53 protein-coding genes, 1 tRNA gene, 3 pseudogenes and 1 riboswitch (1 of these 58 running past the window's edge) are annotated in these 56,591 nt (G+C 60.4%); of the genes and pseudogenes, 32 read left to right on the forward strand and 25 right to left on the reverse strand.

Annotated elements, in window-relative coordinates; genetic code table 11:
* A pseudogene (locus N8H71_RS23550) lies at positions 1–1,868 on the forward strand (calcium-binding protein); the annotation flags it as partial.
* A 96-nt stretch (positions 1,869–1,964) separates the two neighbouring features.
* Here the strand turns inward: N8H71_RS23550 and N8H71_RS23555 are convergent.
* The 5 genes from N8H71_RS23555 to N8H71_RS23575 form a co-directional block, all read right to left on the reverse strand.
* The gene (locus tag N8H71_RS23555) at positions 1,965–4,700 is read right to left on the reverse strand and encodes a LuxR C-terminal-related transcriptional regulator (RefSeq protein WP_262195864.1); all 2,736 of its coding nucleotides are present in this window, start codon (positions 4,698–4,700) and stop codon (positions 1,965–1,967) included.
* Positions 4,701–4,887: 187 nt separating this feature from the next.
* The gene (locus N8H71_RS23560; RefSeq protein WP_134020517.1) at positions 4,888–6,252 is read right to left on the reverse strand and encodes a DUF1329 domain-containing protein; all 1,365 of its coding nucleotides are present in this window, start codon (positions 6,250–6,252) and stop codon (positions 4,888–4,890) included.
* Between the two features lie 28 nt (positions 6,253–6,280).
* Positions 6,281–8,170 carry a DUF1302 domain-containing protein gene (locus tag N8H71_RS23565; RefSeq protein WP_262195865.1) on the reverse strand — a complete coding sequence of 630 codons (1,890 nt, stop codon included), beginning with the start codon at positions 8,168–8,170 and terminating at the stop codon, positions 6,281–6,283.
* 336 nt (positions 8,171–8,506) lie between these two features.
* On the reverse strand, positions 8,507–10,189 hold the full coding sequence (locus N8H71_RS23570) for a fatty acid--CoA ligase (protein WP_262195866.1): 1,683 nt from the start codon (positions 10,187–10,189) through the stop codon (positions 8,507–8,509).
* A 146-nt stretch (positions 10,190–10,335) separates the two neighbouring features.
* Positions 10,336–11,520: an MFS transporter gene (locus N8H71_RS23575; RefSeq protein WP_262195867.1), complete on the reverse strand. Its 1,185-nt coding sequence runs from the start codon at positions 11,518–11,520 to the stop codon at positions 10,336–10,338.
* A gap of 84 nt (positions 11,521–11,604) precedes the next feature.
* On the opposite strand from N8H71_RS23575, the gene N8H71_RS23580 reads away from it, so the two are divergent.
* The gene (locus N8H71_RS23580) at positions 11,605–12,378 is read left to right on the forward strand and encodes an AraC family transcriptional regulator (RefSeq protein WP_262195868.1); all 774 of its coding nucleotides are present in this window, start codon (positions 11,605–11,607) and stop codon (positions 12,376–12,378) included.
* Here the strand turns inward: N8H71_RS23580 and N8H71_RS23585 are convergent.
* Entirely contained in the window at positions 12,362–12,991 is a 630-nt protein-coding gene (locus N8H71_RS23585; protein WP_074690992.1) for a LysE family translocator, read from the reverse strand. The genes N8H71_RS23580 and N8H71_RS23585 overlap by 17 nt on opposite strands.
* 179 nt (positions 12,992–13,170) lie before the next feature.
* Between N8H71_RS23585 and N8H71_RS23590 the strand changes: the two genes are divergently transcribed.
* The 3 genes from N8H71_RS23590 (at position 13,171) to N8H71_RS23600 (ending at position 16,004) form a co-directional block, all read left to right on the forward strand.
* A complete protein-coding gene (locus N8H71_RS23590; protein ID WP_262195869.1) occupies positions 13,171–14,136 on the forward strand; it encodes a 2-hydroxyacid dehydrogenase in 966 nt (321 codons plus the stop codon).
* Positions 14,137–14,169: 33 nt separating this feature from the next.
* The gene (locus tag N8H71_RS23595; protein WP_262195870.1) at positions 14,170–15,168 is read left to right on the forward strand and encodes a class I SAM-dependent methyltransferase; all 999 of its coding nucleotides are present in this window, start codon (positions 14,170–14,172) and stop codon (positions 15,166–15,168) included.
* Positions 15,169–15,207: 39 nt separating this feature from the next.
* Positions 15,208–15,332, forward strand: a riboswitch (yybP-ykoY riboswitch).
* Positions 15,333–15,419: 87 nt separating this feature from the next.
* Complete coding sequence (locus N8H71_RS23600; RefSeq protein WP_007956837.1) at positions 15,420–16,004, forward strand: TMEM165/GDT1 family protein; 585 nt, start codon at positions 15,420–15,422, stop codon at positions 16,002–16,004.
* Positions 16,005–16,123: 119 nt separating this feature from the next.
* Here the strand turns inward: N8H71_RS23600 and N8H71_RS23605 are convergent, their stop codons facing one another.
* A complete protein-coding gene (locus N8H71_RS23605; protein ID WP_262195871.1) occupies positions 16,124–16,942 on the reverse strand; it encodes a M48 family metallopeptidase in 819 nt (272 codons plus the stop codon).
* A gap of 1,352 nt (positions 16,943–18,294) precedes the next feature.
* Here N8H71_RS23605 and N8H71_RS28970 point away from each other — a divergent pair.
* Both N8H71_RS28970 and N8H71_RS28975 read left to right on the forward strand, forming a co-directional pair.
* Positions 18,295–18,489: pseudogene (locus N8H71_RS28970) on the forward strand (HAMP domain-containing protein); the annotation flags it as partial.
* A 114-nt stretch (positions 18,490–18,603) separates the two neighbouring features.
* Complete coding sequence (locus N8H71_RS28975) at positions 18,604–19,347, forward strand: methyl-accepting chemotaxis protein (protein ID WP_371857322.1); 744 nt, start codon at positions 18,604–18,606, stop codon at positions 19,345–19,347.
* A 136-nt stretch (positions 19,348–19,483) separates the two neighbouring features.
* On the opposite strand, the gene N8H71_RS23615 is transcribed toward N8H71_RS28975, so the two are convergent.
* Genes N8H71_RS23615 through N8H71_RS23625 form a run of 3 tightly spaced genes read right to left on the reverse strand, consistent with a single transcriptional unit; the run spans position 19,484 to position 20,596 of the window.
* Positions 19,484–20,107 (reverse strand): SOS response-associated peptidase, encoded by a 624-nt coding sequence (locus N8H71_RS23615; RefSeq protein ID WP_085684750.1) that lies wholly within the window; start codon positions 20,105–20,107, stop codon positions 19,484–19,486.
* 36 nt (positions 20,108–20,143) lie between these two features.
* Positions 20,144–20,404: a putative signal transducing protein gene (locus N8H71_RS23620; RefSeq protein ID WP_011335895.1), complete on the reverse strand. Its 261-nt coding sequence runs from the start codon at positions 20,402–20,404 to the stop codon at positions 20,144–20,146.
* Between the two features lie 9 nt (positions 20,405–20,413).
* On the reverse strand, positions 20,414–20,596 hold the full coding sequence (locus N8H71_RS23625; RefSeq protein ID WP_011335896.1) for a CPXCG motif-containing cysteine-rich protein: 183 nt from the start codon (positions 20,594–20,596) through the stop codon (positions 20,414–20,416).
* Positions 20,597–20,738: 142 nt separating this feature from the next.
* On the opposite strand from N8H71_RS23625, the gene N8H71_RS23630 reads away from it, so the two are divergent.
* A complete protein-coding gene (locus N8H71_RS23630; RefSeq protein WP_170929378.1) occupies positions 20,739–21,902 on the forward strand; it encodes a 1-acyl-sn-glycerol-3-phosphate acyltransferase in 1,164 nt (387 codons plus the stop codon).
* A 49-nt stretch (positions 21,903–21,951) separates the two neighbouring features.
* On the opposite strand, the gene N8H71_RS23635 is transcribed toward N8H71_RS23630, so the two are convergent.
* Positions 21,952–22,230, reverse strand: coding sequence for a hypothetical protein (locus tag N8H71_RS23635; protein ID WP_007951673.1), 279 nt, complete (start codon positions 22,228–22,230; stop codon positions 21,952–21,954).
* Positions 22,231–22,423: 193 nt separating this feature from the next.
* Here N8H71_RS23635 and N8H71_RS23640 point away from each other — a divergent pair, with 193 nt between their 5' ends.
* The gene (locus tag N8H71_RS23640) at positions 22,424–22,630 is read left to right on the forward strand and encodes a hypothetical protein (RefSeq protein ID WP_039766399.1); all 207 of its coding nucleotides are present in this window, start codon (positions 22,424–22,426) and stop codon (positions 22,628–22,630) included.
* 57 nt (positions 22,631–22,687) lie between these two features.
* Here N8H71_RS23640 and N8H71_RS23645 read toward each other — a convergent pair whose 3' ends face one another.
* On the reverse strand, positions 22,688–23,272 hold the full coding sequence (locus N8H71_RS23645) for a YajG family lipoprotein (protein WP_262195873.1): 585 nt from the start codon (positions 23,270–23,272) through the stop codon (positions 22,688–22,690).
* A gap of 190 nt (positions 23,273–23,462) precedes the next feature.
* On the opposite strand from N8H71_RS23645, the gene N8H71_RS23650 reads away from it, so the two are divergent.
* Positions 23,463–23,696 (forward strand): hypothetical protein, encoded by a 234-nt coding sequence (locus N8H71_RS23650; RefSeq protein WP_039766297.1) that lies wholly within the window; start codon positions 23,463–23,465, stop codon positions 23,694–23,696.
* A gap of 700 nt (positions 23,697–24,396) precedes the next feature.
* Positions 24,397–25,905, forward strand: a complete 1,509-nt coding sequence (gene mqo / locus N8H71_RS23655; RefSeq protein WP_115079176.1) for a malate dehydrogenase (quinone) — start codon at positions 24,397–24,399, stop codon at positions 25,903–25,905.
* Between the two features lie 73 nt (positions 25,906–25,978).
* On the opposite strand, the gene N8H71_RS23660 is transcribed toward mqo, so the two are convergent.
* The 3 genes from N8H71_RS23660 to N8H71_RS23670 form a co-directional block, all read right to left on the reverse strand.
* Positions 25,979–26,266 carry a PA4642 family protein gene (locus N8H71_RS23660; protein ID WP_007951679.1) on the reverse strand — a complete coding sequence of 96 codons (288 nt, stop codon included), beginning with the start codon at positions 26,264–26,266 and terminating at the stop codon, positions 25,979–25,981.
* A 63-nt stretch (positions 26,267–26,329) separates the two neighbouring features.
* On the reverse strand, positions 26,330–26,809 hold the full coding sequence (locus N8H71_RS23665; RefSeq protein WP_262195874.1) for a hypothetical protein: 480 nt from the start codon (positions 26,807–26,809) through the stop codon (positions 26,330–26,332).
* 178 nt (positions 26,810–26,987) lie between these two features.
* The gene (locus tag N8H71_RS23670) at positions 26,988–27,545 is read right to left on the reverse strand and encodes a hypoxanthine-guanine phosphoribosyltransferase (protein ID WP_007951681.1); all 558 of its coding nucleotides are present in this window, start codon (positions 27,543–27,545) and stop codon (positions 26,988–26,990) included.
* Between the two features lie 165 nt (positions 27,546–27,710).
* On the opposite strand from N8H71_RS23670, the gene upp reads away from it, so the two are divergent.
* Both upp and N8H71_RS23680 read left to right on the forward strand, forming a co-directional pair.
* Positions 27,711–28,349 (forward strand): uracil phosphoribosyltransferase, encoded by a 639-nt coding sequence (upp, locus tag N8H71_RS23675; protein WP_007951682.1) that lies wholly within the window; start codon positions 27,711–27,713, stop codon positions 28,347–28,349.
* A 2-nt stretch (positions 28,350–28,351) separates the two neighbouring features.
* Positions 28,352–29,626 (forward strand): uracil-xanthine permease family protein, encoded by a 1,275-nt coding sequence (locus N8H71_RS23680; RefSeq protein ID WP_262195875.1) that lies wholly within the window; start codon positions 28,352–28,354, stop codon positions 29,624–29,626.
* A 97-nt stretch (positions 29,627–29,723) separates the two neighbouring features.
* Here the strand turns inward: N8H71_RS23680 and hemH are convergent, their stop codons facing one another.
* Positions 29,724–30,746, reverse strand: a complete 1,023-nt coding sequence (gene hemH / locus N8H71_RS23685) for a ferrochelatase (protein WP_262195876.1) — start codon at positions 30,744–30,746, stop codon at positions 29,724–29,726.
* Positions 30,747–30,759: 13 nt separating this feature from the next.
* Positions 30,760–31,662 (reverse strand): TIGR01777 family oxidoreductase, encoded by a 903-nt coding sequence (locus tag N8H71_RS23690; RefSeq protein WP_262195877.1) that lies wholly within the window; start codon positions 31,660–31,662, stop codon positions 30,760–30,762.
* A gap of 197 nt (positions 31,663–31,859) precedes the next feature.
* Between N8H71_RS23690 and N8H71_RS23695 the strand changes: the two genes are divergently transcribed.
* The 11 genes from N8H71_RS23695 (at position 31,860) to N8H71_RS23745 (ending at position 41,511) form a co-directional block, all read left to right on the forward strand.
* Positions 31,860–32,846: an NAD(P)/FAD-dependent oxidoreductase gene (locus tag N8H71_RS23695; RefSeq protein ID WP_262195878.1), complete on the forward strand. Its 987-nt coding sequence runs from the start codon at positions 31,860–31,862 to the stop codon at positions 32,844–32,846.
* Positions 32,843–33,058, forward strand: a complete 216-nt coding sequence (locus tag N8H71_RS23700; RefSeq protein WP_039766311.1) for a TIGR02450 family Trp-rich protein — start codon at positions 32,843–32,845, stop codon at positions 33,056–33,058. The genes N8H71_RS23695 and N8H71_RS23700 overlap by 4 nt, the downstream gene beginning before the upstream one ends.
* Before the next feature lie 110 nt (positions 33,059–33,168).
* A complete protein-coding gene (locus N8H71_RS23705; RefSeq protein ID WP_262195879.1) occupies positions 33,169–34,128 on the forward strand; it encodes a YbgA family protein in 960 nt (319 codons plus the stop codon).
* Positions 34,128–35,069, forward strand: a complete 942-nt coding sequence (locus N8H71_RS23710; protein WP_262195880.1) for a MerR family transcriptional regulator — start codon at positions 34,128–34,130, stop codon at positions 35,067–35,069. Before N8H71_RS23705 ends, N8H71_RS23710 begins: the two co-directional genes overlap by 1 nt.
* A 20-nt stretch (positions 35,070–35,089) precedes the next feature.
* The gene (gene phrB / locus N8H71_RS23715; protein ID WP_262195881.1) at positions 35,090–36,535 is read left to right on the forward strand and encodes a deoxyribodipyrimidine photo-lyase; all 1,446 of its coding nucleotides are present in this window, start codon (positions 35,090–35,092) and stop codon (positions 36,533–36,535) included.
* 36 nt (positions 36,536–36,571) lie between these two features.
* Positions 36,572–37,354, forward strand: coding sequence for an SDR family NAD(P)-dependent oxidoreductase (locus tag N8H71_RS23720; protein WP_262195882.1), 783 nt, complete (start codon positions 36,572–36,574; stop codon positions 37,352–37,354).
* Complete coding sequence (locus N8H71_RS23725; protein ID WP_262195883.1) at positions 37,351–38,598, forward strand: NAD(P)/FAD-dependent oxidoreductase; 1,248 nt, start codon at positions 37,351–37,353, stop codon at positions 38,596–38,598. The genes N8H71_RS23720 and N8H71_RS23725 overlap by 4 nt, the downstream gene beginning before the upstream one ends.
* Positions 38,595–39,410: a DUF1365 domain-containing protein gene (locus N8H71_RS23730; RefSeq protein WP_262195884.1), complete on the forward strand. Its 816-nt coding sequence runs from the start codon at positions 38,595–38,597 to the stop codon at positions 39,408–39,410. Before N8H71_RS23725 ends, N8H71_RS23730 begins: the two co-directional genes overlap by 4 nt.
* Positions 39,397–40,668, forward strand: a complete 1,272-nt coding sequence (locus N8H71_RS23735) for an SAM-dependent methyltransferase (protein ID WP_262195885.1) — start codon at positions 39,397–39,399, stop codon at positions 40,666–40,668. Before N8H71_RS23730 ends, N8H71_RS23735 begins: the two co-directional genes overlap by 14 nt.
* Complete coding sequence (locus N8H71_RS23740) at positions 40,661–41,152, forward strand: DUF2878 domain-containing protein (protein WP_262195886.1); 492 nt, start codon at positions 40,661–40,663, stop codon at positions 41,150–41,152. Before N8H71_RS23735 ends, N8H71_RS23740 begins: the two co-directional genes overlap by 8 nt.
* Positions 41,153–41,205: 53 nt before the next feature.
* Positions 41,206–41,511, forward strand: a complete 306-nt coding sequence (locus N8H71_RS23745) for a YkgJ family cysteine cluster protein (RefSeq protein WP_262195887.1) — start codon at positions 41,206–41,208, stop codon at positions 41,509–41,511.
* A 131-nt stretch (positions 41,512–41,642) separates the two neighbouring features.
* Here N8H71_RS23745 and N8H71_RS23750 read toward each other — a convergent pair whose 3' ends face one another.
* The 6 genes from N8H71_RS23750 to hemA form a co-directional block, all read right to left on the reverse strand.
* Entirely contained in the window at positions 41,643–42,161 is a 519-nt protein-coding gene (locus N8H71_RS23750) for an acyloxyacyl hydrolase (RefSeq protein ID WP_262195888.1), read from the reverse strand.
* A 110-nt stretch (positions 42,162–42,271) separates the two neighbouring features.
* Positions 42,272–43,063: a glutamate racemase gene (murI, locus tag N8H71_RS23755; RefSeq protein ID WP_262195889.1), complete on the reverse strand. Its 792-nt coding sequence runs from the start codon at positions 43,061–43,063 to the stop codon at positions 42,272–42,274.
* The gene (locus N8H71_RS23760) at positions 43,056–43,811 is read right to left on the reverse strand and encodes a molybdopterin-synthase adenylyltransferase MoeB (protein WP_262195890.1); all 756 of its coding nucleotides are present in this window, start codon (positions 43,809–43,811) and stop codon (positions 43,056–43,058) included. Before N8H71_RS23760 ends, murI begins: the two co-directional genes overlap by 8 nt.
* Positions 43,805–44,635 carry a peptide chain release factor N(5)-glutamine methyltransferase gene (gene prmC, locus N8H71_RS23765; protein ID WP_007951712.1) on the reverse strand — a complete coding sequence of 277 codons (831 nt, stop codon included), beginning with the start codon at positions 44,633–44,635 and terminating at the stop codon, positions 43,805–43,807. The genes N8H71_RS23760 and prmC overlap by 7 nt, the downstream gene beginning before the upstream one ends.
* Positions 44,636–45,718: a peptide chain release factor 1 gene (gene prfA, locus N8H71_RS23770; protein ID WP_236182238.1), complete on the reverse strand. Its 1,083-nt coding sequence runs from the start codon at positions 45,716–45,718 to the stop codon at positions 44,636–44,638.
* Entirely contained in the window at positions 45,715–47,001 is a 1,287-nt protein-coding gene (gene hemA / locus N8H71_RS23775) for a glutamyl-tRNA reductase (protein WP_007951716.1), read from the reverse strand. The genes prfA and hemA overlap by 4 nt, the downstream gene beginning before the upstream one ends.
* Before the next feature lie 182 nt (positions 47,002–47,183).
* Between hemA and N8H71_RS23780 the strand changes: the two genes are divergently transcribed.
* From N8H71_RS23780 to ychF, 8 genes are all read left to right on the forward strand, one after another.
* Positions 47,184–48,908: a tetratricopeptide repeat protein gene (locus N8H71_RS23780; protein ID WP_262195891.1), complete on the forward strand. Its 1,725-nt coding sequence runs from the start codon at positions 47,184–47,186 to the stop codon at positions 48,906–48,908.
* A 3-nt stretch (positions 48,909–48,911) separates the two neighbouring features.
* Entirely contained in the window at positions 48,912–49,529 is a 618-nt protein-coding gene (gene lolB / locus N8H71_RS23785) for a lipoprotein insertase outer membrane protein LolB (RefSeq protein WP_262195892.1), read from the forward strand.
* Positions 49,530–49,532: 3 nt separating this feature from the next.
* Entirely contained in the window at positions 49,533–50,384 is an 852-nt protein-coding gene (gene ispE, locus N8H71_RS23790; RefSeq protein ID WP_262195893.1) for a 4-(cytidine 5'-diphospho)-2-C-methyl-D-erythritol kinase, read from the forward strand.
* A gap of 37 nt (positions 50,385–50,421) precedes the next feature.
* Positions 50,422–50,496, forward strand: a tRNA-Gln gene (locus N8H71_RS23795).
* 47 nt (positions 50,497–50,543) lie between these two features.
* Positions 50,544–51,485, forward strand: a complete 942-nt coding sequence (locus N8H71_RS23800; protein ID WP_003171603.1) for a ribose-phosphate pyrophosphokinase — start codon at positions 50,544–50,546, stop codon at positions 51,483–51,485.
* Positions 51,486–51,625: 140 nt separating this feature from the next.
* Positions 51,626–52,225, forward strand: a complete 600-nt coding sequence (locus N8H71_RS23805; protein WP_085709289.1) for a 50S ribosomal protein L25/general stress protein Ctc — start codon at positions 51,626–51,628, stop codon at positions 52,223–52,225.
* A gap of 171 nt (positions 52,226–52,396) precedes the next feature.
* Positions 52,397–52,981 (forward strand): aminoacyl-tRNA hydrolase, encoded by a 585-nt coding sequence (gene pth, locus N8H71_RS23810; RefSeq protein WP_007951726.1) that lies wholly within the window; start codon positions 52,397–52,399, stop codon positions 52,979–52,981.
* A 22-nt stretch (positions 52,982–53,003) separates the two neighbouring features.
* A complete protein-coding gene (ychF, locus tag N8H71_RS23815) occupies positions 53,004–54,104 on the forward strand; it encodes a redox-regulated ATPase YchF (RefSeq protein WP_085709288.1) in 1,101 nt (366 codons plus the stop codon).
* Between the two features lie 119 nt (positions 54,105–54,223).
* On the opposite strand, the gene N8H71_RS23820 is transcribed toward ychF, so the two are convergent.
* Both N8H71_RS23820 and N8H71_RS23825 read right to left on the reverse strand, forming a co-directional pair.
* Positions 54,224–55,303, reverse strand: a complete 1,080-nt coding sequence (locus N8H71_RS23820; protein ID WP_262195894.1) for an AI-2E family transporter — start codon at positions 55,301–55,303, stop codon at positions 54,224–54,226.
* A gap of 39 nt (positions 55,304–55,342) precedes the next feature.
* Positions 55,343–56,591: pseudogene (locus N8H71_RS23825) on the reverse strand (SulP family inorganic anion transporter) (it continues 542 nt past the right edge of the window).

A 56,591-nucleotide genomic window follows, 5' to 3' on the forward strand; every position in this document is an offset into this window, starting at 1 on the left:
ACATCTACAACGTCGACCAGATCGGCGAGCTCGCCCTGATCGTGGAAAACGCCAACGAAGGCGCTGATGTCCTGAACGTCAACTACGCCGCCAACGGTCAGAACAACCTGGTCGACATGAGCCAGATCAGTCTGCAGAACATCGAGAGCGTGGTCCTCAGCGGGGCCGGTGCGTTCACTGTCGTCGGCAACAACCTGAACAACCTGATGTTCGGCAACGCCAACGACAACATCCTCAACGGCGGCCTGGGTGCCGACACCATGACCGGTGGTCTGGGCAACGACACTTACTACGTCGACGACGCCGGTGACTCCGTGGTGGAAGACGCCAACGCGGGCATCGATACCGTCATGGCGTCGATCACCTACACCCTGGGCGCCAACCTCGAAAACCTGACCCTGACCGGCACCGACAACATCAAGGCTTTCGGTAACGACGGCAACAACGTGTTGATCGGCAACGATGGCAACAACACCCTGGTCGGCGGTGCAGGTCTGGACACCCTGATCGGTGGCCTGGGCAACGATATCTACAACGTCGACCAGATCGGCGAACTCGCCCTGATCGTGGAGAACGCCAACGAAGGCGCTGATGTCCTGAACATCAACTACGCCGCCAACGGTCAGAACAACCTGGTCGACATGAGCCAGATCAGTCTGCAGAACATCGAGAGCGTGGTCCTCAGCGGGGCCGGTGCGTTCACTGTCGTCGGCAACAACCTGAACAACCTGATGTTCGGCAACGCCAACGACAACATCCTCAACGGCGGCCTGGGTGCCGACACCATGACCGGTGGTCTGGGCAACGACACTTACTACGTCGACAACGCCGGCGACACCGTGGTGGAAGACGCCAATGCGGGCGTCGATACCGTTATGGCCTCGATCAACTACACCCTGGGTAACAACCTCGAGAACCTGACCCTGCTCGGTTCGGCGCTCAACGGCACCGGCAACAGCCTGAACAACATCCTCATCGGCAACGATGGCAACAACGTGCTCAACGGCGGCCTGGGTGCCGATGGCATGGCCGGCGGCATGGGTAACGACACCTACTACGTCGATAATGTCGGTGACTTCATCGTTGAAGGTGTAAACGCCGGCGTCGATACCGTCATGGCCTCGATCACCTACACCCTGGGCGCCAACCTCGAAAACCTGACCTTGACCGGTACCGACAACATCAAGGCCTTCGGTAACGACGGCAACAACGTGTTGATCGGCAACGATGGCAACAACACCCTGGTCGGCGGAGCCGGTCTGGACACTCTGATCGGTGGCCTGGGCAACGACATCTACAACGTCGACCAGATCGGCGAACTCGCCCTGATCGTGGAAAACGCCAACGAAGGCGCCGATGTCCTGAACATCAACTACGCCGCCAATGGTCAGAACAACCTGGTCGACATGAGCCAGACCAGCCTGCAGAACATCGAGAGCGTGGTGCTTAGCGGGGCCGGAGCATTCAAAGTCGTCGGCAACGGCCTGAACAACACGATGTTCGGTAACGCCGACAACAACATCCTCAACGGCGGTCTGGGTGCCGACACCATGACCGGTGGTGCGGGTGCCGATACCTTTGTGTTCAGCGCCTTGAACGAGATGGGCATCGGTTCCAACCGTGATGTCATCACCGACTTCAGCAGCCTGCAGGGTGACAAGATCGATCTGACCCAGTTCGACGCCAATCTGCTGACTGCCGGGATCAACAGCTTTACCTTCATCGGTGCCGGCGACTTTACCGGTGCAGGACAAGTTCGCTTCGTCGATCATGTCCTTTCGGGTAACGTCAGCGGCAATGCCGGCGCGGACTTCGAAATCCAGCTGGTAGGTGTGAACAGTTTCAGCGCCAACGACCTGGTGGCCTGACGCGGGTGTCAACCCGGCCTGTAAATGGCCGGGCCTGACGACAAAACGCCCCGACTGGTTCGGGGCGTTTTTTTTGGGGGCGTCGTCCGGACGAGGTCAGCTCAGGACGCCCAGCTCCTTGGCACGCGCGACCGCCTGCGTGCGTCGCTCAACGCCCAGTTTGCTGTTGATATGGCTGGCATGGGTTTTCACCGTGTGCAGGGAGATGAAAAGCTGCTCACTGATTTCCTGATTCGAACAACCCTCAGCGATCAACCGCAGCACCGCCAGTTCTCGACTGCTGAGCTGTTCCGCAGCAACAGACTCAACGTTGGGGCGAACCACCGAACGAGGAAAATGCTCCAGCAGTTGTTGACCCACGGCTGTCGAACCGACCAGAACCAACTGACCGCGTAACCACTCCGCGTGCCCTTTCACCAAGCCATCGAACGGCTGCAATACGCCCCCCGTGGCAGCCTCCAGAGCTTGACCCAACGCTTTGCGGGCTTCCGGTTCCCGTCCGGCGACCAACAGCATCACTACTTTCTGTGTCAATGCCATCACGCTGAGCAATTGCCGCCCTGTTCGCTGGCCGTTCTCGTGCAATACATTCAATCGTCCTTCGGCGAGCATCGGCTGGCCCTGCATCATGTCGAGCAGCGCCTGCTGCAATTCGACGTGCAGCGGCAGCTGCGGATGGAACTCCGGCGGCGCCGCCGCGCGTTCACCGGTGTAAGTCTGCCCCAGTCGCGCCAACCAGGCTTCAGCCAGATCAATACGCCCCTGAGCCAGCCACAACTCGCATTTGACCAGGGTGATCATCGCCAGGTAGTAGATAGGCGGGACGTCCCAGATGTGCATCAGACGCTCAGCCTCGGCGAGTTCGGCGAAAGCCCTGGCAAAATCTCCGCTGTTGCCGTCGAGCCGTGCAATCACACAGTGGCCGATCAACACGCTGATGTCGCGACAGGCGCGAGCCTCGCTCAACCCACAGAGCAAACGCGCTCGCGCCGCCTGTGGTTGCAGGCGCATCGCCAACAGAAAACCTTCATACAACGTAAGACGTGCGCGCACTGCATACAAGCGCTGGGCGGACAGACCGCGCAAACGCTCCAGCCCTTGGTGTACTTCGTCGAGCGCACGCAGAATTTCGCCGCGTGCCTGCAAGACCCGGGCTCGATCATAATGGGCCAACGCTTCGAACAATGGGTTCCCGACCCGCTGCGCCAGCTCCAGGGATTCGCGATTCAACCCTCGCGCGCGCCACAAATCGCCGTCGGCAATCGCCAGGTTGGACAAGGTCGACAGACACATCAGCCGCTGGCCGTAGCGTTTGGCCGGCAGGCTTTCCAGCGCTTCACTGCAATACTGGATGGTCAGCTCACGATGACCGCGCCCACGGGCGATGATCCCGCTCAGCGCCAGCCACTGAGCGAGCATGGATTTCTGTGCTGTAGCCGACGGCGCCGGCAGGAAACGGCTCAAGTGACTGGCCAGCTCCTCGGCTGCATCAAGCTGGCAGGCCAGTCCCAGCGCCCAGCTGTACAACACGATCAACCGGGGCGTGCTGATCAGCAGGCTGTCGGGCAAGTCCATTTTCCAGCGCAGCAGCATCCCGACGTTCTGTTCGGCGAGCAGTTGTTCTTCGGACAGGTTTTGTACCAGATTGGCCGCGACGTCCAGGTGTCCTGCGCGCAAGGCCTGTTCCACAGCCTCATCCAGCAGGCCTTGAGCATTGAACCAGCGACAGGCACGCAGGTGTAACGTAGCGGCCGGGACTATTGCCCGGGCGATCGGCCGGCTGCGCAACAGGTCGGAAAACAGATGGTGATAACGATACCAGTGCCCGTGCTCATCCAGCGGCACGAGAAATACCTGATGCGCCAGCAAGAAACGCAGGATTTCGGCACTGTCATGCGCCTCGCGCACCGCGTCGCATAACTCACTGCAAAAACGTTCCTGGGACGCGGTGTCGTAAAGGAACGCCTGCACCTCGGCCGGCAGGCAGTCGATGACCTCTTCCAGCAGGTAATCGCGGATCAACCCTTCCCCACCGTTCAACGCTTGTGGCAGGGCTGAGTCCGCCCCGGCTTCATTGATCGCCAGCAGCCAGAAACGCAGCCCGGCCACCCAGCCCTCGCTGCGCTGAATCAGGTTTTCCAGCGCCTCTCCGCGCAAGGAACTGCGGTGACGATCGAGCAGCGCCAGGGCTTCGTCGTGGGTCAGGCGCAGATCCTGTTCGTGCAGTTCCAGCAACTGGCGCGACAGGCGCAGGCGTGCCAGATGCCAGTCCGGGCGCTGGCGACTGGTGACCATCACCAGCAAGCCGTCGGGCAGATGATTGAGGAAAAACTGCAGGCAGCGATCAAGCACCGGACCTTGAGCGAGGTGGTAGTCGTCGAGCACCAGCAGCAGCGGCGTGGCAGGATCAAGGTGCAGCGCCAACTCGTCGAGCAGGCCGTCGAGCCACTCTTCGAAAGCAAACGGCTGATGACGCTGACGCATTTTCAGCAGTCCCAGTGCCCGGCTGCCCAGTTGCGGAAAATAATCCTGCAGCCCTTCGAGCAACCGTTCGAGAAACCGCCCAGGGTCATTGTCGCGAGGGCTCAATCCCAGCCACAGGCTTTGCCAGTTTGCCGGCAGGCTCTGACAGAACTCCACGGCCAGTGAGCTTTTACCAAATCCGGCCGGGGCGCTGACCAACAACAGGCGCCCACCGAGCCCGGCCTGCAGTCGCTCGCAAAGGCGTGGCCGCAATACGTACCCGTCAGGCAACGGAGGGCGAAAAAAACGCCCGTCCAGTGCCGTGACAGCAACGCTTGCAGGACCCTGTAGTGGGGACAGATCAGTCATGGCCGGCTCTTGTTCGTATGGCTGTTGGCGGCGTAGCAGATGTCCGCAGACTAGCGTTAAACGAGTCGGTTATGAAGGTCGTTGCTACAAATGGCTACAAAAAGGCTACGGAAAAAGCGACAGACAAAAAAACGCCCCGAACGTGTCGGGGCGTTTTCACGAGGATGCGGCCTCGATTTACAGCAGCTTAGCGAACACCATCCTGACGCAGGGCGGCCGGGGTGAAGTCGCTGGTGGTGGCGGTGAAACCGAAGTCATACGCCGACTTCTCTTCGTTCTTCATGCCCAGCGCCAGGTAACGGCCCGATTGCAGATCGTAGAGGGTTTCCAGGGTGTACCAAGGCACCTGCACGTTGTAGTAGTCCTGAGAGTGGGCTTCCGCCACGCGCCACAGTTGGTTGCGACCGTCGTAGTGATCGATCACCGCCGCTTGCCAGGTATCTTCGTCGATGAAGAAGTCACGCTTGGCGTAGATGTGGCGCTGACCTTCCTTCAGGGTCGCGGTCACGTGCCAGACGCGACGCAGTTCATAACGCGCCAGATCCTGGTTGATGTGACCGGCCTTGATGATGTCGGCGTATTTCAGTTTCGGATCGTCGAGCTTGTAGCTGTCGGAGGCGATGTACATCTCTTGCTTGCCCACCAGTTTCCAGTCGTAGCGGTCTGGCGCACCGTTGAACATGTCCAGGTTGTCAGAGGTACGCAGACCGTCCGCCGCAGTACCCGGGCCGTCATACGACACTTGCGGTGCGCGACGCACACGACGCTGACCGGCGTTGTAGACCCACGCCGAACGCGGTTCCTTCACCTGGTCGAGGGTTTCGTGCACCAGCAGCACACCACCCGCCAGACGGGCCGGCGCGGTCACTTTCTGCTTGAAGTAGAACAGGATGTTGCCCGGGTTCGCCGGATCGTAATCCTTCATCTTGTCGCGGAACACGAACTGGTCCTGGAAGTACACCAGGCTGAACGAACCGTTCGGTTGCGGTGTGGCCTGGGTCACCAGACGGGTGACGCTGCCGCCGCGATAACGGGTGATGTGGTTCCAGATCACTTCCACGCCGGTTTTCGGAATCGGGAACGGCACGGCGGTATCGAAGTTTTCCAGACCGTTGCCACCCGAAACCAGCGTGGTGGTGGTGGCGTTCTTCTTGATGGCGGCGAACACGGCATCCGGCACGGTGGCACCGCGATGGGATGGATAGACCGGCATCTTGAAGGTGTCAGGGTAACGCTGGAACATCGCGTACTGGCCCGGTGCAAGCTTGGCCTTGTACTGATCGACGTTCTGCTTGGTGATGGTGAAAAGCGGTTTTTCACTGGCGTACGGGTCAGACAGGAAGCCCTTGCTGTCGACGGTGCCGGCATTCTTCGGCATCGGTTTCCAGGCCGGGATCGAGCCGTCGGCGTTACCGGCCATTTCGGCGCCCATCGGGGTCAGGCTCTTGCCCAGTTTGTCCGCTTCGGCGGCAGGCACCGCCGCCATGACACCGGTCGCCAGCAGCGACAGACCCAGAACACCGGCGTGGAACAGACTCTTTGTTATTTTCATAAATTCGTTCGTCCTGAAAATGCAGTGCTTAGAAGTTCACGCCGAAGCTGAGCGCCACGAAGTCGCGGTCATCCACGGTGGTGTACTTGCCGTCGAAGAAGTTGGTGTAGGCCAGGCTCGCGGTGTAGGTGTTCTGGTACTCGGCATCAACGCCCAGGCTGATGGCCTTGCGGCCTTCCTCGAAGTTGCCGCCAGGGCCTGGCGAGTAGCCGCTGACGTCGTGGGACCAGGCCACGTTCGGCTTGAGGTTCACACCGGCAAACACGTCGTTGTATTCCCAGATCGCACGACCACGGTAGCCCCACGAAGTCGAGGTGGTGAAGCCTTCGTCGGTGCAGTTGCGACTACGGTTGTTCTGCGGTGAACCGGCACCCGCACCGTTGATGGTGCTGGCGTTGAGGATGTTGGCGCAGGTATTGGCGGTGCCGGTAGCCGGCAGTTCGCCAGGACCGTAAACCGGGTCACGGCCGTAGCGGACGTCGGAGGAATTTTCCAGACCGCCGACATGAGTCACGCCCACTTCACCCACCAGGGTCAGACGACTGGCGCCCATGACCTGATCGAAAAAGTGCGTCAGAGTGGTCTGGAACTGGGTGATTTCCTTGCGGCGATAGCCGTGCAGGTCCTGACCCGGAACACCGGTCAGCAACGAAGCATTGGACAGTGCACCACCGAGCGGACGCACACCGGCAAACAGGATGTCAGTGGAGTTCAACTGGACCGGCGCATTCGGACGGTAGCTGATCTCGCCACTCCACGCCGTACCGGTAGGCAGGGTGGTGGAGAAGCTCAGACCATACAACCGAATGTCTTCAGGGTATTCGACGAAATACTCCGAGTTACCGGCCACCAGCAAGGGGGCCAGAGCTGCAAACGGACCCGGCAGCCCACGTGCCGTGTTGTAGACAGATTGCGGCGCACCGGTGGCACTGAAAATCGGTGCACGGCTGTGATAGTTCATGAAATACGCACCGAATTCGGTGTCGAGCGGATCGAACATGTACTTCAGGGACGCGCCCCACTGACCGCTGTCCCGCGCATCGCGGTCGCCACCGCGGCGTACCAGTACACCTTCTTCGTTGACGTCCACACCGTTGGCAGCCAGTGGGCCGAGGGCCACGGCTGGAATGGTCGAACGCTTGTTCAGCACGCGCAGGTTGCTGTCACAGCCGTCGGCAATGATGTCCGGCTGGGAGAAGAAAGTGCCGCAGTTGTCGACGACAGTCTGGTCCCACTCAAGCTGGTAGAACGCTTCGGCCGACAGGTTGTCGGTCAGGCTCTGGGACACGTAGAACATGTTGACCGGGATCAGGCCTTCCTTGATCTCGGCGCCCGGACGACGGAACGCGGACACGTCGATCGGGTTGATCGAGTTGATGCCGCCGCCGATGAAGGTACTTTCACCCCAGCTCACCACCTGCTTGCCCAGACGCACGGAGCCTGGTTGATCGGCGATCGAGTAGTTGTGGTAGACGAAGGCATCGAGGATCTGACCGCCGGCGGACTTGGCGCCCTCTTTGCGGTTGCTGTCGCTGATGTCCTTGAACTCGCGGCTCTCGTCCTTCAATTCGAAGTCGTACCAGTATTTGCCACGGACGAACACGCCGGTGTCGCCGTATTTCAGTTCAAGGTCATGGATGCCCTTGAAGATCTTCGAAAAGGTCTCGCCGCTCTTGAAGTTGGCATGGCCATCGTCGGAAGTCTGTGACAGACCGTGACCGCCGTTGTTGACGCCGATGAGGTTCTTGTTCGGGCTCTGGGTGGACCAGCTGGCACCGATCGACAGGGAGGAGTCGAACTGGCCTTCGATTTCACCGACGTTGAAACTGACGCCGAATGCGGGCCCGGCGAGCGAAGAAGCAAGACTGACGGCCAGAGGCAGCTTTGCCCGGCGCCAGAACTGGTTTACTGAGGTCATCGACGCTACTCCATGTGCATTATTGTTATGGCAGTGAGTACTTTTAAAAACGCCTGAAGGACCGGGCGCCAAGGGCTTCCCGAAATCGCTTCAATGTTGCATCGCCCCGTTTGTGCGTGTGCCCCGTTCTTAAAAATCCTTGAGCGGACTATAGCCAGCAGGTGGTACCGCTTGATCCCTCTAAAGTGTGATTTGCAGCTGCCGGCCACTCTGGAACAGTCCTTTCGCCAGTCCGACGCATGTCGGCACGGCAAGGATGGCTGAAAATCCGGATTTGACAAGCCAAGCGCTTGCTTGGTGGGTCTGGCGCGCCGTTTTCGGCGCGCCAGCGGACGCTCAGAGCGTCGAGAGGAAGGTGCTGTTGTTGGCCTGCCATTCGGTGATGTCGAGGCGGATGCGCTTCTTGTCGAGCTTGCCGACACTGGTCTTGGGAATTTCAGTAACAAGCGCGATCTGGCTCGGGATTGCCCACTTGCTCAAGTGCCCCAGTTCCACGAACGGCTTGAGGTGTTCCTTGAGCTCGCGCGCCCCGATGGCGTGCCCTTCGCGGACCACCAGCAAGGCAAACGGACGCTCGCCCCACTGCGGATCGGCAATCCCCACCACTGCTACTTCACGTACCGCGACGTGGCGGCTGATCAGGTCTTCGAGGTCCAGCGAGGAAATCCATTCACCACCGGTCTTGATCACGTCCTTGATCCGGTCGCGGATGTCGATCACGCCCATGCTGTCCAGTGTGGCGACGTCGCCGGTGTGCAGCCAGCCACCGGCCCAAAGCTCGGCGCCCTTTTGCGGTTCGTTGAAGTAACCTTCGGTCAGCCATGGTGCGCGCAGCACCAGTTCGCCCTGGGTCTCGCCGTCGGCCGGGAGGAAATTGCCCTCGGTGTCGACGATCGCCGCCTCGACCAATGGCCCCGGCACGCCGGCCTTGATCCGGTAGGTGGTGCGCTCGTCTTCGGTGCCCGCCATCAACTCATCGTTCAGATGCGCACACGAGACCAATGGCCCGGTTTCCGACATGCCATAGGCGGCCGTCAGTTGAATGCCCTTGCTCTTGGCCGTTTCATATAGCGTGCGATTGAGCGCGCTGCCGCCGATGACGATTTTCCAGCCGCCGAAATCGGTGCCTTGTGCACCCTTGGCGTTGAGCACCATCTGCAGGATGGTCGGTACGCAATGGGAAAACGTGACCTTTTCCTTGCGCCACAACTCGACCAGGAACTCCGGATCGTAGCGCCCCGGATAAACCTGCTTGAGCCCGAGCATGGTCGCCACATACGGCAAGCCCCACGCATGCACATGGAACATCGGAGTGATGGGCATATACACATCGTTGGTGCCCAGCAGCCGCACGCTGTCGATGGCGCCCATGATGGTCGACACGCCCATGGTGTGCAGCACCAGTTGCCGATGGGTGAAGTACACGCCTTTCGGGTTGCCGGTGGTGCCCGTGGTGTAGAACGTGGTGGCGACCGAGTTTTCGTCGAAATCCTGGAAGTCGTATTGCGGACTCGCGGCTGCCAGCAGTTGCTCGTACTCACCCACCAGATTCGGCAGATCGGCGTTTTTTTCCGGCAGATCGGTCAGCAGCAGGGTTTTCTCTACCGTGGTCAGGTGCGGTGCGATGGCCTGGTACAGCCCGACAAACTCGCTGTTGACCAGCACGAAGCGGTCCTCGGCGTGGTTCATGGTGTAGAGGATCTGTTCCGGCGACAGACGCACGTTGATGGTGTGAATCACCGCGCCGATCATCGGAATCGCAAACATACACTCCAGGTAACGATGGCTGTCCCAGTCCATCACCGCCACGGTGTCACCGGCCTTTACCCCGGCCGCCGTCAGTACGTTGGCCAGCCGCGCGACGCGCTCGATCAGGGTCGGGTAGCTGTAGCGCAACTGGTCACGGTAAATGATCTCGCGGGTTTTCTCGTAACGGGCACCCGACATCAGCAGCCGTTTAATCAGCAGTGGATACTGGTAGGCCCCTTCGGCGGGCGGAATAACGCGAGTCTGCAACATAAGAATCCCTTTTCTGACTGCACGGTGTTGGTGGTTAGATTCGTACTCTAAAACCGTTACGTGACAGCCAAATCAGCCAAAGGAATGATTTGCAGAGCCGTACAAATGCTAGCTTTGCGCCAGCATTTGCCGGGATTCGTCACCGCTCAGGCCGTTTGCCCTACAGCAGCTTCAGAAGGTGTGCGTGGGAAAACCACTGCCGCAAGGAAAGTCAAAGCGCCAAAACCCGACAGAATCAGATAAAGCCCCACAAAACCGTGGCGCGGTTCGACATAAGCGATCAGCGGAATCGCCGTCGCACTGGCACCGAACGATAAACAGTAACGCAAGGCAAACACCCGCGACTGCCATTGCGGCGCGACGAAGTTGGCGACCATAGAATCGTTCACCGTCACCTGGCCGAACACCACGAACATGAATGCCGCCCCGACCGCGATCACCGCCCAGCCATCGACATAAGCCAGCGCGAACAGCAACGGCGCCTGGCACAACGTCAGCGCGATAAACGGCCATTTCAGACTGACGCGGTGCAACACCCGGCCGATGCTCAACTGGGCAATCGCACCGAAGGCATAGGCCAGGCTGACCACCACGCCGAGGGTTTGCGGCGAGGCGAACAGGTCATGCAAACGGTCCTGAAACAATTTCGGATAGGTCATGGTGGTGGCGTTGAACACCACCCCGCCGGTGGCCGTGGCCAAGGCCAGCACACCGAACACCATGACCATAGAAATGCGCTGGCCGCCAGCGTCTTTGAACGCGGTGTGCGGGCGCTTGGGGGTCGGTTCCTCACGCACCTGCAAGGCGAAACCGATTCCCAGCACGATCGCCACCGACCCCGGTAACAGAAACGCCGAACGCCAGCCGAAGTGCGCCACCAGCAGCCCGGTCACCAGTGCGGAGAACGCCACGCCGAGGTTGCCCCACATACCGTTGATACCGATCTCGCGCCCGCGATTCTGCGCGTACGCCACCAGCATCGCCGTACCGACCGGGTGATAGATCGCAGCAAAAATGCCGATCAGGGTCAGGCCGATGACCAGCATCGTCGGGCTGTTACTGAGACCGGTGAAGATCGCCGAAGCACCGATGCCGAAGAAAAACACCAGCATCATCTGCCGCCGGCTCCAGTGATCGCCCAGCCAGCCGGCCGGTAGCGAACACGCGCCGAACGCGATGAAGCCACCCAGCGACAGGCCGATCAGCGCGGCATAGTCGAGGGCGAAGGCCTGGGTCATGCCAAGCACGGCGGCGGGGAAAATCAGCATGAACATGTGATCGATCACATGGGCGGCGTTGATGTAGCGAATGACGTTTCTGGACTGGTTCATGACGGCACGCTTTACGTTGTAGTGAGCGCTCATGCTAAGTTGGCCGCAAAGCGCATTTCTGCCAACCAAGTCATCGAATCCGACATGTTGATCAGCCATTTCGAACACGGACCAGTCAGTGCCTATCCACGGGACTATCTGGATGGCTCGCACCAGCCGCTGCACCTGCACCGCGAGGCGCAATTGCTCTATGCCGTAAGCGGGGTGATGCGCGTGGTCACGGCGCAAGGTGCCTGGGTGCTTCCGCCAAGTCGCGCGGTGTGGATTCCGCCGGAGGTCGCCCACGAGATTTTCATGTCCGGCGATGTGCAGATGCGTTCACTGTTCATCGCCCCCGAACTGGCGCCGGCCAGCCTGCGAAACTGCTGTGTACTGGCGGTCACACCATTGCTGCGCGAGCTGATCCTGCGTGCGGTGCAGGGCCCGCCGCATGCCGACAATCCGCTGATCCAGCAACTGATACTGGAAGAACTCGCCAGCCTCGAAAACCTGCCGCTGCACATCCCGATGCCCAGCGACCGGCGCCTGCAAGGCATTTGCCTGGCGCTGTTGCGCACGCCGGATCATCCCAACACTTTGGAAGACTGGGCGCAGCAGGTCGGCGCCAGCTCACGCACGTTGGCGCGGCTGTTTCAGCAACAACTGAAGATGAATTTCAATGCCTGGCGCCAGCAACTGCGCCTGATGGAAGCCCTGCCCCGCCTGCTCGCCGGGGACAGCGTGCAGAGCGTGGCGCGGGATCTGGGTTACGGCAGCGCGCGGGCGTTCAGCGCGATGTTTCGCCGTTTGCTCGGGGACAATCCCCGGGAATACCTCAACGCCCTGAATCAGCTCAGCTCGATCAATGCATCTCGGTGAACGCGAGTTTCACGCCGATGGCGATCAGCACCGCGCCCATGGTGCGGTCGAACCAGTGGCCCATACGGGCGAAACCGGCGCGCACGCGCTGTTGGCTGAACAGCATGGCAACCAGGCAGAACCAGGTGGCGGTCGCGGCGGCCAGATAGATGCCGTAACCGGCCTGTACTGTCAGCGGGGTATGCGGGTTGATCACCACGGTGAACAGCGACAGGAAGAACAACGTGGCTTTCGGGTTCAGGCCGTTGGTCACGAAACCCGAGGTGAAGGCGCCACGGGCGGTGCGCTCGCCGGCCTCTTTGTGCAGATCATCGGTCACGGTTTTCGCCGGTTGCGCGCGCAGAGCCTTGAAACCGATGTACAGCAGGTACGCGGCCGCCGCCCATTTCAATGCGTTGAACAGCACGATCGATTGGGAAACGATCAGCCCGATCCCCAGCAGCGAGTAACCGACGTGCAGGAAAATCGCCGTGCCCACGCCCAACGCGGTCCAGGTCCCGGCGCGTCGACCATGGGTCACACTTTCGCGCACCACCACGGCGAAATCAGGACCGGGGCTGGCGACGGCCAGCAGGTGGATCAGGGCAACGGTCAAGAATTCGGTCCAGTACATGGGGGCTCCTCTGAAGTCATTACATTCCTGTGGAAGCGAGCCTGCTCGCGAAAGGGGAGTGTCAGCCGCCTCACTATTGCCTGACACGACGCCTCGCGAGCAGGCTCGCTCCCACAGGTGTTTCATCTGGTAGGCTCGGCAGATTACGCCTTCCCTTCAAAGCACAACAGGTACAGTTGATGACGAACGCCCACCGCGCCGTATTCCTCGATCACCCGTCGCTGGATCTTGGCGATCTCGATCTGAGCCCTTTGCGTGACTGCTTCAGCAATCTGCAACTGTTCGCCCAGACGTTGCCTGCGCAAGTGAGCGAACGCCTGCAAGGGGCGACCGTGGCGATCAGCAACAAGATCCTGATCGATGCCGCCGCCATGGCCGCCAATCCACAGCTGAAGCTGATCCTGATCACCGCCACCGGCACCAACAACGTCGATCTGGCCGCCGCCCGCGCCCATGGCATTACCGTGTGCAACTGTCAGGGTTACGGCACGCCGTCGGTGGCGCAGCACACGATCATGTTGCTGCTCAACCTCGCCACGCGTCTGGCCGATTATCAAAAAGCCGTCGGCGAAGGCCGCTGGCAACAGGCGAAACAGTTCTGCCTGCTGGATTACCCGATCCTCGAACTGGAAGGCAAAACCCTCGGTTTGCTCGGTCATGGTGAGCTGGGCGGCGCTGTAGCGCGACTGGCCGAAGCCTTCGGCATGCGCGTGTTGCTGGGACAGATTCCGGGGCGCCCGGCCCGTCCGGATCGCCTGCCGATGGAGGAATTGCTGCCGCAGATCGACGCCCTCACCCTGCACTGCCCGCTCAACGAACACACCCGGCATTTCATCGGCGCCCGCGAACTCGCCTCGATGAAACCCGGCGCATTCGTGGTCAACACCGCCCGGGGCGGCCTGATCGATGAACAGGCCCTGGCCGATGCCCTGCGCAGCGGTCATCTGGGCGGCGCAGCCACCGATGTGTTGAGCGTCGAACCACCGAGCAATGGCAATCCGCTGCTGGCCGCTGACATCCCGCGCCTGATCGTCACCCCGCACAACGCCTGGGGCAGTCGCGAAGCGCGGCAGCGAATCGTCGGCCAACTGGTGGAAAACACCCAGGCGTTCTACAGCGGTAAGGCGCTGCGGGTCGTCAGTTGATAAACTGCGGCACTTTTTTTCACAGGAGCAGTTATGGATCCGCGCAGTGAAGTACTGCTTCGTCAGGCCGAGTTATTCCAGGGTTCGGTGTTGCTGGCCGGCTTGCCTGCCGATGATCTGCTGGGGCGCCTGCCCGATGCGTTTGGGTGGTGCTGGCACGCTGGCGATCAAGCCGCGCTCGATGCGCGCTTCGCAGGCCGCAGCCATTTTGGCGTGAACGTGCCGGAGCGCGAATTCACCAACGCCGTGGTGTTCCTGCCCAAGGCCAAGGACCTGACCGATTACCTCCTCAATGCCGTGGCTTCACGTCTGGCCGGGCGTGAGGTGTATCTGGTCGGGGAAAAACGCAGCGGTATCGAAGGCGCGTCCAAACAGCTCAACCCGTTCGGCAAGCCGCGCAAGCTCGACAGCGCGCGCCATTGCCAGTTATGGCAAGTGACCGTGGCCAACGCCCCGGAAGCGAAACCGCTGGAAAGCCTGGCGCAGACTTACGAACTGCCGCTGGCCGAAGGCCCGTTGAAGGTCATCAGCCTGCCGGGCGTGTTCAGCCACGGCCGACTGGATCGTGGCAGTGCCCTGCTGCTGGAACACCTGGACAAACTGCCGAGCGGTCATTTGCTGGACTTCGGTTGCGGCGCCGGTGTGCTTGGCGCAGCGGTCAAGCGTCGTTACCCGCACAATCAGGTCACCTTGCTCGACGTTGATGCCTTCGCTGCCGCCAGCAGCCGTCTGACCCTGGCGGCCAACGGTCTGGAAGCCGAGGTGCTGACCGGTGATGGCATCGACGCCGCGCCGATGGGTCTGAACGCGATTCTGAGCAACCCGCCGTTCCATGTCGGCGTGCACACTGACTATTTCGCCACCGAGAACTTGCTGCGAAAAGCGGCCAAACATCTGAAAAACGGCGGCGAACTTCGTCTGGTTGCCAACAGCTTCCTGAAGTATCAACCGCTGATCGAAGAGCATCTCGGGGTCTGCGCGATCAAGGCCGAAGGCAATGGTTTCCGGGTTTACCGGGCCAAGCGCGGCTGAAAATTTGTTCTTGCTCTATCGGATTTGCGAAGGCAGAATCCGCTCCGTCCTAGGGGAGTAGTCTCCCACGAGCGCCAAGCTCGTCCGGCATACGTCAACATACTTGATCCTCAGATCATGGCGTATGCGACCCAAGCGTCCGCAGCAGACGGATCGCAGGGTTTGACAAGACCTATGACACGCACACCTTACCCGGGGCGGGAAGGCTGTACGTGTCATAGCCGTGTCGACCCGCCCCTTAGGAAATCCTGATGCTGGACTCGTTACTCGTTCCCACCGCAATCGTTGCCTTGGCCGAAATCGGCGACAAGACGCAACTGCTCGCGCTGATTCTCGCCGCTCGCTTCCGCAAACCCTGGCCGATCATCGCCGGTATCGTCGCTGCGACCCTGGCCAACCACGCGGCAGCCGGTGCGGTCGGCGCCTGGTTCGGCAGCTTCTTCTCCGATTCCGTCCTGCACTGGATTCTCGCCGCGAGCTTCGCCGCCACTGCCCTGTGGACGCTGGTACCGGACAAGATGGATGACGATGAAGCCAGCACCGCCCGCAAGTTCGGGCCATTCCTGACCACGCTGATTGCGTTCTTCCTCGCGGAAATCGGCGACAAGACCCAGATCGCCACCGTGATGCTGGCGGCGCAATACCCCGAACTGTGGCTGGTGATCATCGGTACGACGGCGGGCATGCTGATCGCCAACGTGCCAGTGGTATTGGCGGGGAATTTTGCAGCAGAAAAACTGCCGCTGACCCTGATCCGTCGACTGGCCGCCTCCGCGTTCCTGATCTTGGCGATCGTCGCAGTGTACAAGGCGATGCAGAGCAGCGGCTGGGTTTAACGAGGCAGGTCAATAGACCGAGTCATCGTTATTCGCGAGCAGGCTCGCTCCCACAATTGAAATGCATTCCAGTGTGGGAGCGAGCCCGCTCGCGAAGGGCCATCAGCCTTGAGCGATAATCAGGACTTCGGGGCCTTTTCGTAAAGCGGCATGACCTTCGGTATCGCCGCCTGCAAGGCAGCGGTGCGGCTGCTGGAAGACGGGTGAGTGCTCATGAACTCCGGCGGCGCGCCTTCAGAGGCCTTGCTCATCTTGTTCCACAGAGTGATGGCAGCGTTCGGGTTGTACCCGGCACGCGCAGCCAGTTCGAGACCGATCAGGTCGGCCTCGTTCTCGTTGGCGCGGCTGTTGGGCAGCGTCATGCCGTAGTTGGCCACGGTGTCGGCCAGCGCCAGACTGTCCTGACCCAGACCGAGCAACGCACCCGCGCCCTGCTTGGCCATTTCGATGCCATAGGCCTTGGACATGGCTTCACGACCGTGCTCGCGCAGGGCGTGGGCGATTTCATGGCCCATGACCGCAGCAATTTCGTCGTCGGTGAGCTTCAGGCTGTCGATCAGTCCGGTGTAGAAAATGATCTTGCCGCCCGGGCCGCAATTGGCGTTGAGTTCGTCACTCTTGATCAGGTTCACTTCCCACTGCCACTGCGCGGCATCAGGACGGAAATTCGGCGCCTGTGCGATCAAACGGCTGGCAATGGCCTGAACCCGCTTTGCATCGTTGCTGGTCTTGTCCAGCACGCCTTTGCTGGACGCTTCGCCCACGGTCTTCTGATAGGACTGGGCATACATCTGGTCGACCTCTTGCGAGGACAGCATGCTGAACATGTACTGCTTTCGCTCCACGCCCACGGCACCGCCGCTGGTGGTGTTGACCGACTGACAACCGGCCAGCAACAGCGCTGCGCTGAGTGCACTTACAACCAATGTCTTGTTCATTCAAAAGCTCCCTGAAAACCTGCCGCGTATCCTAGGCGGGTAATTGTATCGACGCCAGATACAACGGACGTGTTGCACACACTTTCAGAAAGCGCCCGCCAGGCCTGTAGGAAAAAATTCATACCCGCCGGCAAGCCCTGCGCATCTGCGTCGCGCACTGCTCCATTTGCGACATCCGGCTGTAATTACGCGCCCCGAACCTCATGGCGCAATAGTGGCTGCCGATACAACAGCGCAGACGTCCTCTCGCGTGCGGAGCTCCCATGAAGTTCAAGTCGATCCAGTTTTCCGTGGCCGCCCTGGCCGGCGCCATCGTCCTCAGCGTAGTCGCCGCGCTGGTGCTGTATGCGCTGTTTTCCGGTGCCCGCACTCAAGAGATGGTCCAGCAACGGACCCAGGCCCAGTTCGAGCAAGTCATCGAACAGCGCCTGACCTCGCTGGCGCAGACCCAGGTCAGCCAGATCCAGCGCGAGCTGGAAGCGCCGCTGTTGATTGCCGGCGGACTGGTACGCGTCAACGCCCTGCTCGGCACGCCGGGCGCCGACGGCCAGCCGCGACTGACCGTCAGCCGCGAGCAACTGATCAGCCTCATCAAGGAAAACGTCGAAAAGAATCCGAAGATTCTCGGCACCTACATCGGCTGGGAAAAGAACGCACTCGACCACAACGACGCAGCCTATATAGGCACCAGCGTGGTCGGTATCGACCCTGCCAACGGCCGCTTCCTGCCATGGTGGTTCCGCAACGACGACGGCACCCTCGGTCTGGACAAACTGGTGGACGTCGACGATCAGAAAGTCCTGTCCACCGGCGTGCGCGCCAGCGAGTACTACCTGTGCTCGAAGGAAACCAAAAAATCCTGCGTGATCGATCCCGCGCCGTACAAGGTCGGCGACAAGATCGTCATGCTCGCCTCCTTTATTGAACCGATCATGCTCAACGGCGCCTTCCAGGGCATCGTCGGCGCCGACCTGTCGGTGAACTTCATTCAGGAAATGCTCCTGGGCGCGAATCAGAAACTGTACGGCGGCGCCGGGCAAATGGCTCTGATCGGCGGCAATGGCCGGATCGTCGCCTACACCAAGGACCCGAGTAAATTCGGCGAAAAGGTCAGCGACATCCTCGACGCCCAGCAGATTGCCAACATGGCCAATCTCAAGCGCGGTGAAGTGACCTATTCCGTCAATAAAGAACAGGGCCGGATCGAGTTGTACCTGCCGTTCGGCATCGGCCAGACCGACGCGCGCTGGACACTGATGCTGCAACTCCCGCTCGACGCCGTGATGGCCGACCTGCAAAAGCTGCAGGGCGACCTCGACGCCCAGCGTAAATCCGACACCTTCGGCATGGCCATGGTCGGCCTGATCATTGCCGGTCTTGGATTGCTGGTGATCTGGCTGGTGGGCCACGGCATCGCCCGCCCGCTCAAACAAATGGTGACCATGCTGGATGACATCGCTCAGGGCGAAGGGGATCTGACCCGTCGTTTGACCAGTGATCGCAAAGACGAACTCGGCTCAATCGCCAAAGGCTTCAATACCTTCCTCGCCAAATTGCAGGGGATGATCACGCAGGTGGTGTCGTCGGTACAGAGTGTCAGCGACTCCTCGGAGCACACGGCGGACATCGCGATCCGTACCAATATCGGCATTCAGAAACAGATGGCCGAGATCGATCAGGTGGCCACCGCCGTGCAGGAAATGACCGCCACCGCCCAGGACGTGGCGCGCAACGCGACCCAGGCGGCGCAAGCCGCCAGCCACGCCGATCAGGCGGCCAGTCAGGGCATGCAGATCGTGCGCGACACCTCCAATTCGATTGGCGTACTGGCCGTGGAAATCGGCAAGGCGGTGGACGTGGTGCAGACGCTCGCCAAGGACAGCGAGAACATCAACGCGATCCTTATCGCCATTCGCGGGATCGCCGAGCAGACCAACCTGTTGGCCCTCAATGCGGCGATCGAAGCGGCTCGCGCTGGTGAACAAGGACGCGGTTTCGCGGTAGTAGCCGACGAGGTGCGCAACCTGGCGCAGAAGACCCAGAAGGCCACCGAAGAAATCCAGAGCATGATCCAGCAACTGCAACAGGGCACCCGCGATGTGGTGCGGGTCATGGAAGACAGCCAGAACCGCACCGACGAAAGCGTGCAGCACGCGGCGAAGGCAGCCGAAGCGCTGGAGACCATTACTCAGGCGGTATCGGTGATCAATGACATGAACACCCAGATCGCCAGCGCCGCCGAAGAGCAGAGTGCGGTGGCCGATGACATCAACCGCAACGTGATCAACATCGGTCAAGTGGCGAATGAAGTGGCCGGTGGTGCGGATGAGTCGAGTTCGGCGAGTGCGGATCTGACCAAACTGGCGGAGCAGCAGCGGCGGTTGATCAATCAGTTCAAGGTGTAAAACCGTCGGAAGGTCCTTCGGACCTTATCGCGAGCAGGCTCGCTCCCACATTGGATTTGGGTGCACACACATTGTGATCACACGCTATCCCTGTGGGAGCGAGCCTGCTCGCGAAGGGGCCGGAAGCAACAACACATCAGGCCGGGGTCAAACACTCCGGCCCGTTGAGTTTCGGATCATTGACCAGATTCGCCAGCACTCGCTCGCGCAAGGCGGCAGGTTCGCTGGCGAGCAAACCTTGCAGGACATGCAGCGGCGTTTCGGGATCGAGCCATGCCGCCTGCCCCGCCTCATCGAGAATCAATGGCCGGCGCTGACTGGCCGCCGGCTGGGTGATCACCGCAGTGCTCAGCCACACCTGTTCCTGCACCGGATACGCCTCCCAGATCGCCGCAAAAAACAACGAAGAACCTTCCCCCGGCGTCAGCCAGTACGGGCGCTTGCGTGTGGTGCCACGCCATTCGTAGAAACCGTTGGCCGGCAGCAGGCAGCGGCGCAGGCGCAGGGCTTCGCGAAACATCGGCTGTTCGGCGACGGTTTCGGCCCGGGCGTGGGCCGGCGTGCGCGACATGTCGGTCAGCCACGGCGGTGTCAGCCCCCAACGGGCACGGGCCAGCGTGCGCTGGCCGTCGGGTTCGGCGCGCAGCATCAACACCGAGTCATTGGGGGAAATGTTCCACTGGGCCTGCTGATCGGCAGGAAAACCTGGCAGGCTCGCGAAATCGCGGTTCCAGCGAAACAGGGCATAACGTCCACACATGGGGCAGCACGACTCACAAATAAAACGAACGCCAGCCTAACAGACCAGCGTCCCGGGATAGCTGTCCGGTTCATCGCCGGGCAGCGGCAGCGCGGCATTGTACGCACTGATCAGCTCGCGGGCGTATTCGGCCTGGTCGTTATCCACTGACAAACCCAGCAGACCAAAGATCGGCAACTCCCCCGTGCCGCCCAGCAGATCGCGCCCGACCAGATGCGCCTCGATGCCTTCGCTGGCGAGCATGCCCTTGAGCATCTCGCCTTCCATCAGGTTTTCCGGCTCGTAGATTCGCTGCATGGGCGCGCCTCACTCGTTTTCGCTGAAGACTTCCAGAAACCAGTCCTCTCCATGGACCTGCAACACAAAGGTGATCGGCCGACAACACACCTGACAGTCTTCAATATAGGTCTGGTCGCCAGCGGAGAGATCCACAGTCGTCTCGACCTCTTCACCACAATACGGACATTCATATACTGCGCTTTCCAGCATCGCGGTCTCCCGGGTGACTTGTGCGTATAATCGCCGGTCTATTTGCAGGGCTATTTTTGTCTGGCTACTTTTTCAGACCGTGCCCCGTTGGTTTTCGATCAAAACCTTTACTTACCCTAGCCGTTTCCAACAAGAGAGCATGATGGGCGAATTCGATGCCATCCGACCTTACGACGACAGCGAAGTACCTGCGGTACTGGCGCGACTGCTCGGCGACAAGGCGTTTCTAGATATCCTCACCCACTTCCGCTTCCCGCGTTTTGCCGGTGCCTTCGGCTGGATGCTCAAACCACTTATAGCCCATCGGCTGCGTCGTGAGTTTGCCGACGTGACCTCCGTGGCCACTTTGCAGGACAAGGTCGAGTTCTACGTCGACCACACCATCGAGCGCGCCACCGACGGCGTGACCTACACCGGTGTCGAGCAATTCAAGTCCGGCAGCGCTTATCTGTTCATCGCCAACCACCGCGACATCGTGATGGACCCGGCCTTCGTCAACTACGCCGTGTACCACGCCGGCCTGCCGACCCCGCGCATTGCGATTGGCGACAACCTGCTGCAAAAGCCTTTCGTCAGCGACCTGATGCGTCTGAACAAAAGCTTCATCGTTCACCGCTCGATCACCGGGCGCCGCGAGAAAATGGCCGCCTATCAACTGCTGTCGGCCTACATCAACCACTCGATCCGCAACGACTGCGCCTCGATCTGGATCGCCCAGGCCGAAGGCCGCGCGAAGGATGGCGACGACCGTACCGAGTCGGCGATCCTCAAGATGTTCCACATGAGCCGCAAGGACGAGCCGTTCGGCGAAGTCATCCAGTCGCTGAACCTGACCCCGGTGTCGATCAGCTACGAATACGACCCATGCGACCAGGCCAAGGCCCGCGAGCTGTACATCCGCGCCACCACCGGCACCTACAGCAAGGCGCCGGGCGAGGATGACGTGAGCATTGCCAAGGGCATCACCGGCTACAAGGGCCGGGTGCACGTGAACTTCGCCGCGCCGATCACTGAGCTGTTCGAAGACACCAAGCAATTGGCGGTCGAGATGGACAAGCAGATTCTCGGTGGCTACCGGTTGTTCCCGGTGCATTACCTGGCGTACGCGCAGTGGGCCGATGCCGATCCGCAATTGAACGTGCCGAAGGCTGCCGAGGTGTTTGGCGCCGAGGAACTGGCCAAGGCCCAGGAAGAATGGCAGAACCGCCTGGACGCCTGCCCCGAGGAGCATCGCCCGTATCTGGTGCTGCAATATGCGACGCCGGTGCGCAATCAGTACCGGGTCAAGGCTGGTTTGCCGCTGTAAGCGGTTTCAGTCAGATACAAGAACGGCGCCTTCGGGCGCCGTTTTTCGTTCAGAAGCGGGTACTGATCCACGACACCAGCAACGCCAGGCCCAGGCAGGCAAAACCGAAGCGGTAGAAGAAGCGGTTCATGCGCAGGGTCGCCCAATCGAGCACCGGCTCCTGATTCGGCTGACTCTGACGCTGGGCCGCGATACTGGCCATCGCCCGTTGTTCACGGCGGCGGGTCGCGTGCAGCAGCCAACTGCCGGGGAAGGCCAACAGCAGGGCCAGCAGGTTGATCAGTTTGGCGGGATGGGCGGTAAACAGCGTCATCAAGTGCAGCGACATCACAGACCTCAATTTAAACCGGTATGGCGAACGCCAGACCGACGACCGCGGCGCGGATTCTACCGAAACACTCCCCGACTGCCCTACCCTTTGCGACAAATAACCCCTCAATCGACCGATGGCTGTCCTGTGTCACGGCATCGTCATTTGTTTCAGTCACCCTGCGCGCCTCGAAACCGACACGGAACGCGACATGCTTCACGCTGAAAACCAGGATCGCCTGTACCTCATCTCCCCGTCCGACGAACAGCAGACCCTCGTCGGCAGCCTGGCCTTCAATGTTCAGGACCGCCACTGGCTGGTGTATTGCGCCCTCGGCGGGCACCAGCATGCGGACTTGCCCGAGACCGATCTGCTGACCGGGGTCAGCGTCCTCGACTTCTATTCGCAAGCCGCTTGAATGAAAAAAGCCCGGGGCCATCACTGGCTCCGGGCTTTTTCACATCTGGCGCATAGCTTATTCGGCGAGGATCTGGCCGATGCTCGGATCCTTGAACAGACGGGTCAGTGCATCACTCAGCACGTCACTGACCAGTTTGGTGTTGGTTTCCTGGTTCGGCGCCATGCCGAAGCGCTGATCCAGCGAAGCACCGTAACGGCCGCTGTAGCGACGGTTGCCGCTCTGCACGTCGGAACGGAAGGTCGCGCCGATGGTGGCCTCGGTCACGTACATGCCTTCTTTCGGCGACTGGTATTTCAGTTCAGTCAGGGTCACGGTCAGTTGTGGAGCATTCATCGCACCGTTGGACGGGGTGAAGCCCAGCAGACGCACGGCCGCTTCGGCCTGGGCCTGCAACTTCGGCAGGACCTGCTCGCGCTGTACGGTGATGGCGCTGGTTTCCGGGTACAGGCCACCACGGGTGCCCAGGGTTGGCGACGGACGACCGTCGACCACGCGGACCACGACAGGCTGGCCATGGCCGACCGGTGCCAACTGGGTGGTCAGCTTCGGTTCCGGGCTCAGTTGTTGCGGGCTGTGGGCGCAGCCAACCAGGGTCAAACTGGTCACAGTGATCAAACCGAACAACAGGCGTTGCAACATGCTCTTCTCTCCAGAATCAGGCACAGACAGGCCGGCAGTATAGCGGTGGGCCACTGTGGGTCACCAGCACTGAAATGTCAGACAAACCCCGCCGCCAGCGGTTCCTGTCACACATTCTTCACCCCCCATACACGTTCGCGTCACGGCCTTTTGACAATCTTCTTCACAGATCCCCAAAAGGAACACTGCCATGCGCTATCTGATCTCGTTGTTCGCCCCACGCCCGCTGCACCGCAGCTTCGCCCTGCTCGACCGCAACGGCCATTGTCAGGCCTTCAAGCAATGCAGCCTGCAACCGATGGGCGACGGCTGGGTGGAAATCGAGGAAATCCGTCTCAACTGGTTGCACCAACCCTTGCCTGCCAGCGCCCGGGTCGAACAGCAGCGTCCACGTGCGCGTGCTCAGGCGATGTTGAGCATCTGACCGGATGCCTAATAAAAGTCATTAAACTCGACCAACTCCCCGCATTTCTTCGATACAATCTCCCCCCGATTATAAGGACGTCTCCTGATCGGGCCCCGCAACAGCGTCAATGCGCTTGCATTGGCATCCAAATCGCCCACAGAGAGCCGCCCACACAGATCGAGTGAAGCTGGCGTGCTTGCTGTTTCCCTGGCAAATCCCGCTTTTCGCGAATCTGCAGAGCTGTCATGACGCTCGGCCACTGAGTTGTTTGCCCCTCCGGGCACGGTGCCAGCCCCGGACAGCCCTTTTTGAGGTTCACGTCTTCAAAAGAGCGTGAAAAAAACGGGTTTTCACAACTTCACAAGAGTGTGGCGAGCAAATGAATAGTTTTGCGTCTGAACATGCACCATTAGCGTCTGAAACAGCCCAACGACACAGGAACGGGAACGCCTCGACTACCGGAGCCTGAAGCCTGTCCGCTACGGATTTGGTTGCACAAACGGATGTCTCGACCATAAGTCGAATTGCCAGCCGCGTGCCGAAATGAGTTCATGGGACTCTTTAAGCCAGGCCGCACGCATCCGTCGAAGTTGCGAAAAATTGCGAAGATTCGGACATGGCACACCTGACCAAGGATACCCGGGGCTTAACTGACCTGCCCTGGACGCCTGGCAGCCATGCCGACAATTTGGTGCTGCAGATTTTGGAGACGCGTTAAATGGCGCATAACGAAGCAGTCGACGTAGTTCTGGTTGGGGCCGGCATCATGAGTGCCACCCTCGCAGTACTGCTCAAAGAGCTCGACCCGGCGATCAAGCTGGAAGTCGTCGAGCTGATGGATTCCGGTGCCGCGGAGAGTTCCAACCCATGGAACAACGCCGGTACCGGCCACGCCGGCCTGTGCGAGCTGAACTATACGCCGCAGGCTGCCGACGGCACCGTCGACATCAAGAAAGCCGTGCACATCAACACCCAGTTCGAGGTGTCGAAGCAGTTCTGGTCGTACCTGACCAAGAAAGGCACCTTCGGCTCGTGCAAATCCTTCATCAGCCCGGTTCCACACCTGAGCTACGTCGAAGGCGAAAAAGGCGTTTCATTCCTCAAGGAACGCTTCAACGTGCTGCACAAGCACCACGCTTTCGCCGACATGGAATACACCGAAGACAAGGCGAAGATGGCCGAGTGGATGCCGCTGATGATGCCGGGTCGTCCAAAAGACCAGGTACTCGCCGCCACCCGCGTGATCAACGGCACCGACGTCAACTTCGGCGCACTGACCAATCAGTTGCTCAAGCACCTGACCAGCGCTCCGGATGCCCAGGTCAAGTACTGCAAGCGAGTGACCGGTCTGAAGCGTAACGCCAACGGCTGGACCGTCAGCATCAAGGACGTCAACAGCGGCAGCAGCCGTGAAGTCGACGCCAAATTCGTGTTCCTCGGCGCCGGTGGCGCGGCCCTGCCGCTGCTGCAAGCTTCGGGCATCGAAGAAAGCAAAGGCTTCGGCGGCTTCCCGATCAGCGGCCAGTGGCTGCGTTGCGACAACCCGGAAGTGGTCAAACATCACCAGGCCAAGGTTTACAGCCAGGCTGCCGTGGGTTCGCCACCGATGTCCGTGCCGCACCTGGACACCCGCGTGGTCGACGGCAAGAAATCCCTGCTGTTCGGGCCATACGCCGGTTTCACCACCAAGTTCCTCAAGCACGGCTCCTTCATGGACCTGCCGATGTCGGTTCGCGCCGGCAACATCGGGCCGATGCTGGCCGTGGCGAAAAACAACATGGACCTGACCAAGTACCTGGTCAGCGAAGTGATGCAGTCGATGGAACAGCGCCTGGAATCCCTGCGCCGTTTCTACCCGGAGGCGAAAGCCGAAGACTGGCGCCTGGAAGTGGCCGGCCAACGGGTGCAGATCATCAAGAAAGACCCGAAAAAAGGCGGCATCCTGCAGTTCGGTACCGAACTGGTGGCTGCAAAAGACGGCTCACTCGCCGCCCTGCTCGGCGCTTCGCCAGGCGCTTCGGTGACCGTTTCGATCATGCTGGAACTGATCGAGAAATGCTTCCCGGCCAAGGCCAAGGGTGAGTGGGCTGCCAAACTGGCGGAAATCTTCCCGGCCCGTGAAAAGGTCCTGGAAACCGACGCTGCGCTGTATCGCAAGATCAACACGCAGAACAACGTCGCGCTGGAACTGGTTGAAGCCAGCAACGAGACCGAAAGCTACGCCTGATTCGGCTCCATGAAAAACGCCCCGCACTCGGTGAGTGCGGGGCGTTTTTTTGCCTGTGGAAAACTTCGGGCTATCAGCCGCGTGCTTTCTCGATCAGCTCGATGTATTCCGGGGCGTTGCGCTGATCGCGGATCTGGTCGACGAAGGTCTTGCCGTGCTCGTCCTTGCCGTCCACGTCATAACCGGCTGCAACGAAGAACGTCAGGAAACGTTCGAAATCGTCGATGCGCAGGCCACGGTAAGCCTTGACCAGTTTGTGCAGCGACGGCGAGGTGGCGTCGACCGGCTCAAAATCGAGGAACAGCTTGATCTGCTCATCGCCGATCTCGTCACCAATCACTTGCTTCTTATCTTTACGCATTGCCGACTCCAGCTCGCAGACATTTCACGGGGCGGGCAGTTTACCCCTGCGCGGGCACAAGGCTCAACGCGAGCGCGTGCTGCCGGTGTGCAAATCGGCCCAGATATGGCCGTTGGCGTAGTTCAGGAACTGGCAATACACGGTGTCGTTGCGCAGCAGATCGATCACCACCCGGTACTGGGCGAGCGGATAAAAGAGCGTCAGGGTCTTGCTCTTGTCGTCATACACCGGTTTTTTCAGGCTTTTACTTTCGCCATCGAAATTGACCAGAACTTGATTGATCGTCGCGCCCTTGTTCAGGGATTTGCCCTTTAGGCGGATCATCAATGGCGAAGTCACCGGGATCGGCTGTTGGTTGGACTGGCGCTGGGCGCCCACTACCACGGAATAGTCGGTGACCTGCAGCAGTTGCTGCTGCTCGGGTTCGGCATCGCGCAGGGTCAGATCGTCGGGCGGCAGGAATTGGCTGTGCATCGGGGCGGCGGCCAGGGGCAGGCTGAGGGTCAGCAACAGGGCGGCGCAGCTGCGGATCAAGAGGCTCATGACGGGCTCCGGGGGACGGGGCCGAGCACTCTAGCATGGGTATCGCGGATGGATCAGCACACCGAAAACAACTGTGGGAGCGAGCTTGCTCGCGAAGGCGTCGGGTCAGTCGAAATATCTGAAACTGACACACCGCTTTCGCGAGCAAGCTCGCTCCCACAGGAGACAATGCAGGTGCTTACATGCCTTTGACGGCGAAGATCCCGTTGGCGTTGCGCCAGTAGCCTTTGTAGTCCATGCCGTAACCGAAGATGTAGCGGTCGATGCATGGCAGACCGACGAAATCGGCTTTCAGGTCAGGACGGGCCTTGCGGTCGTGGTCCTTGTCGATCAGCACGGCAGTGTGCACTTTGCGCGCGCCGGCGTGACGGCAGAAGTCGATGATCGCGCCCAGGGTGTGACCTTCGTCGAGGATGTCGTCGATGATCAGCACGTCGCGGTCGATGAACGAGACTTCCGGCTTGGCTTTCCAGAACAGGTCGCCGCCGCTGGTTTCGTTGCGATAGCGAGTGGCGTGCAAGTAGGACGCTTCCAGCGGGAACTGCAGATGGGTCAGCAGTTTGCCGGAGAAGATCAGGCCGCCGTTCATCACGCAGAACACCACCGGGTTGCTGTCGGCCAGTTGTTCGTTGATTTGTGCACCGACGCGGGCAATGGCAGCCTCGACTTCAGCTTCGGTGTACAGGCAGTCAGCCTCTCGCATGATTTGACGGATATGCTCGAGATCAGCGGACATGGCGCTCTCCAAGGGGGGTCTGTTTCGGAAAAGCGGGCAAAGGTACGCATCCCGCACGGCCGAATCAAGCATTTGTGGACTAACGTACTGTATGTCCTATAGGACATCACCCTCGGATAGATTAATCTAGGCCGGTTTTTTTGCCCGCCGCCGGAGCCTTTCCCCATGTCCATCCAAGAGATCCGCCATCCGCTGATCCGTCACAAACTTGGCCTTATGCGCCGTGCAGACATCAGCACCAAGAATTTCCGCGAGCTCGCTCAGGAAGTCGGTGCCCTGTTGACCTATGAAGCTACCAAAGACCTGCCGCTGGAAACCTACGATATCGAAGGTTGGTGCGGCACTGTGTCGGTCGAGAAAATCGCCGGCAAGAAGATTACCGTCGTGCCGATCCTGCGTGCCGGCATCGGCATGCTCGAAGGCGTGCTCAGCCTGATCCCGGGCGCCAAGGTCAGCGCCGTCGGCGTTGCCCGTAACGAAGAAACTCTGCAGGCCCACACCTATCTGGAAAAACTGGTTCCGGAAATCGACGAACGCCTGGCCATGATCATCGATCCGATGCTCGCCACCGGCAGCTCCATGGTTGCGACCATCGACCTGCTGAAGAAAGCCGGTTGCAAGGACATCCGCGCGATGGTGCTGGTTGCCGCGCCGGAGGGCATCGCCGCTGTCGAAAAAGCACACCCGGACGTGATCATCTACACCGCGTCCATCGATCAGAAACTCAACGAGCACGGTTACATCATTCCTGGGCTTGGCGATGCCGGTGACAAGATCTTCGGCACCAAGCAGAAGGACGCGTAAGCATGCAGCAAGAGTTCAACGATCCGCTCTGGCGCACGGTGCTGTCCGGCGCACAGATGCTGTTCGTGGCTTTCGGCGCCCTGGTGCTGATGCCACTGATCACGGGCCTGGACCCGAACGTGGCACTGTTTACCGCAGGTCTGGGCACGATTCTGTTCCAGATCGTCACCGGGCGTCAGGTGCCGGTGTTCCTGGCGTCGAGCTTCGCCTTCATCACCCCGATCATTCTCGCCAAGGGCCAGTTCGGCCTGGCGGCGACCATGGGCGGTGTGATGGCGGCCGGTTTCGTCTACACCTTCCTCGGCCTGGCCGTGAAGATCAAAGGCACCGGGTTCATTGACCGTCTGCTGCCACCGGTGGTGATCGGTCCGGTGATCATCTCCATCGGTCTGGCCATGGCGCCGATTGCCGCGAACATGGCGATGGGCAAGGCCGGTGACGGTTCGGAGCTGATCCACTACCAAACCGCGATGATGATCTCGATGCCGGCGCTGCTGACCACGCTGATCGTGGCGGTGTTCGGCAAAGGCATCTTCCGTCTGGTGCCGATCATTTCCGGCGTGCTGGTGGGTTTCGCCATGTCCTTCTACTTCGGTGTCGTCGACACCGCGAAGATTGCGGCAGCCCCATGGTTTGCACTTCCCCACTTCACCGCGCCGGAGTTCAACTGGCAGGCGATCCTGTTCATCGTCCCGGTAGCTTTGGCCCCGGCGATCGAGCACATCGGCGGCGTGATTGCGGTCGGCAGCGTGACCGGTCGCGACTACCTGAAGAAGCCGGGCCTGCATCGCACCCTGCTCGGTGACGGCATCGCCACCACGGCTGCCGGCCTGTTCGGCGGCCCGCCCAACACCACCTACGCGGAAGTGACTGGCGCGGTGATGCTGACCAAGAACTACAACCCGAAAATCATGACCTGGGCGGCGATCTTCGCCATCACCCTGGCGTTCATCGGCAAGTTCGGCGCCCTGCTGCAAAGCATTCCGGTGCCGGTGATGGGCGGGATTCTGTGCCTGTTGTTCGGTTCGATTGCGGCGGTGGGGATGAACACCCTGATCCGTCACAAGATCGACCTGGGCGAGGCGCGCAATCTGGTGATCGTTTCGGTGACCCTGGTGTTCGGTATCGGCGGCGTTCTGGTCGGCACCGGCACAGGTCCCGATGACTTTGGCCTCAAAGGCATCGCGCTGTGCGCGGTGGTGGCGATTGCGCTGAACCTGATTCTGCCGGGCAACGACAGCTGGAAACAGAAGAAGGCGGATGAGCCGCTGATCTAAGCCTTAGCTTCATCGCCTGAAAGGCCGCTATCGCCAGCAGGCTGGCTCCCACATTGGAATGCGCTTTCCTGGGGGAGCCAGCCTGCTGGCGATGCTTTTAGAGGGCCAGTGGCGCCCGCTCACACAACGTTGCCAACGCCTTCGCCCATTGCGGGTCGTCATTCAGGCACGGCACCAGCACCAACTCCTCTCCCCCTGCCTCGCGGAACTGTTCCTTGCCGCGATCGCCGATCTCTTCCAGGGTCTCGATACAATCGGCGACAAACGCCGGGCACATCACCAGAATCTTCTTCACACCGCTTTTGGCCAACTCATCCAGCCGCGCTTCGGTGTAGGGTTCGATCCACTTCGCCCGGCCCAGCCGCGACTGAAACGACACCGACCACTTACCGTCCGGGATGCCCATGCGCTTGGCAAACTCGGCTGCCGTACGCAGGCACTGGCCGCGATAGCAGGTCGCAACGACTTCCGGCGGTGCACCGGCGCAGCAATCGCCGCCGCCCTCGAAACTGTGCCCCGGATTGAGCTTTTTCAAGTGTCGTTCCGGCAAACCGTGGAAGCTCAGCAACAGGTGATCGTAATCCTGCTGCAAGTGCGGCTTGGCACTCGCCACCAGCGCGTCGAGGTATTCCGGCTGATCGTAGAACGGCTGCAATACCGACAGCTGCACATCGAGCTTCTTCTCGCGCACCACCCGCTTGGCTTCTTCAATCACCGTGGTGGTGGTGCTGTCGGCGAACTGTGGATAAAGCGGTGCGAGGGTGATGCGTTTATGCCCCGCCGCGACCAGTTTCAACAGGCTTGTCTCAATCGACGGCTCGCCGTAACGCATGGCCAGTTCAACCGGGCCATGGGTCCACTGAGACATCATCTGCTGTTGCAGGCGACGGCTGAGCACCACCAGCGGCGAGCCTTCGTCCCACCAGATCGAGGCGTAGGCATGGGCCGACTGCTCCGGGCGCTTGATCAGGATCAGCGACACCAGCAGACGCCGCACCGGCCACGGCAGGTCGATCACATACGGGTCCATCAGAAATTGATTGAGGTAGCTGCGCACGTCGGCCACTGAAGTGGAGGCCGGCGAGCCCAGATTGACCAGAAGCAAGGCGTGATCGGTCATGCAACGTCCTATTTCAGAGGCGGCTGGAGAGATCGTCCAGGGCCGCGCGTAAATCCGTGAACCGGAAAGTGAATCCCGCTTCCAGCAAGCGTTTTGGCGTGGCGCGTTGGCCACCCAGCAACAGCAATGACATCTCGCCGAGCCCGACCTTCAACGCGAGGGCCGGCATCGGCATGAACGCCGGGCGGTGCAGCACGCTGCCCAGCGTCTTGGCGAATTCGCGATTGCGCACAGGTTTCGGCGCGCACGCATTATAAGGACCGCTCGCCTGATTGCGGTGCAGAAGAAAATCAATCAGGGCGATTTGGTCATCGATATGAATCCACGGCATCCACTGCCGACCGTTGCCCAGGGGCCCGCCCAGCCCGAGCTTGAACGGCAGCAGCAGGCGCGACAAAAAGCCGCCCTCGGCCGACAGCACCAACCCGGTTCGCACCAGCACCACACGAATATCCATCGCTTCGGCGCGTTGCGCGGTTTCCTCCCAGGCGATGCACAACTGGCTGGCGAAATCGTCGATCACCGGCGGTGAGTCTTCGGTCAACTCACGCTCGCCGCCGTCACCGTACCAACCCACGGCCGAACCCGAGATCAGCAGCGACGGTTTCTGCCCGCGATGCTCCATCCACGCCAGCAACGATTCGGTCAGCGTTATCCGGCTGCTCCACAACAACGCCTTGCGCCGATGGGTCCACGGCCGGTCGGCAATCGGCGCGCCGGCGAGGTTGACGATCACGTCGACCGGCTCGTCGCCAAAGTCCTCCAGACGTGCGATTCCACGCACCTGGGCGCCACAGATTTTCGCGACTTTTTCCGGACGACGACTCCAGACCGTCAGGCGATGCCCCTGCCCGGACCAGTGCCGGCAAAGCTGACGTCCGATCAATCCAGTACCGCCGGTCAGCAATATGTGCATGACTTCTTCCTCGCGTGGCGTTTTACCCCGATCACTAGTCTATTTTTATAAACAGGGATCTTTTCTATCGGGCAGGCTCTATTGTTTAACCATAGGCCAAGCTGTCAGAACGAGAACGCTGAAAGTTATACCAAAAAACAAAATTGTACAGGTTTCATCCACGGCGTAGTCTGTACAGAAAGGTAAACGAGGCCCCTATGACTGTACCTATCGCAATCATTGGCACCGGCATCGCCGGACTCTCCGCCGCCCAGGCCCTCACAGATGCCGGGCATACCGTTCAGTTGTTCGATAAAAGCCGCGGCAGCGGCGGGCGCATGTCGAGCAAGCGCAGCGACGCCGGTTCGCTGGACATGGGCGCGCAATACTTCACCGCCCGTGACCGGCGTTTCGTGACCGAGGTGCAACGCTGGCAAAGCCAGGGCTGGGTCGCCGAGTGGCAACCGCAGCTCTACACCTTTCATGGCGGTCAACTGAATCTGTCCCCGGACGAACAGACCCGCTGGGTCGGCACGCCACGCATGAGCGCCATTACCCGTGGATTGCTCGATGGTCTGGAAGTGCACTTCGCCTGCCGCATCACCGAGGTCTATCGCGGCGAAGAACACTGGCACTTGCAGGACGCCGAAGGCTTCACCCACGGGCCGTTCAGCCACGTCGTGATCGCCACACCGGCGCCGCAAGCCACCGCCCTGCTGGCCGCAGCACCGAAACTCGCCGGAGCCGCTGCCGGGGTGAAAATGGACCCGACCTGGGCCGTCGCCCTCGCTTTCGACACGCCGCTGGATACGCCGATCGAAGGCTGCTTCGTCCAGGACAGCGCCCTCGACTGGCTGGCCCGCAACCGCAGCAAACCGGGACGCGACACCACGTGCGACACTTGGGTCCTGCACGCCACCAGTGCCTGGAGCCGGCAACACATCGACCTGCCCAAGGAAGCTGTAATCGAACAATTGCACGGCGCCTTCGCCGAATTGCTGCACAGCGCCATGCCGGCCCCGACCTTCAGCCTCGCCCACCGTTGGCTCTATGCCCGGCCAGCCAGCAGCCATGAATGGGGCACCCTGGCCGACGCTGATCTGGGCCTGTATGCCTGTGGCGACTGGTGCCTGTCGGGTCGGGTCGAAGGGGCGTGGCTCAGTGGTCAGGAGGCTGCAAGACGTTTGCACGAACACCTGCAGTGAACCGCATCAACCCGCGCAAATTGCTGCTGTCGAAATGGACAGCAGCCCACCCGCAAAACCGTGAAAAGCATTTTCTGGTGACCGAACTGTTCCGCGACGAGGACGGCACGGTGCTGGAAATCGAGTTGCAGGCGGTGCTGACCCGGCGTACCGAGCAATGCGACTGGCATGCCCTGCAGGATGATTCACGCTGGAAAATGGGCTGGCGCTGAAAACCTCAAAAACTTGTACAAATGATTTGACTTGTACACCTTTGAATCTATGCTGAAAGAATGTTGTACAGATCAATTCCTCTGTACAGGTTCAGATTCGAGGTTGCTGCATGTCCGACTCATCGACGTCCCCACCGAAAATCGCCATCAGCGCCTGCCTGATGGGCGCCGAAGTGCGCTACAACGGTGGGCACAAAGAATCGCGGCTGTGTTCCCGCACCCTCAGCGAACATTTCGAATTCGTCCCGGTGTGCCCGGAAGTTGCGATCGGCCTGGGCATTCCTCGCGAGCCGATCCGTCTGGTCGGTGACCCGGAACAACCCGAAGCCCTCGGCACGGCAGACCGGGAGATAAACGTCACCCGGCCGCTGACGGAATACGGCCAGAAAATGGCTGCCGAACTCGACGACATCTGCGGCTACATCTTCATGCAGCAATCACCGTCATGCGGGCTGGAACGGGTCAAGGTCTATCACCCCAACGGTGCGCCGCAGGGCAACGGTCGCGGGATTTACGCCCAGGCGTTCTGTGCAGCGCACCCCGAATTGCCGGTGGAAGAAGCCGGGCGCCTGAACGACCCGGTGCTGCGGGAAAATTTCATCACCCGGGTGTTCGCCTACAGCGACTGGCAACAGGTGATTCGGCAAGGTTTGAGCCGCCGCGCGCTCACCGACTTTCACTCGCGCTACAAATACCTGCTGATGGCCCACAACCCAGTGCAATACAAAACGCTGGGCAATCTGCTGGGCAACATGGGCCGGCTCGATCCCGAAGAACTCGGCCCGCGCTATTTCAGCGAACTGATGGCAGCGCTGAAAAAATGCGCCACCCGCCGCACTCACAGCAATGTCCTGCAGCACATCAGTGGCTACCTGAAACAGGCCATCAGCCCCGAAGACAAACAGGAAGTGCAGCACATCATCGGCCAGTACCGGCACGGCATCGTGCCGTTGGTGGTGCCGCTGACGCTGCTCAAGCATCACTTTCGCCTCCACCCGGATCCCTACATTGCGCAGCAGGTGTACCTGCAACCGCATCCGGAAAACCTCAGCCTGCGAAACGCCATTTGATGAACGACTCACACGACACCAGCGCCCGTGAAGACCTCGGCGCCGACTTCAAGAAAGCCCTCGACGAGGGTTGGCTGCCGATCCGCGAAGTCGCGCGCCAGACCGGCGTGAATGCCGTCACCCTGCGCGCCTGGGAACGCCGTTACGGGCTGATCGTTCCGCAGCGCACGCCCAAGGGCCATCGTCTTTACAGCGCCGAGCATGTGCAACGCATCCAGAACATTCTCACCTGGCTCAACCGGGGCGTTGCGGTCAGCCAGGTCAAACCGCTGCTCGACACGGCGCAGGCGTTCAACGAACCGGTGGAAGACGAATGGCGTCCGCTTCGTCAGGCTGCTCTGCTGGCGGTCACACACCTGAACGAGCGCAGTCTCGACGACAGCATCAACCAGGCGATGGCGCTCTACCCGCCCCGCACCCTGTGCGAGCAATTATTGCTGCCGCTGCTGGAAGATCTCGAACAACGCTGGCAAGGCCAGTTCGGTGCGCAGATGGAGCGCGTGTTCTTTTATGCATGGTTACGCAGCAAATTCGGCGCGCGCATCTACCATAACAACCGTCAGTTGCGCACCGCGCCGCTGCTGCTGGTCAATCAGTCGGATCTGCCGCTGGAACCGCACCTGTGGCTCTGCGCCTGGCTGATCAGCAGCGCCGATTGCCCGGTGCAGGTGTTCGACTGGCCACTGCCGGCCGGTGAGCTGGCTTTGGCAACCGACACCCTGCAAGCCCGTGTCGTACTGCTGTATTCCAGCAAAGCCCTGAACCTTGCGCAGCTGCCGAAACTGTTGAATGGCGTCAGCTGCCCAAAACTGATTGTCGGACCAACGGTGTGCATCCACCACGCCGAGTTGTCCGTAAAAACGTCCGAGATCGCTGATTTGTTCCTGGCCGAAGATCCCCTGTCGGCGCATCGGGTACTCGTTCAGCGTGGGTTGATTTAATGATTCAGACAGAGACCGACATGCAATTGATCTGGCTGCGCAGCGATCTGCGCCAACATGACAACACCGCCCTCGCGGCCGCCGCCGAGCATGGCCCGACCGTGGCTGTGTACCTGTTGAGCCCGCAGCAATGGCAGGAACATGACGACGCACCGTGCAAAATCGATTTCTGGTTGCGCAATTTGCGTGAATTGAGCAAAACCCTTGGCGACCTGAACATCCCGCTCTTGATCCGCAGCGCGCCTCACTGGGATCAGGCACCTGCGGTGCTGCTCGAACTGTGTCGGCACCTGAAGATCGAAGCCGTGCACGTCAACGAGGAATACGGCATCAACGAAAGCCGTCGCGATGACGCGGTTGCCGAGGTGCTGCAAGCCGCAGGCATTACGTTCCACAGCTACCTGGACCAACTGCTGTTCAAACCCGGTAGTGTGCTGACCAAAACCGGCACGTACTTTCAAGTGTTCAGCCAGTTCCGCAAGGTCTGCTACGAACGCCTGCACCGCTCGATGCCGTCGCTGAAACAGGCGCCGGGCAAACAATCGGCGCTGAACATCGACAGCGACCCCGTTCCAGACGCCATCGAAGGGTTCCCGACACCGGGCGAATCCCTGCGCGCCCTGTGGCCCGCCGGTGAAGCCGAGGCCCGAAGCCGCCTCGACACGTTCGCCGATGCGCAGATCGATTACTACAAGAGCGAGCGCGACTTCCCGGCCAAACCCGGCACCAGCCAGCTCTCGGCCTATCTGGCCGCTGGCGTGATCTCGCCGCGCCAATGCCTGCACGCCGCCCTGCAAAGCAATCAGGGCGAATTCGAAAGCGGCAAGGTCGGAGCCGTCACCTGGATTAACGAACTGCTGTGGCGTGAATTCTACAAACACATCCTCGTCGGTTACCCACGGGTTTCACGCCATCGCGCATTCCGTCCGGAAACCGAAGCCCTGGCCTGGCGCGATGCCCCCGGGGATCTGGCCGCCTGGCAGGAAGCCCGCACTGGATTGCCGATCATTGACGCGGCCATGCGCCAACTGTTGGAAACCGGCTGGATGCACAACCGGCTGCGAATGGTCGTAGCGATGTTCCTGACCAAGAACCTGCTGATCGACTGGCGCGAAGGCGAACGCTTTTTCATGCGCCACCTGATCGACGGCGACCTGGCCGCCAACAACGGCGGATGGCAATGGAGCTCATCGACCGGCACCGACTCGGCGCCGTATTTCCGTATTTTCAACCCGTTGAGCCAGTCGGAAAAATTCGATAGCGAAGGGTTGTTCATCAAGCACTGGCTGCCGGAGCTGGCCGGGCTGAACAAGAAAGACGTGCACAATCCGGCCGGTGCCGGCGGACTGTTCGGCGTAGCGGACTATCCGCCGCCGATAGTCAATTTGAGTGCGTCACGTGAGCGTGCGCTGGCAGCGTTCAAGAATCTGCCATCACGGTCATCTGCTGAAAATGGGTACGCGTGAATTTCGGGTGATTTTCTGGCTGACAAGGGGATTTGGATGAGTCGTACTGCTCCACGGCGTTATTGGCTGACCGGTGCCAGCAGTGGCATCGGCGCAGCCTTGGCAGAAGAAATCCTCAAGACCGGTGCGCATCTGGCGGTCAGTTCTCGCCAGGTCGCGCCGCTCAAGGTTTTGTCACAGCGTTATCCGGGACAGGTTCTGGTGGTGCCGGGTGATCTGACCAACAGCCAGACCGTGCGTGAAATCGGCGAACAGATCTCAGAGGACTGGGGCTCGCTGGATACCGTGATCCTTAATGCGGGCACCTGCGAATACGTCGATGCCCACCAGTTCGACGCTTCGATCATCGAACACGTGGTGCGCACCAACCTGCTCGCCAGCAGCTATTGCATCGAAGCCGCCCTGCCCTTGTTGCGCAAAGGCACGGCACCACATCTGGTGGGAATGGCCAGCTCGGTGACCTATGTGCCGCTGCCCCGGGCCGAAGCCTATGGCGCATCGAAGGCCGGGCTGCGTTACCTGTTCGAATCCCTGCGCATCGACCTCGCCGACGAGGGTATCGAAGTCACGGTGATCAGCCCCGGTTTCGTCGACACGCCGCTGACCGCCAAAAATGATTTCCCGATGCCACTCAGCTGGCCTGTGGATAAAGCCGCGCGGCATATCTTCGCCAAGCTGAAGGATCGACCGCTGGAAATCGCCTTTCCGGCTCTGTTCATGGCGGTCCTGTGGCCCTTGTCCAAATTGCCCGCGCGCGTACAACTGGCGATCGGCAAACGTATGGTGCGCAGCAACCCGCCGTTCAGGGACGCAACGTGAAAATTGCCATCGTCGGCAGCGGCATCGCAGGTTTGACCTGCGCGTATCTGCTCGCCCGCCGACATGAAATTACCGTATTCGAAGCCGATGCATGGGTCGGCGGCCACACGCACACGGTGCCGGTGACTGTGGACGGGCGCGAGTACGCGGTAGACACCGGGTTCATCGTGTTCAACGACTGGACGTATCCGAACTTCATTCGTTTGCTCGGCCAGTTGGGCGTGGCGTTCAAGCCCACCGAGATGAGTTTTTCGGTCAACGATCCGGACACTGGCCTGGAATACAACGGCAATAATCTCGACAGCCTGTTCGCCCAACGCAGCAATCTGCTGTCGCCGGGATTCTGGGGCATGCTGCGCGACATTCTGCGGTTCAATAAAGAAGCGCGACGCGATCTGGCCGAACAGCGAATCGCCGTCGACACCACCCTCGACGATTACCTCAAGGCCGGTGGTTACGGCGAGCGCTTCATCCTGCATTACATCGTGCCGATGGGCGCGGCGATCTGGTCGATGCCGATGGCCGAAATGCTCAATTTTCCATTGCAGTTCTTCGTGCGTTTTTTCGAGAATCACGGGTTGCTGTCGATCAGTAATCGGCCGCAGTGGCAGGTCATCGAGGGCGGTTCCAGCACCTATATCGCGCCGCTGACAGAGTCGTTCAAGGAGCGCATCCGCCTGAACTGCCCCGTGAACCGGATCGATCGAGACGCGCACGGCGTGGTTATCCACAGCCCGGCGGGCATCGAACGTTTCGACAAAGTGGTGTTGGCCTGTCACAGCGATCAGGCCCTTCGATTGCTGGGCAATCCCGGTCATGCCGAACGGGAAATCCTCGGCGCCCTGCCCTACGCCGACAACGAAGTGGTGCTGCACACCGACACCCGCCTGCTGCCCGCACGCAAACGGGCCTGGGCCAGCTGGAATTATCGCCTCGGCGGCGCCGGTCATACCCAGGCCGCCGTGACCTACGACATGAACATTCTGCAAGGCATCCAGAGCGACACCACGTTCTGCGTCAGCCTCAACCAGAGCGCCGGGATCAGCCCGTCCAAAGTGCTCGCGCGCTTCACCTACACCCACCCGCAATTCAGCCTCGCGGCGGTGGCGGCGCAACAGCGCTGGGCCGAACTCGACGGCGCGCAACACACGCATTATTGCGGCGCCTATTGGGCCAACGGTTTCCATGAGGACGGCGTGGTCAGCGCCTTGCGCGTGGCCGCGTCCTTCGGAGAAAGCCTGTGAACAGCGCGCTCTACAGCGGCTGGATCGCCCATCGGCGATTTGCCCCTCGCCGCCATGAATTCCGTTACCGGATCGGCATGCTGTACCTCGATCTGGCCGAGCAGGAGGTCGTGCTGGGTCTGTCCCGACTGGCGGGCGCCAGCCGCTTTGCACCGTTTTCATTTCGCGAAACCGATTACCTGAAAACCTTCACCGGCCGGGGCGTGCGCCTGAGCGATGCGGTGCGCCAGGTGGTCGGCGAAGCCCTGGGCCATGCGCCGCAAGGTTCGATCTGCCTGCTGACCCAGCCGCGCAGCTGGGGCCTGTCGTTCAACCCGGTGAGTTTTTTCTATTGCCACGAGGCCGACGGCCAACTCGCGGCGATTCTCTGCGAAGTCAGCAACACCCCGTGGCGCGAGCGTTTTCACTACGTGCTACCGGCCAGAGCACCGACCAACCTGCAGGACTTTCACCAGCACTTTGCGGTGGCCAAGGCGTTTCATGTGTCGCCATTCCTGCCGCCGGATCTGGAATACCGCATGAGTTTCAGCCCGGCCGCGCAGATCCTAGGCGTCCACATGGCCGACTGGCAAGGCGAGCAAAAATTGTTCGACGCCACCCTCGACCTGCGACGCGACCCCCTTGATCGGCACCACCTGCACCGGCACCTGTGGCGCTTTCCCTGGATGACCGCCAAGACCGCGCTGGCGATCTATTGGCAGGCGCTGCGCCTGTTGCTCAAGCGCACGCCGGTGTTTGCCCACCAGCGCGCCGACGACCGTTTTCGAACCGCCACCGTACCACCCGAGGAACGCCACCATGAAATCCACTAGCGTCTCGGCCATAGCCAGTCTGTTCAGTCCCCACGGTCTGAGCGGTTCGCTGCTGCGCCGGGGAGTACTGCGCCAGCTGGAGCAACTCAAACATGGCCAATTGATCGTCATCGAGGACGGCGAACGCCACGTCTTCGGCACGCCGGGCAGCGCTTTGGTGGGGGAAATTCAGGTCATGGATCCGGCCGCCTGGGGCCTGGTCGCCGGCAATGGTTCGATCGGTGCCGGTGAGGCTTTCATTCATGGTTACTGGCGTTCGCCGGATCTGACGGCGGTGGTGCGGGTCTTCGTCAGCAACCTTGAAGTGCTCGACGCAATGGAAGGTGGCCTGGCCAGGCTCGGTCGCCCGTTGGTGCGCGGGCTGCACTGGCTCAATCGCAATACGCGCAAGGGCTCGCAGAAAAACATCGCAGCTCATTACGACCTCGGCAATGACCTGTTCGAACAGTTTCTCGATCCGACCATGATGTATTCGGCCGCGCAGTTCCTCAGCCCCGATGACAGCCTGGAGCAGGCACAACTGAACAAACTGGAGCGGATCTGCCAGAAACTCGCGCTCAAGCCCGGTGACCATCTGCTGGAAATCGGCACGGGCTGGGGCAGCATGGCGCTTTACGCGGCGCAGCATTACGGCTGCAAAGTCACCACCACGACGCTGTCGAAGGAGCAGTTCGCCTTCACCGCCGCGCGCATCGAACGCCTCGGTTTACAGGATCAGGTGACGCTGCTGCTCAAGGACTATCGCGACCTCACCGGCCAGTACGACAAACTGGTGTCGATCGAAATGATCGAAGCAGTCGGCCACCGCTTCCTGCCGGCCTACTTCAAACAGTGCGCACACCTGCTCAAGAGCAACGGCCTGATGTTGCTGCAAGCGATCACCATCCGCGAACAGCGCTACGAGCAAGCGCGTCGTGGGGTGGACTTCATCCAGCGCTACATTTTTCCTGGCGGCGCCCTGCCTTGCGTGCAGAAAATGCTCGAGATCGTCAGCCGCGACACCGACATGAATCTGTTGCACATGGAAGATTTCGGCCTGCATTACGCACGCACCCTGCGCCTGTGGCACGAGAACTTCCGCCATGCTCAGGGGCGTCTGACCGAGCTGGGCTATGACGATTACTTCCTCAGGTTGTGGGAGTTTTACCTGTGTTATTGCGAGGGCGGATTTCTCGAACGCACCATCGGCACCGCGCAACTGCTGCTGGCCAAACCGGCGGCGATGACCGCGCCGTTGCTGGGCCGATTCGATGCTTGAGCGGTTGGCCAACGCGGTGCTGTTCCAGATCGGCTGGCTGGCCTGCGTGCTCGGCGGTAACAGCTTGTGGTTGTTACTGGCGCTGGCGGTGCTGGTGATTCATCTGCGCTGGATCAGCAGCTGGACGCAGGAAGGCCGGTTGATCCTCAGCGTGGTGATTATCGGCACGGCGGTGGACAGCATGTTGCGTGGCTTCGGGGTTTTCGAGTTCAAGGATCTGTCGCCGCTGATTCCACTGTGGCTGATGTTGTTGTGGGCATTGTTTGCCACGACATTGCGTCATTGCCTGCAATGGAGCGCGAAGCCATGGTGGCTGGCCAGTCTGCTTGGCGCGGCGGGTGGCGCGCTATCCTATGGCGCCGGCGGACGACTGGCCGGTGTGCAATTTCCTTTCGGTGAGCTCCCTACCCTGATCGGCATCGCGCTGCTATGGGCGCTGCTGTTTCCGCTGCTGCACCAATTGTCCCGGCGGCTGACGCGCTAAACGTCTGTCAGGCCTTTCACACGCTCATCGCTCCCTGCCGTACACTGCGCCCCATGAAAACCATTCCCCATCGGCAAATCGCCGACCCCGTGGTCACGTGTTCGACCTGCGCCGCCTGCTGCTGTCAGCTTGAAGTACTGCTGATCACCGACACCGGCGTGCCCGAGCGTTTTATCGATACCGACGATTGGGGTGGTGAGGTGATGCTGCGTCTGGACGACGGCTGGTGTGCGGCGCTGGATCGAGACACGATGATGTGCACGATCTACGAGAAGCGTCCGCTGATCTGCCGCGAGTTCGAAATGGGCGCGCCGGAATGCATCGACGAACGCCAGGGAATTGCCACGGCGTATCGCTGACAATTCAGTCATCACAAACAACTGTGGGAGCGAGCCTGCTCGCGATAGCGGATAACCAGTCAACACAAGTATTGAATGTTAAATCGCAATCGCGAGCAGGCTCGCTCCCACACTTTTCACATGAAGCCGTTTTACAACGGCATCGTGTAATGCAGCGAGTAGCTTTCAACCCCGTCGTTGTTGCTGCTCAGGCCGGCGTTGGAATAGTGCGTCGCACGGATCCCGACTTCATGCCCGCCATTGAAGCGCAGACCGAAACCGAAACGGTCCTCGAACTGGAAGGCGCCACCGAGCTTGTTGTCTTCGTACTCGGTATTGGAGAACAGCGCGACGCCGATTCCCGCTTCGACGTACGGTTTCACCGACTGGCCGGCAAACTCGTAAACCAGGACCGGCGAGAACGACAGGCTGTTGTTGCTGGAGGTCTTGTCACCTTCCCAATAGGTGTAGGCGCCGCTCCAGTAGCCGGTCAGACGACCGACATCGCTTTGCAGCCAGCTTTTGTCCCAGTCGAAATTCATCCCCAGGCGATACGTCATCGTCGAATCACTGGTGGCCCCCACCCCGAACTCAACGCCAGCCGCTTGTGCGGTAAAACTGTGCCCCATCAGTGCGGCCGCAATCGCGGCCAAGCAGAATAGTCGCTTCACTTGAAACTTCCTTTTCCGGAACGATCGTTTGGTTTTCTTGTTGCCTGACGCTATAGAAATCTGCGCTTAAAAAGAAGTTCAGCTTATTTTTAGGTTATTTCACAGTTTTTTTACAAACCGAAGCTTTGCACATCGCCAGGCGTCTGTCCCAGCATCGGCAGGATGTTTTTCAACGATCGCGGATCGGCACTGGTCCAGAATTGCACGGGACGATTCGAGCCGTGAGCCAACAGATTCCGCTCGGCCAGCAGGCGCTGAAGTTGCCGCGCCACAGCGGCGCCGGTGTCGATCAGACTGATGTCGTCAGGGAGCATCGTCTTGAGCATCGGCTTGAGAAACGGGTAATGGGTGCATCCGAGAATGATCGTGTCGCAACCGGCTCCCAACAGGGGTTCGACGTAATGCTGAAGCAGCAGGCGCAATTGTGCGCTGTGCAGATCACCGCTTTCGATGAGTTCGACCAGCCCTGGACACGGTTGAGTAATCACTCGCACATCCGTGGCGAAGCGATCGAGCAAAGCGGCAAATTTGGCGCTCTGCAAAGTGCCGGTTGTGGCGAGTACTCCAACGACACCGCTGCGGGTCGCAGCGGCGGCCGGCTTGACCGCCGGTTCCATGCCGACAATCGGCCACTCTGGAAAGTCACGGCGCAGATCGGCGACGCCGGCCACGGTCGCGGTGTTACAAGCGATCACCAGCGCCTTGGCACCCTGCTCGCGGAAAAAACCAGCCATAACGCTGCAACGCTGGCGGATGAATTCCGGGGTTTTCTCGCCATAAGGAATGTGGCCGCAATCGCCGAGGTACAGCAGCGATTCATTCGGTAGCAGATGCTGGATTTCCGCCAGCACCGACAAACCGCCGACGCCGGAATCGAAGACGGCAATCGGCGCTTCACGCATGCTGCGCACCACAGACGCTGCAACCGGGGTCGCGCTTGACTCGCAGCTCACGGAATCGTGAGCCCAATGCATCGATCAAAAGCAGACGCCCCACCAGTGGCTCGCCAAACCCCGCCAGCAACTTCAAGGCTTCCAGCGCTTGCAGGCTGCCGACCAGCCCCACCAGCGGCCCGACCACGCCGGCTTCGCTGCAAGTCAGTTCGGCTTCGCTGCCGTGACCGTACAGGCAGTGGTAGCACGGGCTCTCGGCGCGACGCGGGTCGAACACCGAAAGCTGTCCTTCAAGGCGGATCGCAGCGCCGCTGACCAAGGGCTTGCGCGCCGCCACGCACGCGGCGTTGACCGCTTCGCGGGTGGAGAAATTGTCCGAGCAGTCGAGCACCAGATCCACCGCCGCCACGGCTGCGGCGAGGGAATCCTCGTCCAGCGCCTGACGATGGGGCACCAGTTTGATTTCAGGATTGATCGCGCTCAGGCGCTTGAGCGCCGAGTCGACCTTGGTCATGCCGACGCTGTCGGTGTCGTGGATGATCTGACGTTGCAGATTGGTCAGGTCGACCGTGTCGAAATCCGCCAGATGCAATTCACCGACGCCCGCAGCCGCAAGATACAACGCCACCGGCGCACCGAGACCGCCGAGGCCGACGATCAATACCCGGCTGTCCTTGAGCTTCAGCTGGCCATCGATGTCGATGTGTTGCAGCAGGATCTGCCGACTGTAGCGCAACAATTCCTGATCATTCAGCACGGCAGGCGCCCCAGGCTGATCCGTTGATGGCCGCCCAGATCGGTGCGGCTATGGACTTCTTCGAAACCTTGCGTCAGCAGCAGGTCGCGCACGGCTTCGGCTTGATCATAGCCGTGTTCGAGCATCAGCCAGCCACCAGCCTCCAGATGTGCCGGCGCCTGGGCGATGATCAGGCGCAGATCGTCGAGCCCGTCGATGCCGGCCACCAAGGCGCTTTCCGGCTCGAAGCGCACATCGCCTTCCACCAGATGTGGATCGGCGGCGCGAATGTACGGCGGATTGCTGATGATCAGCTCGAAACGCTTGCCTTCGAGGGCGCTGAACCAGTGGCTGCTCAGCACCGTGGCATTGTTCAGGTGCAGGCGCTGGCGATTGCGCTCGGCCAGAGCCACGGCTTCCAGCACGCGATCCACGGCGGTGACCTTCCACGCCGGGCGCTCACTGGCCAGGGCCAGGGCAATCGCCCCGCTGCCGGTGCCCAGATCGAGAACTTTGGCCGGGGTCGCCGGCAACAATTCCAGTGCGGCTTCCACCAGCAGTTCGGTGTCCGGGCGCGGGATCAGCGTGTGCGGCGCGACTTCCAGATCCAGCTTCCAGAAACCCTGCTGGCCCAGAATGTAGGCGACCGGCTCGCCGCTGCGACGACGTTGCAGGTACTCGGCGAAGACCAGCGCGGCTTCGCTGGGCACGATGCGCTCGGGCCAGGTGTGGAGAAAACTGCGCGACTTGCCCAGCGCGGCGGCCAGAAGCAATTCGGCATCCAGACGCGCGGTGGGCGAGTCCGGCAGTTCAGCGGCGCGCAACAGGCTGGCGATGATGGTCATTTACTCACCTATCGCTGCGAGTTGGTCGGCCTGGTATTCGGCCAGCAACGGCTCGATCACCGCTTCGACGCCACCGGCGAGGATTTCGTCGAGGGAGTACAGGGTCAGGTTGACGCGGTGGTCGGTGACCCGGCCCTGGGCAAAGTTGTAGGTGCGGATGCGCTCGGAGCGGTCACCGGAACCCACCAGCAATTTACGTTCGCTGGCGATGGCGTTGGCCGCCGCAGCCGTCTGCTGGTCGTTGAGCTTGGCCGACAGCCAGGCCATCGCTCGGGCGCGGTTCTTGTGCTGGGAACGCTCTTCCTGGCACTCGACAACGGTGCCGGTCGGTATGTGCGTAATACGGATCGCCGAATCGGTGGTGTTGACGTGCTGACCACCGGCCCCGGAGGAACGGTAAGTGTCGACGCGCAAATCCGCCGGGTTGATCTCAATGGCTTCACGCTCGTCCGGCTCGGGCAATACCGCCACGGTGCAGGCCGAAGTGTGGATACGGCCCTGGGATTCGGTGGCGGGTACACGCTGTACGCGGTGCGCGCCGGATTCAAATTTCAGCTTGCCGTAAACGTTGTCGCCTTCGATACGGGCGATGACTTCTTTATAGCCACCGTGTTCGCCTTCGTTTTCCGAGAGGATCTCCACCCGCCAGCCACGCCGTTCGGCGTAACGCGAATACATGCGGAACAGGTCGCCGGAGAAGATCGCCGCCTCGTCGCCACCGGTGCCGGCGCGGATTTCGAGAAAGACGTTGCGCCCGTCGTTGGGATCCTTGGGCAGCAGCATGCGCTGCAGGTCGGATTCCAGAGTGATCAGCAACTCCTTGGCTTCGCGGACTTCTTCCACGGCCATTTCACGCATGTCCGGGTCGCTGTCCTTGAGCAGCGCCTGCGCGCCTTCGAGATCGCTTTGTACGCCGAGCAGCTTTTTATAGCCTTGTACCACCGGCTCAAGTTCGGCGTATTCCTTGGAATAGGCGCGGAACTTGGTCTGGTCGGAAATGACTTCGGCGTCGCCGAGCAACGCGGTCAGTTCCTCGAAACGGTCCTGGAGAATGTCCAGCTTATTGAGCAGTGACGCTTTCATTGCGGTTTTTTATCCGAAAAGCTATCCGGTGAGCCCTCGAGGGCAAAGAGTTCCTGGGCCATGGCCAACGCATCAAGGCGGCCTTCGGCAGAAAGCTTTTTCAACTGCACGCTCGGGGCGTGCAGGAGTTTGTTGGTCAAGCCACGGGCCAGTTGCCCGAGCACGTCTTCGGCGTTGCCGCCGTTGGCCAGCAGGCGCAGGGCCTTTTGCAGTTCTTCGTCGCGCAGGCGTTCGCTTTGTTGACGATAGGCCTTGAGCACATCGACCGCCGCCAGTTCGCGCAGGCGCACCATGAAATCGTCGGCGCCGACCGAAACCATCTCTTCGGCCGCTTGCGCTGCGCCCTGACGGCTCTTGAGGTTTTCGGCGACCACTTCGTGCAGATCGTCGACGCTATAGAGGTAAACGTCGTCGAGTTCGCCGACTTCTGGCTCGATGTCACGGGGAACGGCGATGTCGACCATGAAGATCGGCTTGTGCTTGCGCAGCTTCAGCGCGCTTTCCACCGCGCCTTTACCGAGGATCGGCAACTGACTGGCGGTAGAACTGATGACGATGTCGCTGCGCACCAGTTCGGCCGGAATGTCCGAAAGCAACACTGCGTGGGCACCGAACTGCTCGGCCAGCAGGCTGGCGCGCTCCAGCGTCCGGTTGGCGACCACGATGCGCTTGACCCCGAGCTCATGCAGATGGCGGGCGACCAGGGTGATGGTCTCGCCAGCGCCGATCAGCAAGGCCTGGCTGCGTTGCAGGTCGCTGAAAATCTGTTTGGCCAGGCTGACGGCGGCAAACGCCACAGACACCGGGTTTTCGCCGATGGCGGTGTCGGTACGCACTTGCTTGGCGGCATTGAAGGTCGCCTGGAACAGTCGCCCGAGCAGCGGCCCGATGGTGCCGGCCTCGCGGGCCACGGCGTAGGCCGATTTCATCTGGCCGAGAATCTGCGGTTCGCCCAGCACGAGCGAGTCGAGCCCGGAGGCGACGCGCATCATGTGACGAACTGCCGCATCATCTTCATGCACATAAGCACTCGCGCGCAGCTCATCGAGGCTTAAATGGTGATAGTCGGCCAGCCAGCGCAGCACGATATCGGCCGAAAGCTGATCCTGTTCTATATACAGCTCACTGCGATTGCAGGTGGAGAGGATCGCAGCTTCGCGGCTGTCGGTGAGTCGGCAGAGCTGCTGCAAGGCCTCCACCAGCTGCTCAGGGGTAAAGGCCACGCGCTCGCGGACGTCTACTGAAGCAGTCTTGTGGTTGATACCGAGTGCAAGGAAGGCCATTCAAGGTCGCTGATGGTGACGTGAAGCCGGCAATTGTCCTACTTCGTCAGATTCAGAACAACTACCGCTGACTATTGTCCCAATTGTCGGCCCCTATAATGGCCACAATCGAGACTCGGTTATGTTTGGCCGAAGGCTTGTGTCATGATGATCCGACCGCAGGTTAGTCGTCCTTCTCCTATATGAATAGATCTTCCGCGTTGCTCCTCGCTTTTGTCTTCCTCAGCGGCTGCCAGGCCTTGGCCCCCGTTTCGCAGGACGGTGCCTCACCGGTCGAAGACACCACGCCAGCCCCTGAAAAGCCCAAGGTTTACAGCTCGTTCAGCGAAGAAACGGTGTTCAGCCTGCTGAGCGCCGAACTCGCCGGCCAGCGCAATCGTTTCGACATTGCTCTGGACAACTACGTGACCCAGGCCATCAACACCCAGGATCCGGGCGTTTCCGAGCGTGCCTTCCGTATCGCCGAGTACCTGGGCGCCGACCAGCCGGCCCTCGATACCGCGCTGATCTGGGCGAAAAACGCCCCGGAAGACCTCGAAGCGCAACGCGCCGCCGCCGTGCAACTGGCTCGCGCCGGGCGTTATGACGACTCGATGGTCTATATGGAGAAAGTCCTGCAGGGCAAGGGCGACACCCATTTCGACTTCCTCGCGCTGTCGGCCGCCGACACCGATCAGGAAACCCGCAACGGCTTGATGAAGAGTTTCGACCGCCTGTTGCAGCGTCATCCACACAACAATCAGCTGATTTTCGGCAAGGCGCTTCTGCTGCAACAGGACGGTGACACCCAAGGTGCGCTGACCCTGCTCGAAGACAATCCACCGGAAGACGGCGAGATCGCCCCGATTCTGCTGCGCGCACGCCTGCTGCAAGGCCTGAATCGCGGCGACGAAGCCTTGCCGCTGCTGCAAAAGAGCATCAAGAAGTATCCAGACGACAAGCGCCTGCGCCTGACCTACGCGCGGATGCTCGTAGAGCAGGACCGGATGGACGACGCCAAGGTCGAGTTCTCCACCCTGGTTCAGCAATACCCGGAAGACGACGAGCTGCGTTACTCCCTGGCGCTGGTCTGCCTGGAAGCCAAGGCCTGGGACGAGGCCAAGGGTTATCTGGAAGACCTGATCGCCCGGGAAAGCCACGTCGACTCGGCGCACCTGAACCTGGGGCGCATCGCCGAAGAACGTAACGACCCTCAAGGCGCGCTCATCGAATACGCCCAGGTCGGCCCCGGCAATGACTATCTGCCAGCGCAACTGCGTCAGGCCGATATTCTGATGAACAACGGCAAGACCGCCGAAGCCCAGAGCAAACTGGCCGCCGAGCGTGATGAGCAGCCGGATTACGCGATCCAGCTGTACCTGATCGAAGCCGAAACCCTGTCCGCCAACAATCAGGGCGACAAGGCCTGGAAAGTCCTGCAACAAGCCTTGCAGCAGTACCCGGACGATCTGAACCTGCTTTACACCCGCGCAATGCAGGCGGAAAAACGCAATGACCTGGCGCAGATGGAAAAAGACCTGCGCCTGATCATCAAACGCGACCCGGACAACGCCATGGCCCTCAACGCCCTCGGCTACACTCTGTCCGACCGCACCACCCGCTACGCTGAAGCCAAGGCACTGATCGAACAAGCGCACCAGATCAACCCGGAAGACCCGGCGGTTCTCGACAGCCTTGGCTGGGTAAACTTTCGCATGGGCAATCTGGATGACGCCGAGAAATACCTGCGTCAGGCCCTTGAGCGCTTCCCCGATCACGAAGTCGCCGCGCACCTGGGCGAAGTCCTCTGGGCCAAAGGAAATCAGCGCGAAGCGAAACAAATCTGGGGCAAGTTCCTCAAGGACCAGCCTGACAGCACCATCCTGCGCAGCACCATCAAGCGCCTGACCGGATCCGAGACTCTTTAACTCATGTTTTTGCGCCACGTCATCGTTTTCAGCTTCATCGCCCTGCTCGCCGGTTGCGCGGGTTTCGGCGCCCGTGAGTCGGTCGAAGGCCACGGTAATCCGGGCCAATGGCGCGAGCACAAACAGCAACTGACCGGCCTCGACGGCTGGCAGATCGACGGCAAGATCGGTATCCGCGCACCGAAAGACTCGGGCAGCGGCACGCTGTTCTGGCTGCAACGTCAGAATTATTACGACATCCGCCTGTCCGGCCCGTTGGGTCGAGGCGCGGCGCGACTGACCGGCCGTCCAGGCGCGGTGTCGCTGGAAGTAGCGAATCAGGGCCGCTATGAAGCGCCGACTCCGGAAGCACTGGTCGAAGAGCAGCTGGGCTGGAAATTGCCGGTCTCGCATCTGGCCTGGTGGGTCCGCGGTCTCCCGGCCCCCGACAGCAAAAGCCGTCTGACCCTGGACGGCAACAGCCGCCTGGCCAATCTGGATCAGGATGGCTGGCAAGTCGAATACCTCAGCTATGCCGAACAGAACGGTTACTGGCTGCCCGAGCGGATCAAGCTGCACGGCACCGATCTGGACGTGACGCTGGTCATCAAAACGTGGCAGCCGCGCAAGTTGGGGCAATAACGCATGACCGCTCCACGCCTGAAGCTGCCTTCTCCGGCCAAACTCAATCTGATGCTGCACATTCTCGGTCGCCGTGAAGACGGCTATCACGAGTTGCAGACACTTTTTCAGTTCCTCGACTACGGCGACGAAATCACCTTCGCTGTGCGGGACGACGGCGTGATTCGCCTGCACACCGAATTCGACGGCGTGCCCCACGACAGCAACCTGATCGTGCGTGCGGCGAAAAAACTGCAAGAGCAATCCGGTTGCGCCCTTGGCATCGACATCTGGATCGACAAGATCCTGCCGATGGGCGGCGGCATCGGTGGCGGCAGTTCGAACGCGGCCACCACCCTGCTCGGCCTCAATCATTTGTGGCAACTGGGCTGGAATGAAGACCGGCTGGCGGCACTGGGTCTGACGCTGGGCGCCGACGTGCCAGTGTTCGTGCGTGGCCATGCGGCTTTCGCCGAAGGTGTCGGCGAGAAACTGACCCCGGTCGAGCCCGCCGAACCGTGGTATGTCGTGCTCGTTCCGCAAGTCTCTGTTAGTACGGCAGAAATTTTTTCAGATCCATTGTTGACACGTAACACGCCGCCCATTAAAGTGCGCCCCGTTCCCGAGGGAAACAGTCGAAATGACTGCTTGCCGGTGGTGTCGAGGCGTTATCCAGAAGTACGTAACGCATTGAATTTGTTAGGTAATTTTACCGAAGCAAAACTCACCGGAACTGGAAGTTGTGTGTTTGGGGGCTTCCCAAGCAAAGCTGAAGCTGATAAAGTCTCGGCCCTTCTGACAGAGACCCTTACAGGGTTTGTAGCAAAGGGAAGCAACATTTCGATGTTGCATCGCAAGCTGCAAAGTCTGCTCTAAAGGAACCAAGTGCCCGGCACTTGCAAGCAACAGATACAGGGGCGTCGCCAAGCGGTAAGGCAGCAGGTTTTGATCCTGCCATGCGTTGGTTCGAATCCAGCCGCCCCTGCCATTTTCCTATACTCATCCAGGTATACCCTCAGCCTTCAGGTACTGCGCGTGTCCAAGATGATGGTCTTTACGGGGAACGCTAACCCCGATCTGGCTCGGCGTGTCGTACGTCAGCTGCATATCCCTCTCGGTGACATCTCTGTCGGTAAATTCTCCGACGGCGAAATTACAGCCGAGATCAATGAAAACGTTCGTGGTAAAGACGTCTTCATTATTCAGCCGACTTGCGCTCCGACCAACGATAACCTGATGGAACTGGTAGTGATGGCTGATGCCTTCCGCCGCTCCTCGGCTACTCGTATCACTGCTGTTATTCCTTATTTTGGTTATGCCCGTCAGGATCGCCGTCCGCGTTCCGCACGTGTGGCTATCAGCGCGAAAGTCGTTGCTGACATGCTTACCGTAGTCGGCATCGACCGTGTTCTCACGGTTGATCTGCATGCTGACCAGATTCAGGGTTTCTTCGATATTCCGGTAGATAACATCTACGGCTCCCCGGTTCTGGTGGATGACATCGAAGATCAGCGCTTCGAGAACCTGATGATCGTGTCCCCGGACATTGGTGGCGTCGTGCGTGCACGTGCCGTTGCCAAATCCCTGGGCGTGGATCTCGGGATCATCGACAAACGCCGTGAGAAAGCCAATCACTCTGAAGTGATGCATATCATTGGTGACGTCGAAGGGCGTACCTGCATCCTGGTCGATGACATGGTCGATACCGCCGGCACTCTGTGCCACGCGGCCAAGGCCCTGAAAGAGCATGGCGCAGCCAAGGTCTTTGCCTACTGCACACACCCTGTGCTGTCGGGTCGGGCCATCGAGAATATCGAAAATTCCGTGCTGGACGAGCTGGTGGTCACTAACACCATCCCGCTGTCCGCTGCAGCACAAGCCTGTGCACGTATCCGTCAACTGGATATCGCACCGGTTGTTGCCGAAGCGGTTCGCCGCATCAGCAATGAAGAATCGATCAGCGCGATGTTCCGTTAAGGGCCCTGCCCTTCTCGAAATGTCTCGTTGACGAAAAGCGCCCCGCCCCAACACTCATGTTGGGGCGGGGCTTTTTTGCCCGTGCCGCTTTGACGTCGGTCGCAGACGTCACCCGGACATGGCTATTTTGGAGATACAAAATGACTGATTTCATCCTGAACGCCGAAGCGCGTACCGACCTGGGGAAAGGTGCGAGCCGCCGCCTGCGTCGTCTCGCCAGCCAGGTTCCTGCCGTTGTCTACGGTGGTGACAAGGCTCCTGAGTCCATCATGATGCTGGCTAAAGAAGTAGCCAAGCTGTTCGAAGACGAGGCTGCTTTCAGCCACGTCATCCAACTGAACATCGGCGGCGTCAAGCAAGACGTGGTTGTTAAAGCCATGCAGCGTCACCCGGCCAAGCAGTTCATCATGCACGCCGACTTCGTACGCGTTGTTGCCGGCAAGAAACTGACTGCCGTTGTTCCAGTGCACTTCATCAACGAAGAAGCTCCGGTCAAGAAAGGCGGCGAGATCTCGCACGTTGTTGCAGAAATCGAAGTTTCCTGCGAAGCCAAAGACCTGCCTGAGTTCATCGAAGTCGACCTGGCTAAAGCTGAAATCGGCACCATCATTCACCTGTCGGACCTCAAAGCTCCTAAAGGTGTTGAGTTCGTTGCTCTGGCACACGGCGATGACAAGGCTGTTGCCAACGTCCACGCTCCACGTGTTGCTCCAGAAGCTGCCGAAGGCGCTGCAGAGTAATTCACTCTGTCATGCCTGAGTGAGCAGGTAACATCGCGGACTGGAACGTAGCGAGAAAGCGGGCGGGAACGCGAAGTTTACATACATGGTAAATGAGCATTTTTCGTCCACTTTCGCCGCCTTCCGTGATCGCGGCGATGTTATCCACCACTCAAAGGAAGGGCCCCTATCGTGACTGCCATCAAACTGATCGTTGGCTTGGGAAATCCAGGCGCTGAATACGAGCAGACCCGGCATAACGCAGGGGCCCTTTTTGTTGAGCGCATCGCCCACGCACAGAACGTGAATCTCGTGGCCGATCGCAAGTATTTCGGCCTGACCGGGCGTTTTTCGCATCAGGGTCAGGACGTTCGTCTGCTGATTCCCACCACCTACATGAACCGCAGCGGCCAGGCCGTGGCGGCACTCGCCGGTTTCTTCCGCATCAAGCCTGAAGAAATCCTGGTGGCACACGACGAACTCGATCTGCCTCCGGGCGTCGCCAAACTCAAGGTTGGCGGCGGCCATGGCGGTCACAACGGGTTGCGCGACATCATTGCGCAATTGGGCAATCAGAATACGTTCCACCGCCTGCGGCTTGGCATCGGCCACCCGGGCGTCGCCAGTATGGTTTCAAATTTCGTCCTGGGTCGTGCGCCACGCGCCGAACAGGAAAAACTCGATGCCAGCATCGACTTTGCCCTCGGCGTGCTGCCGGATATCCTCGCCGGTGAATGGAACCGCGCGATGAAAAACCTGCACAGCCAGAAGGCCTGACTCTAATCCGAGGGGAAACACCATGGGATTCAATTGCGGCATCGTCGGCCTGCCTAACGTCGGCAAGTCCACCCTGTTCAACGCCCTGACCAAATCCGGGATCGCGGCCGAGAACTTCCCCTTCTGCACCATCGAGCCGAACAGCGGCATCGTGCCGATGCCGGACCCACGCCTGAATGCTCTGGCGGAAATCGTCAATCCAAAGCGCATCCTGCCGACCACCATGGAATTCGTCGACATCGCAGGCCTGGTGGCAGGCGCGTCGAAAGGTGAAGGCCTGGGCAACAAGTTCCTGGCCAACATCCGTGAAACCGACGCGATCGCTCACGTCGTTCGCTGCTTCGAAGACGAGAACGTGATCCACGTTTCCAACAGCGTCGACCCGAAGCGCGACATCGAAATCATCGACCTGGAACTGATCTTCGCCGACCTCGACAGCTGCGAGAAGCAACTGCAGAAAGTCGCGCGCAACGCCAAGGGCGGTGACAAGGACGCAGTGGCCCAGAAGGCCCTGCTGGAGCAATTGATCCCGCACTTCACCGAAGGCAAGCCTGCGCGCAGCCTGATGAAGAACATGAGCGCCGACGAAAAGGCGATCATCAAGGGCTTCCACCTGCTGACCACCAAGCCGGTCATGTACATCGCCAACGTCGCTGAAGACGGTTTCGAGAACAACCCGCACCTGGATGTGGTCAAGGCCATCGCCGAAGAAGAAGGCGCCATGGTCGTTCCGGTCTGCAACAAGATCGAGGCGGAAATCGCCGAGCTGGACGACGGTGAAGAGAAAGACATGTTCCTCGAGGCCCTGGGCCTGGAAGAGCCTGGCCTGAACCGCGTGATCCGCGCCGGCTACGAAATGCTGCACCTGCAGACCTACTTCACCGCCGGTGTTGAAGAAGTCCGCGCCTGGACCGTCCGCGTCGGTGCAACCGCACCACAAGCCGCTGGCGTGATCCACACCGACTTCGAGAAAGGCTTCATCCGCGCCGAAGTGATCGCCTACAACGACTTCATCCAGTACAAGGGCGAAGCAGGCACCAAGGAAGCCGGTAAATGGCGTCTGGAAGGCAAGGACTACATCGTCAAAGACGGTGACGTGATGCACTTCCGCTTCAACGTATGACCGAAGCCGTGATTCATCACGGTCTCAGATAATCGGAAATCCCCGTAATCGCTCGACGATACGGGGATTTTTTCATTCAGGGGCCGGCACTTTGCAACGCGGCCAAGGCGCGGACCAGATCACGCCTGACTCTGCTGATCCTCCACCCACTGCCAGAACAGCCGATAGCCGACAGCAAGTATCACCGGGCCGATGAACAGGCCGAGAATGCCGCTCATCACCATTCCGCCCAACGCGCCGATCAACACTACCGGCATCGGCACATCGACACCACGTCCCAGCAGCAATGGTTTGAGAACGTTATCGACCATACCCGCCACAAAGACGTAGACGGCGAATACGATGGTTCCCGTGCTGGCACCTTCGCTCATCAACACAAAGGCGATGACCGGCAAGGTAATCAGGGTGGCCGGCAGCTGCATGATACCCAGCAGCAACACGGCCAGCGCCAGCAATCCCGCCCCCGGGACGTCCATGACCACAAAACCGATACCAACCAACAGCATCTGGATAAAGGCGATACCGACCACGCCCAGCGCCACCGCACGGATGGTCGCTGTGCACAGTCTGGCAATTGCAGGCCCCTTGGCCGCTCCACAGAAGGCCGAAACGATTTGCACCGCGCTACGTTGGCCCATTTCACCGTACGCGGCAAAGATGCCCGCAATAATCACCGCGAAGATGAACAGGATAAATCCCACGCCAGCGCCTGCCAGTTTGCTCAACATCACGAGGCTCGCGTCTTTGATCTGGGGAATGAACCTGTGGATAAACTCCGGCAGGTCGCTCATCGCTTGCGTCCAGATACCGAGCACCGGCTTGCCCACCAACGGCCAATTGGCAATCGAGTCCGGCGGTGCAGGAATAGAAAAATTGCCACTTTTGACCACGTCCATGACCTTTGCCAACGAATCGGCAATCGACGCGCCGAGCAAGTAAGCCGGAAGCATGAGGATGCCGATGACCACCAGAACAATCAGCGTGGCCGCAAGCCCGTCTCTGTTTCCAAGCAGGTTTTTGACTCGCACCTGCACGGGGTAAAGAGTGATCCCGAGAATCAGAGACCACAACATCAAGTCCAGAAACGGACTGAATATCCGGAAACAGAAAATCATCAGGACGGCAATCACACCGGCCCGGATCAGCACATCCAGCAAGTCTCTGGATAACGCTTTCTCGACATCAGGATCGGGAAGCATCGGTGACCTCCTGCAGCGGGTATCAATCGCGTGAGCCGCTCAGGGTGGCGGCTCAATGTGGTTTTCCCGACTCGCGGCTTCCAGCTCGACATAGCGGCCTACGGCATCTTCGACAGTTGCAAAGAACGCTGCTTCACCCAGCCGCGCAAAAAGCCCGAATCGCTTCAACTTGTCCTTTACCGGGTCTTTCATTTCCGCCACACACAACTTGATTCCCGCCGCGTGCAGAGTGTCATCGAGCTCCGCCAGCATGTCGGCGGAAGTCACGTCCACACTGGTCACCGGCTCTGCCGCAACGACCAGGCAACGCACGGGCGTGGGTGACGCGACTACGGCATCGAGTACGCGGTCGTGGAACAGTTCGGCGTTGGCGAAAAATAGCGGTGCATCCCAGCGAAACAACACCAGGCCGGGAATCCGTTGCGCCTCGGGATAACGCTGAATATCGTGGTAGCCGCTAATGCCCTTCACGCTGCCCAGAACTGCCGAATACGGCCGCCAGCCGTCCCACAGAAACTCGATGACGGCGATCACGATCGCGAACGCGATGCCTTCGATCGCGCCAAATACAGCGACGCCGACCGTGCAGGCAATCGACAACCAGAACTCCCAGCGCTGGATGCGATAAATACGCCTCAAATCCGCAACCTCGATCAGGCCGATGGCGGAAGCGATCACCACCGCAGCCAGTGCACTGGTGGGTAAATCCTTCAGCAGATCGGGCGCAAACATGAGCAGCAAGGCCACGGTAAGCGCGCCGACGACACCCGTCAGTTGAGTTTTGGCGCCCGCTGCTTCGGCCACGGGTGTACGTGAAGAACTGCTACTGACCGCAAAACCCTGGAACAATCCGGCAGCCAGGTTGGCGACGCCAAGTCCCACCATCTCCTAGTTCGGATCCACATAGGTGCGGGTTCGGGCGGCATAAACCCGCGACAGCACGCTGGTATCGGCGAACGAAACCAGGGCAACCGCACAGCCTCCGATCAGCACGGGAACCAGATCGGAGGCATTGATCCAGGGAATCGCAAATGCCGGCAGGCCCTGTGGCAGGGGGCCCAGAACCGCCACACCAGAGCGCGCAGCCAGGTCCATTACACCCACCGCGATGGTTGCGCCCGCCACCGCGATCAGGATGCCCGGTACGCGCTTGCTGCTCTTGAGCAGCAGAATCACAGCCAATGTGGCCACGCCGACCAGGAAGGTCACCCAATTGGTTTTTCCGTCCATCACCGCAGTGGCGATGCTCCACAGGCTTCTCATGGGCCCGCTGCTTTCGATGGAGAAG

The sequence above is a fragment of the Pseudomonas koreensis genome, assembly GCF_025447595.1.
GTDB lineage: Bacteria > Pseudomonadota > Gammaproteobacteria > Pseudomonadales > Pseudomonadaceae > Aquipseudomonas > Aquipseudomonas koreensis_H.

Bases quoted from the DNA above. Each gene is read 5' to 3' on its own strand.
- N8H71_RS23555 (WP_262195864.1), bottom strand. From the start codon at position 4,700: ATGACTGATCTGTCCCCACTACAGGGTCCTGCAAGCGTTGCTGTCACG.
- N8H71_RS23560 (WP_134020517.1), bottom strand. From the start codon at position 6,252: ATGAAAATAACAAAGAGTCTGTTCCACGCCGGTGTTCTGGGTCTGTCG.
- N8H71_RS23565 (WP_262195865.1), bottom strand. From the start codon at position 8,170: ATGACCTCAGTAAACCAGTTCTGGCGCCGGGCAAAGCTGCCTCTGGCC.
- N8H71_RS23570 (WP_262195866.1), bottom strand. From the start codon at position 10,189: ATGTTGCAGACTCGCGTTATTCCGCCCGCCGAAGGGGCCTACCAGTAT.
- N8H71_RS23575 (WP_262195867.1), bottom strand. From the start codon at position 11,520: ATGAACCAGTCCAGAAACGTCATTCGCTACATCAACGCCGCCCATGTG.
- N8H71_RS23580 (WP_262195868.1), top strand. From the start codon at position 11,605: ATGTTGATCAGCCATTTCGAACACGGACCAGTCAGTGCCTATCCACGG.
- N8H71_RS23585 (WP_074690992.1), bottom strand. From the start codon at position 12,991: ATGTACTGGACCGAATTCTTGACCGTTGCCCTGATCCACCTGCTGGCC.
- N8H71_RS23590 (WP_262195869.1), top strand. From the start codon at position 13,171: ATGACGAACGCCCACCGCGCCGTATTCCTCGATCACCCGTCGCTGGAT.
- N8H71_RS23595 (WP_262195870.1), top strand. From the start codon at position 14,170: ATGGATCCGCGCAGTGAAGTACTGCTTCGTCAGGCCGAGTTATTCCAG.
- N8H71_RS23600 (WP_007956837.1), top strand. From the start codon at position 15,420: ATGCTGGACTCGTTACTCGTTCCCACCGCAATCGTTGCCTTGGCCGAA.
- N8H71_RS23605 (WP_262195871.1), bottom strand. From the start codon at position 16,942: ATGAACAAGACATTGGTTGTAAGTGCACTCAGCGCAGCGCTGTTGCTG.
- N8H71_RS28975 (WP_371857322.1), top strand. From the start codon at position 18,604: ATGGCCGAGATCGATCAGGTGGCCACCGCCGTGCAGGAAATGACCGCC.
- N8H71_RS23615 (WP_085684750.1), bottom strand. From the start codon at position 20,107: ATGTGTGGACGTTATGCCCTGTTTCGCTGGAACCGCGATTTCGCGAGC.
- N8H71_RS23620 (WP_011335895.1), bottom strand. From the start codon at position 20,404: ATGCAGCGAATCTACGAGCCGGAAAACCTGATGGAAGGCGAGATGCTC.
- N8H71_RS23625 (WP_011335896.1), bottom strand. From the start codon at position 20,596: ATGCTGGAAAGCGCAGTATATGAATGTCCGTATTGTGGTGAAGAGGTC.
- N8H71_RS23630 (WP_170929378.1), top strand. From the start codon at position 20,739: ATGGGCGAATTCGATGCCATCCGACCTTACGACGACAGCGAAGTACCT.
- N8H71_RS23635 (WP_007951673.1), bottom strand. From the start codon at position 22,230: ATGTCGCTGCACTTGATGACGCTGTTTACCGCCCATCCCGCCAAACTG.
- N8H71_RS23640 (WP_039766399.1), top strand. From the start codon at position 22,424: ATGCTTCACGCTGAAAACCAGGATCGCCTGTACCTCATCTCCCCGTCC.
- N8H71_RS23645 (WP_262195873.1), bottom strand. From the start codon at position 23,272: ATGTTGCAACGCCTGTTGTTCGGTTTGATCACTGTGACCAGTTTGACC.
- N8H71_RS23650 (WP_039766297.1), top strand. From the start codon at position 23,463: ATGCGCTATCTGATCTCGTTGTTCGCCCCACGCCCGCTGCACCGCAGC.
- mqo (WP_115079176.1), top strand. From the start codon at position 24,397: ATGGCGCATAACGAAGCAGTCGACGTAGTTCTGGTTGGGGCCGGCATC.
- N8H71_RS23660 (WP_007951679.1), bottom strand. From the start codon at position 26,266: ATGCGTAAAGATAAGAAGCAAGTGATTGGTGACGAGATCGGCGATGAG.
- N8H71_RS23665 (WP_262195874.1), bottom strand. From the start codon at position 26,809: ATGAGCCTCTTGATCCGCAGCTGCGCCGCCCTGTTGCTGACCCTCAGC.
- N8H71_RS23670 (WP_007951681.1), bottom strand. From the start codon at position 27,545: ATGTCCGCTGATCTCGAGCATATCCGTCAAATCATGCGAGAGGCTGAC.
- upp (WP_007951682.1), top strand. From the start codon at position 27,711: ATGTCCATCCAAGAGATCCGCCATCCGCTGATCCGTCACAAACTTGGC.
- N8H71_RS23680 (WP_262195875.1), top strand. From the start codon at position 28,352: ATGCAGCAAGAGTTCAACGATCCGCTCTGGCGCACGGTGCTGTCCGGC.
- hemH (WP_262195876.1), bottom strand. From the start codon at position 30,746: ATGACCGATCACGCCTTGCTTCTGGTCAATCTGGGCTCGCCGGCCTCC.
- N8H71_RS23690 (WP_262195877.1), bottom strand. From the start codon at position 31,662: ATGCACATATTGCTGACCGGCGGTACTGGATTGATCGGACGTCAGCTT.
- N8H71_RS23695 (WP_262195878.1), top strand. From the start codon at position 31,860: ATGACTGTACCTATCGCAATCATTGGCACCGGCATCGCCGGACTCTCC.
- N8H71_RS23705 (WP_262195879.1), top strand. From the start codon at position 33,169: ATGTCCGACTCATCGACGTCCCCACCGAAAATCGCCATCAGCGCCTGC.
- N8H71_RS23710 (WP_262195880.1), top strand. From the start codon at position 34,128: ATGAACGACTCACACGACACCAGCGCCCGTGAAGACCTCGGCGCCGAC.
- phrB (WP_262195881.1), top strand. From the start codon at position 35,090: ATGCAATTGATCTGGCTGCGCAGCGATCTGCGCCAACATGACAACACC.
- N8H71_RS23720 (WP_262195882.1), top strand. From the start codon at position 36,572: ATGAGTCGTACTGCTCCACGGCGTTATTGGCTGACCGGTGCCAGCAGT.
- N8H71_RS23735 (WP_262195885.1), top strand. From the start codon at position 39,397: ATGAAATCCACTAGCGTCTCGGCCATAGCCAGTCTGTTCAGTCCCCAC.
- N8H71_RS23740 (WP_262195886.1), top strand. From the start codon at position 40,661: ATGCTTGAGCGGTTGGCCAACGCGGTGCTGTTCCAGATCGGCTGGCTG.
- N8H71_RS23745 (WP_262195887.1), top strand. From the start codon at position 41,206: ATGAAAACCATTCCCCATCGGCAAATCGCCGACCCCGTGGTCACGTGT.
- murI (WP_262195889.1), bottom strand. From the start codon at position 43,063: ATGCGTGAAGCGCCGATTGCCGTCTTCGATTCCGGCGTCGGCGGTTTG.
- prmC (WP_007951712.1), bottom strand. From the start codon at position 44,635: ATGACCATCATCGCCAGCCTGTTGCGCGCCGCTGAACTGCCGGACTCG.
- prfA (WP_236182238.1), bottom strand. From the start codon at position 45,718: ATGAAAGCGTCACTGCTCAATAAGCTGGACATTCTCCAGGACCGTTTC.
- hemA (WP_007951716.1), bottom strand. From the start codon at position 47,001: ATGGCCTTCCTTGCACTCGGTATCAACCACAAGACTGCTTCAGTAGAC.
- N8H71_RS23780 (WP_262195891.1), top strand. From the start codon at position 47,184: ATGAATAGATCTTCCGCGTTGCTCCTCGCTTTTGTCTTCCTCAGCGGC.
- lolB (WP_262195892.1), top strand. From the start codon at position 48,912: ATGTTTTTGCGCCACGTCATCGTTTTCAGCTTCATCGCCCTGCTCGCC.
- ispE (WP_262195893.1), top strand. From the start codon at position 49,533: ATGACCGCTCCACGCCTGAAGCTGCCTTCTCCGGCCAAACTCAATCTG.
- N8H71_RS23805 (WP_085709289.1), top strand. From the start codon at position 51,626: ATGACTGATTTCATCCTGAACGCCGAAGCGCGTACCGACCTGGGGAAA.
- ychF (WP_085709288.1), top strand. From the start codon at position 53,004: ATGGGATTCAATTGCGGCATCGTCGGCCTGCCTAACGTCGGCAAGTCC.
- N8H71_RS23820 (WP_262195894.1), bottom strand. From the start codon at position 55,303: ATGCTTCCCGATCCTGATGTCGAGAAAGCGTTATCCAGAGACTTGCTG.